Source organism: Bacillus sp. HMA207, from assembly GCF_003402455.1.
In the GTDB taxonomy this organism is placed as follows: Bacteria; Bacillota; Bacilli; order Bacillales; family Bacillaceae_G; genus Bacillus_A; species Bacillus_A cereus.
Map to the genome: position 1 here is coordinate 2,323,068 of NZ_BEZT01000001.1, position 57,671 is coordinate 2,380,738.

Here is a 57,671-nt window from a genome sequence, read left to right on the forward strand (position 1 = left end):
GCTAGTTGAATGTAACAGAATACATTCCCCATAAACGGATGAACGCAGAAGAAAGATCTTTTCTCTGATTCTTGTAGTGGAACTAGCGCTGCTACTGATTTCGTCATATCATGCTTATCACGAATAAGGCATGCGATTCCTTCCACTGTTGGATTCTTAATCAATGTAGACACCTTAATCTCTTTTCCAAACTTCTCCTTAATTTTTGAAACTAATTTAATTACAAGGAGAGAGTGTCCTCCTCTATTAAAGAAATCATCATTTACATAGACATCTTCTATCTGTAACACATCCTGCCAGATTTTAATCAACTGATATTCAATTTCATCCCTTGGAATGATTGGTGTAGAAACGTTATTTTCTCTCAGAATAGTTAAATTGTTCAATGCCTTTCGATCAACTTTTCCATTCGTTGTAAGAGGAATCTCGTCTACCTTAATAAAGTGTGCGGGAACCATATAATTTGGTACTTGTGTCTTGAGATACTCACGCCACTCATGCATACTACCATCTCCAACTACATAAGCAACCAATCTCTGCTCTCCTAATTTATCCTCTGTTACCAAAACTACTGCTTCTTTTACCAGTGGATGCCTCTCTATACTCGCTTCAATCTCTTCAAGTTCAATACGAAAGCCCCTAATTTTCACTTGATTATCAATTCTTCTCAAGTAATCTAAATTACCATCAGGTAAATAACGAACCAAATCTCCCGTACGATATAAACGCTCTTCTTCATTAAATGGATGACGGATGAATCTCTCTGCTGTTAATTCTGGACGATTCAAGTATCCTCTCGCTATACCTGCACCACCAATATATAGCTCACCTGTTACACCAACTGGGACAGGTAACAAATTTTTATCCAATACATAAGTTTGAACGTTTGGCAATGGGCGCCCAATTGTTATTCTCTTACTATCTGTTTGGATATGATAACACGTTGCATCAACCGTACATTCTGTAGGACCGTATACGTTATAAAAATCAATTTTTTCAGTCTCTACTAGCTGTTCCCATAATGACGGCATAATTGCTTCACCACCGACTAATATCTTACTTGGTACATGAACATCAGCACTTATTTCTAGCAATCCTCCATCTATTAGTAATTGAAGTAATGAAGGTGTCATATCAAACATTTCCAATTTATTCTCCCTAATATAGGACACAAATTGTTCCGGATTAGTGCGAACTTCACTTGGGATAATATATAAACTTGAACCATAAAGCAACATTTGTAATTGCTGAATAGATACATCAAAGGCAATTGACGCATTCAAACCGACGCGCATATTATTAGGTATCTCATGTGAGAAAACTTCTTTTTGTAAACCATAGGATAGGTTTATTACACAATTGTGCTGTACTAAAGCCCCCTTTGGATTCCCTGTCGAACCAGAAGTATAGATAACATACGCTAAGTTTTCCCCTGTTACCTCACATATTGGTGAAAGTTTGCTTTCTTGAGAAAGCATTGCTTGGTCCCTATCTAGGCAAACTGTCTTGATGTCTTTAGGTATCCAGCCTAGTAATACTTCATTTGTAACTAACACTTTAATTCCTGTGTCTTCTAAAATATATTGTAGGCGGCTTTCCGGATTCGATGGATCTAATGGAACATAGGCTGCTCCAGCCTTCCAAATTCCCATGAGACCAACAACCATCTCAACTGAACGCTCAAAGCAAAGGCCAACTAATGACTCTGTCCCAATTCCACATTTCTGTAAATGATGGGCTAATTGATTAGCTCTTTCATTCAGCTCTCGATATGTTAGTTGCTGTTTTTCATCTACCACTGCCAACGCGTCAGGCGTACGATTTACTTGCTCTTCGAATAGTTGATGGATTGCATTCTCACGTGGATAGGATATAGTATTATTATTCCATTCTTCCAATAGCTTTCTTTGTTCAGCTTCCGTAATATATACTAGCTCCGATAGATTTTGATCAATGTTTTTGAGCATTTGCATTAACACTTGGTGTAAATGACCCAGCATTCGTTCAATGGTTACTCTATTAAACTTACTACGGTCATACATTAACTTTAACGATAACTGGATTCCTGGAACTACAGCTAACCCTAATGGGTAGTGGGTTTGTTCTACCCCTTCCAATTCACCAATTTCCAGATTTTCTGAAGACTCCTCTTTCACTGGATAATTTTCAAACACATATAAACTATTGAATAGCGGTATTCCTCTAGGAACTTCACTCCACCCCTGAATCTCTGTCAAAGAAGCATACTCATATTGTCTTCTTTCTATCTCTTCCTCTTGTATCTTCTGCAACCAATCTATTAATTTTATATCATCCATCAATTGAATTCGCGTCGGTGACGTTGTAATGAAAGGACCTACGATGTTTTCAACATCAATAATCTCCGTAGAACGCCCTGAGCTTGTTACACCAAAAACAATGTCATTTTCTCCACTATATCGGCTCATGAGATATGCCCATGCACCTTGAATTACTGTACTCAAAGTAAGTTTATTGCGTTTCGCCCATCCTTGTAACGCTTGAGTCTGCTCTTCTGATAAATACGTAACCTTCTCTGTGTAACCTTTTTCTTCCTCTTTACTTTCTAAGCCCAGCAAAGTTGGCGCAGTAAAACCTTTTAGCTTCTCTCTCCAGAATTGTTCCGCCTGCTCCTTATCCTGCTCTCTTAACCATTGGATATATTTCTTATATGGTGAGGACTTAGGTAATTTCACAGCTTCTCCATTCATTCTCTTCTGATAGACTGTAAGTAATTCATTAAATACTAATGGTAAACTCCATCCATCCAGTAAAATATGGTGATGGGTCCAAACAATCCGATATTCTTCCTCACCTTCTTGAATGACTGTTACCCGCATCAATGGTGCTTCATCAAATTGGAAGGCTTGTTTTCGATCTAATGCCAAAAAGACTTTTCTTTTTTCCTCTATCTCTTCACTTGTCATTGTACGCCAGTCTTCTTTGTTCACTTTAAATGGGATATTTTCATACACCACTTGTACAGGTTCTTCAATTTCGTCCCATACAAATGCTGTACGAAAAATTTCATGCCGCTGAATTACAGATTTCCACGCCTGCTCAAATGTAGGAATATTCATTTTTCCTCGAATCATAAAACTCAATTGCACTATATACGGTGCAACATGTTCATCCCCTTGGTCATGCAATGTGTGGAAAATCATACCTTCTTGCAAAGGTGATAGTGGATATAAATCAGTAATCTGATTGTTCTTTCCGCGATGCATTTTGTTTAGTACATTTGTCAAACCTTCTTGGCTAAGATTAGTCATTGCAAAATCCGAAATGGTCAGTGCAGATTCTCTATCTGAAAATTGAATCAATGTACTCAGTTGATATAGCATATTCTGTGCAATACTTTGAATCGTTGATTTGGCAAATTGTCCAACATTGTATACCCAAGTGAACTGAAGTTTTCCATCCGTTACAACCCCAATTACATCAATTACATGCGATCGCTTGGAACCGGCAGCATGATCTAAACGCTTAAATTCATTCTCCGGAATAAACATTGCATCGCTAGAAAACATTTGGTCAAATTGTCCAAGATAGTTAAAACTAATAGACGGTGTATATTGGGAGCTTAATTGCTCACACATTGTTGCGTTCATGTAACGCAACACCCCATAATCAACACCCTTATTAGGAATTTTGCGAACTTGTTCTTTAACTGCTTTTAATGCTGCAATTGGCGTATGAGCACTAGTAATATTTAAATGAACTGGGTAAATACTTGTAAACCATCCCACAGTTCTCGATAAATCAACATCTTCAATAATCTCTTCTCGACCATGTCCCTCTAAATCTACGCTCAATATCGGCTGCCCCGTACATGCTGCCATAGCTTGTACTAATGCTGCTAATAATACTTCATTGATTTGGACATGGTGAGTGCTTAAAGTCTCTTGCAATAACATACGGGTCTCATTCTCATTTAACACCACAGTAATTTCCTCAGTTACTGCGCTTACTGGATTACTTATAGTACCATCTACCGGCAATTTAACTACGTCTTGTTCAGCCTGCTCCTCCCAGTAATGTAGCACTTCTTTTGATAGTCCAGTTTCAGCGTAATGATGTAATTTCTCCGACCATTCTTTAAAAGATGTACTCTTCATAGGTAATTGAATTTTCTGCCCTTGGACTACTTGCGTATATGCTGTTTGCAAATCTTCCAATAAAATTCGCCAAGAAACACCATCCACGGCTAAATGATGAATTGTCCAAAATAATCGGCCAGCGTGCTCACCTTCATCAAAATACACCATTCTCATTAGCGGACCATCATGTAAATTCAAACTTTCTTGTGCAACATTAATCTCTTTTTGAATAACCTGATGCCAATCCGCTTCCGGCACTTCGTCTAATGAAATGACAGTAAGCATCAATTGTTCTTCTATTCCTTCATTCCACTGTTTCCAAACCCCATTAGGTAAACGTTCATATCTTAAACGCAGAGCATCATGATGAAGTAGAAGGTTACCTGCCGCCTTTTCCAGTGATCCTATGTCCAATTTCTCTTTCGTTCTAAAGAACATGGATTGATTCCAATGATGTGGGTTAGGATGATTTTGTGCAAAAAACCTTTGCTGAATAGGTGTAAGTATCGTCTCTCCAGTTATAATTCCCTGTTCAGCTTGTACACCTTGTTCTTCTTTGACTACTTGCGCCAACTCAGCAATCGTTTGGTGTTCAAATATTTGTTTTGGTGTCAATTGTAAACCAACTTGCTTCGCGCGCGAGACAATCTGAATGCTAAGAATTGAATCTCCACCAATTTCAAAGAAGTTATCATTCATACCAATACGTTTTGAACCTAGCACACGTTCCCAAATGATAGAAAGCTTATGTTCACGTTCATTTCTTGAGGCCACGTATCCTTCTTGTGTTCCTTGATAATCTGGTATAGGTAACGATTTCCGATCAATCTTTCCATTTATGGTTAGCGGTAATTCTTTCATTTCGACAAAGTAGGAAGGTATCATATGGATTGGCAGTTTTGTTTTAAGATACTCTCGCCATTCTTCTAAACTGCCTTCGCCCACTACATAAGCTACCAGCCTCTTATCTCCCGACTGATTTTCCCTAACCATTACAACTGCCTCTTTTACCAAGTCATGCTCTTGTAAAGTCGACTCAATCTCTCCAAGTTCAATTCGAAATCCTCTAATCTTCACTTGATTATCCATTCTTCCTAAGTAGTCTATATTACCATCAGGAAGATATCTCACAAGATCACCTGTTCTATATAACCTCTCGCCTTCTTTGAATGGATGAGAAATAAATCGTTCGGATGTTAACTCTGGACGATTCAAGTACCCCCTTGCTAGACCTGCTCCTCCGATATAAAGTTCCCCCATCACACCAACTGGAACTGGCAACCTATTTCTATCTAATACATAAGTTTGGATGTTAGGCAATGGACGCCCAATTGTTACTCTCCTACTATCTTTTTTGATATGATAGCATGTTGCATCAACCGTACATTCTGTAGGACCATATACATTATAAAACTGGATTTTATCAGTCTCTACTAGCTGTTCCCATAATGACGGCATAATTGCTTCACCACCAACCAGTACCTTACTTGGAACATGAACGCCATCGCACGTTTCTAACAATCCGACATCTATAAGTAATTGAAGCAATGAAGGTGTTATATCAAAGATTTCTAACTTGTTCTCCCTAATATAAGCTACAAACTGCTCCGGATCACTTCGTACTTCGCTTGGAATAATATACAAACTTGAACCATAAATCAACATTTGTAATTGCTGAATAGATGCATCAAAGGCAATTGAAGCATTTAAACCGACATGCATGTTAGATGGTATCTCATGTTCGAAAACCTCTTTTTGTAAACCATGCGACAAGTTTATTACAGAATGATGCTGTATCAAGACACCCTTTGGGTTCCCCGTCGATCCCGAAGTATAGATAACATACGCTAGGTTTTCTCCTGTTACTTCACATTTTGGTGAAAGAATGCTTTCTTTTGAAATCATTGCCTGATCCCTATCTAGACAAACTGCCTTGACTTCTTTGGGTATCCAACCTTCTAATGACTCATTCGTAACTAATACTTGAATTTCAGTGTCCTCCAAAATATATCGTATGCGACTTTCTGGATATGATGGGTCCAATGGAACGTATGCTGCTCCAGCCTTCCAGATCCCCATAATACTAACAATCATCTCAACTGAACGCTCAAAGCAAATTCCAACTAATGATTCATTCCTAATCCCACATTGCTGAAGATAGTGGGCCAATTGATTAGCTTTTTCATTAAGCTCTCGATATGTTAACTGCTGTTTTTCATCTACCACTGCTACCGCATCAGGTGTACGATTTACTTGCTCTTCAAACAGCTGATGAATCGTACTTTCCCGTAGATATGCTACAGCATTATTATTCCAATCTTTCAACTGTTTTTGCTGTAATCCTGATAATATAGGCAACTTAGCCAATGATTTATCAGGATTCTCCACGATTACATTCAACCAGTTTCCAAAATGTTCAGCCATGGATTCAATAGTTAAGCTGTCAAATAAATCAGTTCTATAAACAAAAGTAAGTAATAAACCCTCTTCCACTTCTGCAGCTGTTAAACTTAAATCAAACTTAGCGATTGGAGCATTACTTTCCATTACTTCTATATTTCTTCCATGTAGTTCTGGTAGCTTCTGTCCCGCATTTTGCAAAGTAAACATGGTTTGGAAAATCGGAGAATGGCTTGTATTTCGTTCAGGTTGGATAACCTCTACAATTTTCTCAAACGGAACATCTTGATACTCATACGCCTTCAATGCTTTTATCCGCACTTGAGACAACAACTCTTGAAATGCCGGTGCATTACTTAAATCAGCTCGATAAACCAAGGTGTTGACAAAGAAACCAATCAGCCCCTCAATTTCTCGATAATTTCGATTTGCAATTGGGCTACCAACAATAATATCCGTTTGTCCCGTATAACGAGCAAGGAAACTTTGATACGATGCCAATAAGGTCATGAAAAGTGTGGCCCCTTCTTGACGACTTAGTTCGTTTAATTTATCCAGTAATGGGCGCGATAACAAAACATTATGAGTTAATCCATGGTGGGTTTGCACTGGCGGACGCGGACGATCCATTGGTAACATTAAGACTGGTAACTCACCAGATAATTCTTCCTTCCAATATGCAAGTTGTTGATATAGTACTTCATCTTTCAACCATTCTCTTTGCCACTGAGCAAAATCGGCATATTGAACTGGTAGTGGTTCCAGTTCTGCTTGTTTTTCACCAATCGTATTCTCATAAAATGCCATCCATTCTTGAAGTAAGATTTCCATCGACCATCCATCTGAGATAATATGATGCATATTACACAGAAGAACCCATTCTTCTTCTGAAATTCTTATAATTTGTCTACGGAACAATGGCCCTTGTTCTAAATCAAATGGAGATTCGACTTCAGTTTGAATCCATTGCTCCAACTTTCTTTCTCTCTCCTCTAATGAAAGCTTAGTTAAGTCCATTTGTGGCAGAGAACGGAAAATATACGGTTGAATCTGCTGCACAGGATGGCCATCCTCTTCATAAAATACCGTCCGCAAAGATTCATGACGCTCTATCAACTGATTCCATCCCAACTCCAATGCTTCAGGTAACCAATTCCCTGTAAGGCGGCATACCATTGGCATATTATAAAGGGCACTATTAGGTGCAAATTGATCAATAAACCATAAGCGCTGTTGGGCATAAGATAGTGGAATATTATTTCCGCGTTCCATCGGCACCAATGGTGGAATTTCTCGTTTTTCATTCCCCTTACGTAACTGATCCATTCGTTTCGCTAATGCCTCGATCGTTGAATATTCGAACAGTTCACGTACTGGCAATTTGATTTGAAAGACTTCCTGTAAGCGTGAGACCACTTGTGTAGCAAGTAGAGAGTGACCACCAAGCTCAAAGAAAGAATCCTGAACACCAATGTCTCCTATTCCTAGCACTTGACTCCACACTGAAGCGATAAGTTCTTCCAGCGGAGTTCGTGGGTATACAGTATTTTCAGCGGATTGTTCACTAAGTATAGGTAATGCCTTCAAATCAAGTTTTCCATTCGGTGTAAGTGGTAAAAATTCCATCTCAATAAAGTTTGTTGGAACCATGTAATTTGGTAAATGTGTTTGTAGATGTTCTCGCCATTCATGGACACTTCCTTCACCAACTACATAAGCTACTAATCTCTTATCACCTTGATTATCCTCTCGTACCAATACAACTGCTTCTTTTACAGAGGAATGTGACTGCAAAACAGCTTCTATTTCTCCCAATTCAATCCGGAAACCACGAATTTTCACTTGGTCATCTATACGACCATGGAACTGGAGATTACCATCAGAAAGATAACTTGCTTTGTCTCCTGTGTAATAGAGACGTTCTCCTGACTTGAAAGGATGTGGAATAAATTTTTCCTTTGTAAGATCCGGACGATTAGCATATCCACGTGCAAGACTCTTCCCTCCAATATAGAGATCTCCAATTACCCCAATTGGTACTAGCTGAAGATGAGAATCTAATACATAAACTTCTGTATTCGCAATCGGTCGACCAATCGATGGCGTACCTGTTGTCACTCCTATAGGTACATAACTATCTGTGGTAACGACTGTATTTTCCGATGGACCATACTGATTAATTACCGCAAAAGGAATATCGTTAGATGGATACTGTGTTAATTGATCCCCACCAGTAATGATAAAACGAAGATCCGTTTTATCTGGCCAAGATAATTTCAAGAGTCTTTCCAGAATAGGCGTAGGTGCAAAGCTAGCTGTTATTCGTGAATTAATGAGCCAGTCCCTTAGTGCTTCTGGATTAATTCTCAGTTCCTCTGTTGACAAGTAGAGTGCTGCACCAGCAGTTAGATACGGCCAAATCTCCTGGACAGCCGAATCAAAAGCAACCCCTGCAATCTGAGTCGCACGATCCTCTGCTGAAATATGATAAACTTCCTGATGCCAAGAAACCATATTCATTAATGAGCGATATTCAACCATGACACCCTTCGGTTTTCCTGTAGAACCAGAGGTATAGACAATATAGGCTAAGTTCTCTGGATTTATTTGACGTGTAGGTGCGATTACGCTTTCCACCGTTAATTCTTCTAACCTCACCATTTCGACGTGTGCGAAATGTCCTTCTTGTGCTTCCGCCGTCACTACAAATTGAATTCCTGCATCTTCAATCATGTATTCTAACCTTGATTTTGGATACAACGGATCTAAAACGACATAAGCTCCACCAGCTTTTAAAATGCCTAGTAAACTTGCCATCAGCTCAGCTGACCTCGGAAGATAAACTCCTACCACTGACTCTGGGGCTACTCCCTTTCGCTGTAAAACATTTGCCAACTGATTTGCTTGTGCATCCAGTTCACCATAAGTCCACTGTTTTGTTTGATCAACTACCGCAATCGCATCCGGACGCCTTGCTACTTGCTCCTCAAATCTGTCGCAAATAAGACCCTGATGAGACATTTCCATTACAGTGTCATTCCATGTTTCTAATAACAAAGTACGCTCGGGTTCTGATAGCATGCTCAGGTCATGCAACGGATTTTGTGGGCGATGAGAAACTTCATGTAGCCATTTCTCAAAGTGTCCTGCCATCCGTTCAATAGTAGTAGCATTGAATAAATCCTTATTGTACTCAAAAGTAAAAAGTAATCCCTCTTCCGTCTCAGCTGCCATTACACTTAAATCAAACTTTGCAATTGGACTATGGCTTTCTATCATTTCAATACTTCTACTAGATAACATTGGAAACTCTTGTTTCATATTTTGCAAGATGAACATAGTCTGGAAGATTGGCGAATGACTTGTACTTCGTTCCGGTTGCACAACTTCTACAATTTTTTCAAATGGAATATCTTGATATTCATACGCCTTCAATGCCTTTTGACGAACCTGATATAGTACATCTTGAAATGTCGGCCTACCACTCAAATTAGCTCGATAAACCAGCGTGTTAACGAAGAAACCAATTAGTCCTTCAATTTCTCTATAATTCCGATTCGCAATTGGGCTTCCGACCAGAATATCTTCTTGTCCCGTATAACGAGATAGAAAACTTTGATATGCAGCTAAAAGCGTCATGAAGAGTGTAGCCCCTTCTTTTCGACTAAGTTCATTCAATTTATCATGTAGCCTGCTTGGCAGAACCAGAGTGTATGTCGACCCGTGATGAGTTTGTATTGCGGGACGCGGGCGATCCATAGGAAGTTGGAGTACAGGAAGCTCCCCAGACAATTCTTCCCTCCAATATTGGAGTTGTTGATTAAGCACCTCCTCCTTTAGCCATCCTTTTTGCCACTGAGCAAAGTCTGCATATTGAACCGGTAATGGTTCAAGTTCCGCTACCTTTCCATCCGTTGCTTTCTCATAAAATGCCATCCATTCTTCAAGTAGGATTCCCATTGACCATCCATCTGAAATGATATGATGTAGAGTACAAAGGAGTATCCATTCTTCCTCTCCCACATGCAAAATACTTGTCCTGATTAATGGACCCTCTGTTAAATCAAATGGCACTTCTGTTTCTTGTTGAATTAAACGTTTAACTTCTTCTCCTTGATCTTCAGAAGAAAGCATAGTTAAATCCGTTTTCGGAATTGATTGAAAAGCATACGGTTCAATTTGCTGTACGGGTTGACCGTTCACTTCGTGAAAGACCGTCCGCAGTGATTCATGACGTTCTATTAGTTGATTCCATCCCGTTTCCAATGCTTCAAGTAGCCAATTCCCTGTAAGGCGACATACCATTGGCATATTGTAAAGGGCACTATTAGGTGTAAATTGATCAATGAACCATAAGCGTTGTTGGGCATAAGATAGTGGGATAGCTTCTCCTCGTTTCATTGGTATTAGCGGCGGAATCTCTCGTTTTTTATCTCCTTTACGTAACTGATCTAATCGCTTTGCCAGTGACTCCACCGTTGTATATTCAAATAGTTCACGTACTGGTAATTCAATTTGAAAAATTTCCTGTAAACGTGACACTACTTGAGTAGCTAGTAGTGAATGACCACCGATTTCAAAAAAGGAATCCTGAACACTAATATTTTTTATTCCTAACACTTGACTCCAAACGGAAACGATAAGCTCCTCCACTGGTGTTCGTGATGAAGTAATATCTTCACTTATGAACTGTTCTTCTAATTCCAGTAAGGCTTTCCGATTCACCTTACCATTTGGAGTGAGTGGCATACCTTCAATTTTGAAAAAGTATGCCGGAACCATATAATGTGGCAGTTGCTTCTTGAGATATTCACGCCACTCTCCAGTATCCCCTTCACCCACTACATAAGCTACTAACTGCTTATCTCCTGGTCGATCTTCCTTCACCAACACGACTGCCTCTTTTACAGATGAGTGATCATGTAAAGCTGCTTCAATTTCTCCCAATTCAATTCGGAATCCTCTAATTTTAACTTGGTTATCTATTCTTCCAATATATTCTAAGTTACGATCATTCATATATCTCACCAAGTCACCCGTTCGATATAATCGTTCCCCGTCCTTAAAAGGATTCGGAATAAAACGTTCAGTAGTTAAATCCGGTCGATTGAAGTAGCCACGTGCCAATCCTACTCCTCCAAGGTAAAGTTCCCCTGCCACACCAATCGGGACCACTTGTTGATATTGATCTAGCACATACAACTCTGTATTATCAATCGGACGACCAATCGGAATAAGCATTGCTTCTTTTTCTAAATCACAATCATAATAAGTCACATCCACAGTTGCTTCAGTAGGACCATACAAGTTAATTAACTTTGTTTGCTGAACATTGTAAAAGATCCCCTTAAACCGGCGAACCTGCTCAGTGTTTAACGCTTCTCCACTAGTAAAAACTTGAATTAAAGACGATACATCCCTTTTCGAATTATATAGTTCCATATAATCTAAAAAAGTAGATAACATCGACGGAACAAAGTGCATGGTGGACACACGATATCGTTCAATATACTCCTCAATCACCGCAGGATCTTTCTCTCCTCCTGGTGGAAGTAAACAAACACGTGCTCCTACAAATGACCACCAAAATAATTCCCAGACAGAAACATCAAATGAGAACGGTGTCTTTTGTAGGATTGTATCCTCCTCGGACAATGGGTATTTTTTCTGCATCCACTGTAGACGGTTGATAACGGAATGATGTTCAATCATTACCCCCTTTGGATTTCCCGTCGAACCCGAAGTGTATATGATATAGGCTAAGTTATTTGCTGTTACTCCACTTACCGGAGCTAAATTACTCTCTTTAGAAATCATCACTTGATCCCGGTCTAAACAAATTGCTTGAATATCTTTAGGTAACCAGTCCTGTAGTGTTTCTTTTGTTAACAGCACTTGAATTTGTGAATTCTCCAAAATATATCTCAGGCGGTTTTCGGGATAACTTGGGTCCAGTGGGACATAAGCCCCACCTGCCTTCAAAATCCCAAAGAGACCGATAATCATATCAGGAGAACGTTCAATACATATACCAACCAATGATTCAGGTCCGATACCTCGTTTTTGTAGAAAATGTGCCAATTGATTCGATTTTTCATTAAGTTCTTGATACGTTAGCTTTCCCCCCTCATAAACTACCGCCACTGCATCAGGTGTCCGTGCAACTTGCTGCTCAAATAGCTCATGAATCATACAATCGTGACCATAAACTACGTCCGTATCATTCCATTCTTCTAGGAGTTGTTTTTGCTCATTATCCGATAACATTGACAGCTTTGCATATGATTCATCTGGATGATACGTGATTTCATTTAGCCAGTTCTCAAAATGTCCTGCCATACGTGCAATGGTACTACTATCAAATAAATCCGTGTTGTATTCAAATGAGACGAATAGACCTTCTTCCACTTCATAGGCAGTTAAGCTCAAATCAAATTTAGCAATAGACATATTACTTTCTACCATTTCAATACTTCTATCAGGCAAATCTAGTCGTTCTTGTTTTATATTCTGTAGCGTAAACATGGTCTGAAATATAGGGGAATGACTCATGCTTCGTTCAGGTTGCACAGCTTCTACTATTTTTTCAAATGGTATATCTTGATATTCGTAAGCTTTTAACGCCTTTTTCTTTGTTTGGTTCAAAATCTCTCGAAAAGTAGGGGTGCCACTCAAATCTGATCGGTAAACCAACGTATTAACAAAGAAACCAATTAATCCTTCTACTCCCTTATGGTTTCGATTTGCAATCGGACTACCAACTAGAATATCTTTTTGTCCCGTATAACGAGCAAGAAAGCTCTGGTATGCGGCCATTAAAGTCATAAATAAAGTAGATCCTTCTTGTCGACTTATATCCTTCAATTGACTGAGCAATTTATAAGGAAAAATTACATGATGCGTAGCCCCAGAGTAAGTCTGTTTAACCGGTCGAGGTCGATCCACTGGCAGTTGTAAGATAGGAAGTTCACCAGACAATTCTTCCTGCCAATACGTAAGCTGACGATTTAGCACATCACCTTGCAACCACTCCTTTTGCCACTTCGCAAAGTCTACATATTGAATGGATAGTGAACTTAATTTAGCAGGATTTCCGCCCGTTTCTTCTTCATAGAAAGCAAGTAATTCATTCATGAATATACCAATGGACCAAGCATCAGAAATAATATGATGCATCGTACACAGTAATAACCATTCATCCTTCTCTAATTGAACAAGCTGATTACGAATTAAAGGACCATTCATTAAATCAAATGGTTCTTGCGCTTCTCTCGCAATTAAACTATCTACCTCTTTTTCTTTTACTTCTAGAGGAAGTTGAGAGTAATATCTTACAGGTAATGCTCTAGGAAGGAATTCGACAATTTGTTGCACAGGTTGTTCTCCTACTTCTTTAAAAACAGTTCGTAATGATTCATGGCGTTCAATGAGTCGATTGAATCCCTTTTCTAATGCTTCAGGTATCCAATTTCCTTTTAGATGCCATACCGTTGGAATATTATATAAAGAACTGTTTGGATTAAATCTGTCCATAAACCACAAGCGTTGTTGTGCATAAGACAACGGGAGTGCTTCTTTATTCTCCTTTTTTTGCATTTGCTTCTGAAGCCATGCTCTCTTCTCAGGAGAAAGTGAACTCAGCTTTGCAAGTAAATCACTTCTCATTTTTTTACCCCTTCCTCAATCAAATTACTCTCGAATATCCCTTGTGCTTCTTCCTCTGATAGCTCCTCTAATTGCTTAAGTAGTTCCAATAATTCTTCATCATTACTCACTTCTGCTTCTTTTTGAACATAGTCTTGAAGACTTACATTCTCCTTACTATCATTCTGCATTTCTTGATTTTTGTTATCGAGCAATTGATCAATCTGTTCTGCCAATTGCTGCACCGTATGAAACATAAATAAATCATGCAATGGTATCTCGATTCCAAAAGCCTCTTTAAGATTGGAAACAGCTTGCGTAGCGAGTAGTGAATGGCCACCAATTTCAAAAAATGAATCTTGAATTCCGATGTTTTCCATACCTAAAACTTCATGCCATATCGAAACGATTGTTTTTTCCGTAGACGTACGAGGAGCAATATAACCACTTGCTATCTCCTGTCTCTCTGGTGCTGGTAAGGCCTTCCTATCAATTTTCCCATTAGGAGTGAGTGGAAATGCATTTAATCCAACAAAATAGGCTGGAATCATATAATTTGGTAGTTGATCCTTGAGATAATCACGCCACTTTTGAGCATCCCCGTCTCCTACAACATAGGCGATCAAACGCGGATCGCCAGGATAATCTTCCTGCACCATCACAATAACTTCGTTAACCAGTGTATGCCTTTGTAATGTCGCTTCAATTTCTCCTAGTTCAATCCGGAACCCACGAATTTTCACTTGATGATCGATTCGTCCAACATACTCCAAATTTCCATCTGGTAAATACCTTACTAGATCTCCAGTCCGGTATACTCGCTCTCCTTCTTTAAACGGATGCGGTATAAAACGATCTTGCGTTAAGTCAGGGCGGTTTAAATATCCACGCGCTAACCCTGATCCACCAATGTATAGCTCACCAACTACACCAATTGGAACCATTTTTTGTTCGGCACTCAGTACATATACTTCTGTATTGAATATTGGTTTACCAATTGGTGGTACCCTATGCATGTCACACTTTTCTAATTCCATATACGTGGAATACGTAGTATCTTCGGACGGTCCATATAGGTTGTACACCTTTTCAATCGTACTTCTCTCGTATAAATCTTGAACAAGCGAATATGGCAATGGTTCTCCAGCCAAATTCATCACCTTTACCGAAGAAGGGATTGTTTTTGCTCGAACCAGTTCCTTCGCTGCCGATGGTACAGTATTAACCAAAGTTACACCTTTGGTAGACAACTTCTCTAGATGTAGAGCATTTTCAGTGACAATCACCTTACCACCCATCGTTAAGGGAACAAATACTTCAAAAACGGATAAATCAAAAGATAGCGAAGTTGAAGCTAACACTCCCGCTAATTCCTTTCGGGAATACGTATGATGCGCCCAATGAATCATTGTTACTGTATTCCTGTGCTCAATCATTACTCCCTTTGGATTTCCAGTGGAACCTGAAGTATAGATAATATAGGCTAAGTTATCGCCCGTCACTTCACTCGTACATACCGTAGTTACTTCTTGTTCTATTTCTGCTCGATTACTATCAATACAAATCACGTTGACGAGTTTAGGTATAACCATTTTTTGTTGTAACTTTTCCTGTGTCACCAGTACCTTTATTTGAGCATCTTCTAAAATGTACTGTAGTCGACTTTCCGGATACGCTGGATCAATTGGGACATATGCTCCTCCCGCCTTCATAATTCCTAAGAGACCGACAATCATCTCAGATGAACGTGTGACGCAAATCCCAACTAATGATTCGCATGTTACACCATTTTTTTGTAAATAATGTGCCAACTGATTCGAGCGTTCGTCCAACTCTCGATATGTTAGTTCTTCATCTTCGCACACTACTGCAATTGCTTCTGGTGTTTTTTTCACCTGTTCTTCAAACATTGTATGAATCGTACTTTCTTCCATATCTATAACACGCGATTTATTCCATTCCTCTAGTAGTTGCTTATATTCTACTTTCGATAACATATTCAGTTCTGATAATACACCTTTTGGATGAGAGACAATTTGATTTAACCAATGCTCAAAATGACTTGCCATACGTTCAATGGTTGTATCATCAAACAAATCAGTATTGTATTCAAAGGTTAGTGATAATCCTTCTTCCGTCTCAGTAACAAATAAACTCAAATCAAATTTCGCTACAGAAGCATGGCTTTCCATGAGTTCCATTTGTCTTTCAGATAGCTGAGGAAATTCTTGCTTCGCATTCTGTAAAGTAAACATAGTTTGGAATATTGGTGAATGACTTGTATTCCGTTCCGGCTTTACGGATTCTACCACTTTCTCAAATGGGATGTCCTGATACTCGTATGCTTTTAGTGCTTTTTTTCTTACCTGCGACAAAAGTTCTTGGAACGACGGATTTTCACTGAAATCAGCTCGATAAACCAACGTATTTGCAAAGAAACCTATTAATCCCTCAATCTCTTTCACATTTCGATTAGCGATTGGGCTTCCAACCAAGATGTCATCCTGTCCTGTATAACGAGAAAGGAAGCTTTGATACGCTGCCATCAATGTCATAAATAAAGTGCATCCTTCTTGCAGACTTAAATCTTTGAGCTTTTCCTGTAGGGAATTCGCCACTATTAAGGACTGACTTGCACCACGATGGGTTTGAACTGCAGGTCGAGGACGATCCATCGGTAATTGTAAAACCGGTAGTTCCCCAGATAATTCTTCCTTCCAATATTGAAGGTGCTGATTCAAATTTTCTTCTTTTTGCCATTCCTTCTGCCACATGACAAAATCTGCATATTGGATAGATAATTCCTTCAATTCCGCCGGTTTGCCGCTTAATGCTCCTTCATAAAAAGCCATCCATTCTTCAAGTAAGATTCCCATTGACCATCCATCTGAAATAATATGATGCATCGTACAAATGAGAATCCATTCTTCCCTGTCCACTTTCAATATTCGTGTTCGAATCAGAGGATCTTGTCCAAAATGAAATGGTTCCTCAGCTTCGTTTTGAATGAGCCGTTTCATTTCTCTTTCCCTATCTTCCAAAGAAAGATCTGTTAGATTCGTTTGAGGAATATGCCTGAACACATGAGATTGAACCTGTTGAAAAGGTTCACCCTCTTGTTCTAGAATTGTCGTCCTTAATGATTCATGACGCTCCAACAATTGATTCCATCCGACCTCCAATGCTTCAATTGACCATTTACCTGTTAAGCGACACGCTGCATGAATATTGTACATAGCACTATTTGGCATTAATTGATCAATAAACCATAGACGTTTCTGCGCATAGGAAAGTGGGATAACTTCTTCTCGTTTCATAGGTACAAGAGGAGCAACCTCTCGTTTTTTATCTTCTTTTCGTAACTGATCCACTCGTTTCGCCAATGCTTCCACTGTATCGTGCTTGAAAAGTTCACGTAATGGAATTTTAATTTGGAACATTTCTTGCAATCGAGAGACAATTTGAGTAGCAAGTAGTGAGTGCCCACCACGTTCAAAGAAGGAATCTTGAATACCAATATTTTCTGTTCCTAACACTTGGCTCCAAACCGAGGCAATAAGCTCTTCCGATGGCGTCCGAGGTAGCACATTTAAATCTTCAATAGCTTGCTCATCAGGTGCTGGCAAGGCCTTTCGGTCAATTTTCCCATTTGGAGTAAGCGGGAAGTGTTCTAACTCTATAAAGTGCGCTGGAATCATATGAGTCGGTAATTGTTTTTGTAAATACTCTCTCCACTCCTCGGTATTTCCATCGCTTATTACATATGCAACCAATCGTTGATCACCTGGACGATCTTCTCTAACTAATACGACAGCCTCTTTAATAAACGAACATTTTTCTAAAGTCGCTTCAATTTCTCCTAATTCAATCCTAAAACCACGCATTTTGACTTGGTGGTCCATTCTACCTATAAATTCTAAATTTCCATCAGTTAAATATCTTACTGAATCTCCTGTTCGATATAGTCGTTCCCCAAATCGATATGGATGCGAAACGAATTTTTCAGCAGTAAGATTCGGACGATTTAAGTATCCACGTGCTAAACCAGCACCACCAATATATAACTCACCCTCAATTCCTATTGATTGCAAGCGTTGATTTTGGTCTAATACATATAATTGCGTGTTCTGTATTGGCTGTCCAATAGAAACAAATTCTTGATTAGGCTGAATATCAAATGCATTCACATAAATAGTGGCTTCAGTTGGTCCATAAAAGTTGGTTAATTTCACTTGTCCACTATAATTCCATTTCTGTTGAAATCGTCTAACCAACCCTGAACTTAGTTCTTCTCCACCAGAAAATACATGGCGTACGGATGAACAATTCATGTTCAATTCAATATGATTGAAGTGGTCTAAAAAAACAGATAACATCGAAGGTACAAATTGAACTATAGTAACCTGATGTTGTTTAATCACTTCAGCTATAATAGAAGGATCTTTTTCTCCACCTGGAGGTAGGAAAGATACACTTGCACCAACGTGAATGCCCCAAAACAATTCCCAAACAGAGACATCAAATGAGAATGGCGTTTTCTGCAAGACCACATCCTTTTCAGAAAGCGGATATTTATGTTGCATCCATTCTAGATAATTAATTACTGAATGATGCTCAATCATTACTCCCTTTGGATTCCCTGTAGATCCTGAAGTATACATAACATACGCTAAATTTTCTCCTGTTACACCACTTATACATGGGGTTGATTCTTCTTTTTCAATTGCAGTATAATCTTTATTCATACAAATCGTTTCTATTTTTTCAGATACAAACAAATTTTTAGAATTTTCTTCCGTCACTAGTACTTCGATTCCAGCATCCTCTAATATATATCGAAGTCGACTCTCTGGATAAGTAGGGTCAAGTGGAACATACGCTGCTCCTGATTTTAGAATACCTAATAACGCTATCATCATTTGTAATGAACGTTCCATATATACCCCAACTAGAGACTCTGGTCCTACACCATGCTTTTGTAGATAATGAGCTAGCTGATTTGCACGCTTCTCCAACTCTTTATAGGTAATTTGTTCATTTTCGTAACTAGCCGCGATTGCTTCCGGTGTTTTTTTAACTTGCTCCTCAAACATCGTATGAATCATGCCTTTAGCCGAATAATTAAATTGAGTATGATTCCATTCCTCTAGTAACTGTATCTGTTCTTCTTCTGTTAAATGAGTAATTTCAAATAGTTTTGAATCTAGGCTCTTCGTCATCTGAATTAATATTTGCAATAAGTGATTCTGAATCAGATTTATTGTTTCTTCATTAAAATAGCTTCGATCATACATCAACTTTAAAGTAATTTTCTTACCGGGCATTACAATGAGTGTTAAAGGATAATTTGTTTGTTCCGTGCTTGTAACATCTAGTAATCTTAAATCATCATTTCTCTCACCTTGAATTGGATAATTTTCAAACACATACAAGGTATGAAATAAGGAGCTATTTCGCGGAACCTCACTCCAGCCTTGAATATCTATCAACGAATTATACTCATACTGTCTTCGTTCCATTTCTTTCATTTGTATTTTACGAAGCCAATCTACTACTGATGTATTATCCGTTAATCGGATTCTGGTAGGTAATGTGTTAATAAATAGCCCCACCATATTCTCTGCTCCCATTAAATCAGTAGGACGTCCAGCGCTAGTTACGCCAAATACGACGTCACTGTCACCGCTATACCTACTCATCAAATAAGCCCATGCACCTTGTACTAACGTATTCAACGTTAATCGACTATTTCGTACCCACTCTTGTAAATTCTCAGTAAGTTCCTCAGATACTTGATAAGCACACTCCCCATAACCCTTCTCTTGTCCTTGATCCTTTCTTTCCATCGCTAATGGAGTAGGTGCATAGAACCCTTTTAATTCTTCTTTCCAAAATTCCTCTGCTAGACTTTGATCTTGTTTATTTATCCACTGGATATATTTTTTATAAGGAAGAGATTTAGGAGGATTCAATAATTCTCCCTTTATCATCTTGAGATAAACTTCCATCACTTCACTAAAGACCAGTGACACACTCCATCCGTCTAGCAAAATATGATGATGTGTCCAAATAATTCTCGTTTCCTCTTTTGCTTCTTTAATCGCAGCGACTCTCATCAATGGTGCTTCATCCAATAAAAATCCTTTCCTACGATCTGCAGTCAAAAACTGTTGTAATTTCTCCTCCCTTTCCTCATGCGAATGGGCACTCCAATCCTCTTGATGAATAGTAAAAGGAAGACGTTCGTAAACTGCTTGTAGTGGCTTTTCTACTTCCTCCCATACAAATACTGAACGTAAAACCTCATGTCGATTAATAACATATTCCCAAGCCTTTTCAAAAGTATCACCATCCAATTGCCCCCCGAGCAAGAAACCTACTTGTACAATATAGGAAAAAGAATGTTCATCATCTTGATCGTATAAAGTATGAAACAGTATTCCTTTTTGCAAAGGTGATAAACCATATATATCAATAACGTCTCCCATTTTTACACCCTCTTCTTTGTTAATTTAAGTAATACTTTGCTTAAGCTTTCTTCCGTAAGATCCTCTGCATCAGCAAAATCTGATACCGTAAAAGCAGACTCTGTTGTTGGTTTATTTATAAGTTGACGGAGATGCCTTAACATACCATCTGCTATCACTTGAATTTTTAATTTAGAAAACTGTTCCCTACTATACATCCAAATAAAATGTAACTTTTCATCTTTCACCATTCCGATAACTTCAATTAGATGAGATGGTTTGGAATCTGGAGCATGATCTAAAAATGTAAATCCTGTCTCTTGCATAAACAAAGAGTCCCTTGAAAACACCTGATCAAATTGGCCCAAATAGTTAAAGCTTATTGAAGGCTTTTGCTGATAAAACGGAAGTAATCCTTTATTCAAGTAACGTAAAATACCATAGTCAACTCCGCGATTTGGAATTCGACGTAATTGTTCTTTGACAGCCTTTAACCCTTCAATAGGTGTTTGAGTTCCTTGAAAATTGAGATGAACGGGATAAATACTCGTGAACCAGCCCACTGTCCTTGATGAATCAATACCTTCAATCATCTCTTCTCTTCCGTGTCCTTCTAGATGAATAGAAACGGTTTGCTGATTTGTACAATCGACGATAGCTTGTCCTAATGCCGTTAATAGTACCTCATCAATCCTTGTCTTATGAGTGACTAGAACTTCGTGTAACAATGTTTGTGTTTCTTCTATTCCTAAAGTCCTCGTCACTTGATCAATCGATTCTTCTGTCGTTTCTTGTATTGGATAGTCCATTGGAATTTTCATCGTTTCTTTTTCTACTTGTTCATTCCAATAATTTTGTACTTCTTTTGAAATACCCGAATCACTGTATGTCTGGAGTCGTTCAGACCACTCTTTAAAAGATGTACTTTTCGCAGGTAAGCGAACTTCTTGACCTTGTTTCATCTGGTTATATACCACCTGTAAATCTTCCAATAGAATCCTCCATGACACTCCATCTACTACTAAATGATGAATCACCCAGAATATTCGATCATTTCTAGTCAAGTTATCTTCAAAGTACACTACTCTCATTAACGGACCATTAACTAAATTGAAACTAGCTTGATTAATGTTCATCTCTTCTTGTATTATTTTATTCCACTCTTTTTCATTAACTTGATTACGTTTTACAACATGGAGTACTGACAGCTCATCAGTCCCTTCATTTCTCTGCCTCCACGTTCCGTTTGGTAACTGTTCGTACCGGAAACGTAAAGCATCATGATGTTTCAGTAAATTTAATATCGCTCCCTCTAGTAATTTCACATTCAATCTTTCTTTTACTCTTAAAAGCATTGATTGATTCCAATGCTCTGTATGTGGATGTTCTTGCTCGAAGAACCAGCACTGAATTGGAGTAAGAGGCACATCACCTATCACAATTCCCTGCTCCGCTTGTACTCCCTGCGTTTCTATAGCCACTTGTGCCAGCTCAGCGATAGTTGGGCATTCAAACATTTGCTTTGGAGTAAGTTTTAACCCCACTTGACTTGCTTGAGATATGATTTGAATACTGAGAATCGAGTCGCCACCAATTTCAAAGAAATTATCATAGATTCCCACCTTTTTAACACCTAATACTCTCTTCCAAATGGTAGTTAGTATCTGTTCGTTACTATTCCGAGGGCCAACACATTCACTATTAATCTGCGTTTCCTCCGGCATAGGTAAGGCCTCACGATCAACTTTACCGTTAGCTGTAAGTGGAATAGCTTCCATCGCCACAAATCCCGAAGGAACCATATAACTTGGTAGTTTCGCTTTAAGATACTCTCTCCACGCATCTACATTTCCATCTCCATCTCCTACAACATATGCTACTAATCGTTTATCGCCTGGCTGATCTTCTCTTACAATTACAACTGCCTCTTTTACATATGCATATGTATGTAAAGTAGACTCAATTTCCCCAATCTCAATTCGGAAACCACGTATTTTAACCTGATGATCAATTCTTCCACGATAATCTAGATTCCCATCTGGCAAATACCTCGCTAAGTCTCCTGTCCGGTATAATCTTGCTTTCAGATCACTACTAAATGGATGAGATATAAAACGCTCTGCTGTTAATTCAGGTCTATTTAAATACCCACGTGCAAGCCCTGCCCCGCCAATATAAAGTTCACCATCGACACCTATAGGAACAGGTTGTTGATAAGCGTCTAATATATACACTTCTAAATCGGGAATCCGCTTTCCAATATTACTTCTTGAAGCATGCTGCACATCATCTAAAGTAATTGGATAATATGTAACATGAACTGTAGTTTCTGTAATTCCATACATATTAATTAACTGTGGTTTTTTCTCCCCATACCTTTGAAACCACGGTAACAAGCTAGTAGGTTCTAACGCTTCTCCGCCAAATATGACATAACGCAGCTGCAAATTTTTATTCTTATCTTCTTGTTCACACACTTGTATTAATTGTCGAAATGCGGAAGGTGTCTGATTTAGAACTGTGACTTCTTCCTCCACCAATAATTGATAAAAATCCTTAGGTGATCGACTAATCCAGTACGGAACAACAACTAATTTTCCACCATATAATAACGCTCCCCAAATTTCCCATACTGAGAAATCAAATGCATACGAATGAAAAAGCGTCCAAGTATCTTTTTCATTAAACTGATACCAACAATCCGTCGATTTAAATAACCGAATGACATTGTGATGTTCTATCATAACGCCCTTTGGATTTCCCGTTGATCCCGAAGTATAGATTACATATGCCAGATTTTTGGGACCGACACTAGAAACCGGCAAAGTCTTACTTTCTTTCCCAATCTCATCTTGATCACGATCCAGGCAAATCGACTCAACATTTTCTGGTAACCAGTTCAATTCTTTTAAACTTTCTTGCGTTACGAATAACTGAATGCTAGCATCTTCTAAAATATATTGAAGTCGTTGCTCTGGATATGTTGGATCAAGTGGGACATAAGCCCCACCAGCCTTCAAAATCCCTAAAATACCTACAATCATCTCGTGGGAACGTTCAACGCACAGTCCAACTAAAGTATCAGGTCCTACTCCTTTTTTCTGCAGATAATGAGCTAACTGGTTTGCACGTCCATTAAGCTCCTTATAAGTAATTTTTTCTTTTTCATACGTAACTGCAATAGCATTTGGATAAATCATCGCTTGCCGTTCGAACATTTCATGAATAGTTACTTGAGGCGGGACATCCAGTTTAGGATTGTTGAACTCAACTAAACTTTTTCTTTTATCTTCCTCAGAAATGATTTCTATTTCAGCCACCTTCTGCTTTGGGTTTTCAAAAGTGTTTTCCATTATCGCTAACATCACGTTAAAAAACCGTTTTATCTCTTCCTTAGAAAATAGCTCCTCACGATAATCAATATGTACATGTAAAGAGTCTATATCAATTAGATTTTCAATATGCACTGCAAAATCTTGTACTTCTTCACGGTTTGGAATCCATAGTGAGTCACCACTTTCATCACGATCCCTATAATCAATCGTAGTTCCGAAAAGTCTCACATTACTGTTATTCTCTTTATTAATCTGCTTTAATAACAAATCAAATGGATATTTCTGGTGCCTTAATGATTTACTTTGTTTTCTGGACACCCTACTAATAAATGAAAGTACTTCTTCTTCTGGATCAATATCCATTCTTAAAGGAACTGTACTCACCATCATTCCAATCAATTTTCGTTCCATTTTAGTCATACGGTTTCCGTAAGCCATTCCTAAACCAATATCAAGCGATGAGGTCCACCGATACATGGACAACGAGAAAGCAGCAACAAAAAGGGTGTATAAACTAAAATTGTAATCTTCAGAAAATTCTTCTATCTTTCTCTTCAAATGCTCCGTTAATATAAACGTCTCACGTGATGCTTTGGTACTAACTTGGTACGTATTATAAGGCTTCAATCCAGTCACAGATGGCAGTGTTTTAAATTCCTCTAACCAAAATTTTTGATCTTTTTGAAAGCGACTACTATTCAAGTATGTTTGTTCATTGGTCAGAAATTGAACATATGAATTTTTAATTTCGCCTTCCTCATTCTCGTTATGCATGTCATAATAATATTTTGCAATCTGCTCAGTAAATATTTGAATTGATAAACCATCCATAATAATATGATGAACATTTCCAAAGACTGCACATTCATTATCGTTTAATTTTATTAAAGCGAAATAGTATAAATTTGAATTAAATAATGTAAACGTTTCTTTTGTTTTCTGCTCAATCCATTCCTCAAGCAAATTTGTATTCTCCACATTACTGAAATCAAAAAACTCAAATTCTTGTTCTTCATGTTTAGTAAAATATTGTTTCGGTTCCTGATGCCCATTTTCTTTTAACCTAATGCACAGACCGTCATTTTCACTGATAACGCGATTCACAACTTGGTTTAAATTTGAATAGTTCATTTTTCGATGAAGTTTAAATAAAAATCTTAAATTACATATTCCTTTATCAGAATGAACAACTTCTGTATACCATATTCTTCGCTGCGGGTGGCTTAATGGATAACATTCCTCATTGGTCATAAAAATCTTCCCTTCAAAAATTATTTGCTCTTATTGGCTCGTGTTTATGTTTAGCCCATAAATATTTCTGCAGTGAAACTCCAATTACTCCAATAATAACAAGCCCAATCCCTCCATAAACATAGAGTTGAGTTACTCCAAATAAATGCACTAATGGGCCACTCATAGCAGGGGAAATAATTAAAACTGCGTTTGTTAAACTGCTTTGTATACCAAATACTCTTCCTACTTGATCTTGATCGGATTCTATTTGTAATATGACTTGATTAGATACAAGCATCAGCCCACTTCCAATACCAGCGATAAAACTAATTAAATAGGCTAAAACGAAGACCGTACCGGGCGTTATCAAACCAATCCCCCCAAAACCAATTCCCATTAAAACCATACCTCCACATACTACCCAGCCATATTGAAATTGTTTTAATTTCTGAGTTAGTAATGCACCAAGTATTCCGCCAAGACCAATAATAGAAATGATATATCCCATTTTACTTTTATCATGTGGGAATAAGCTCTTAAATAAAGTTGGGAATTGTGAGTCTACTAATTGTAATACTGCCATGGCTATTGTAACGAAAATCATGGTTGATAATATTATCCGATTAGATAACACATAACCCCACCCTTGTACCCAAGCGGTCCAAGTACTTTGTTTTTGCTTTTCAACAAATTCTTTCGATATAGTTTCTTTAAATTTTATTGTGGGTATGAGAACTAAGGTAGCTAATAAACAACTTATAGCTCTTATAATGAGGCAGAACTCTGGTTGAAACCAACTCAGCAACATGCCCCCTATAAGTGGGCCTACTATCTTTGTACCCTGCTCTACTATTCCGTTGATACTTACTGCTTTAGTAAGCAAGTCCGGGGATACAATCTGTCTTGTTAGTGTTTGCTGTGCAGGATAATAGAAAACAATAAAAATGGAACGAATCATTAATGCCACTAAGAGCCAGTGGATATCTTGTACAAATAAAAGAGCAATTGTTATTAGACCAACCATTAGATTACAGAACATCATAATTGGAATTTTTCTAAAACGATCTGCAATAACACCTGCCCATGAGCCAAAAATAATTCCAGGAAGTGCATATGCAACAGGAATCAATCCAATCATAGTAGGATCTACTTCCCATTCAAACCCAACTATAGTCATAATCGCTAACATATCAATAAAAACACCAAGCATAAGCAATGAATAGGCAGAGAAAACTTGTAAATAAACCCTATTTCCTAATAGGCCTTTTGAATCAGTAGTTTTCATAAAAGCAAGCTCCTTAGGTTACTAATATAAACGCTTTTGCGTATAAGGTACCTCTTTATTAAACTTAATTAATCATTATTGACATCTCACCTAGAATTTAACTTCGTCAAAACTCAAACCACTCTTGTTTTTCATATATTTAAAATAGTCAGACAAACGAAAGCGTACCTATTTCTTCATTTTTATATCAACTGTTACAAAATATATCTTTACCTTACACTAATAACAGCTAAACGTTTCCTTAATATAACCCTTTACAGTCGTTTGCACATTCAATTCACATCCTTTTTAAAGTTGGCTTTTTTCTATCTCAAATACTATCACACAAATATTTCACCTACTATATTCATAAAGTTGAAATATTTGAATCAGAAAATTCGGATAAAAAACTAAATCCACAAATCATACCAAACAATTATTTAGTTATATTGTCATTTTATAGATAGCTTTAGCCATAAGGATATCAAGAATTAAGTTTTTTAATTTTATTAACATAATAGTTTATAGAGACTATAAATCCTACTAAACAAAAAAATAAATATACAATAAAGTATATTTATTTTTTCTTATCCTACATATTTTCTATGCAAATTAATTCCAATAACTAAAGTTGATAATAAAAATATAATATTACCAATCACTAATGTACTCATAACAAGAATTGAATAATATAGTATTAATACTTCTGCACCTACTACCTATTTTATTTATTGGATATTTATACTTCAAAAAAATTACACATCATTCACCATTAGGATACATACCCAAAATATCATTTGAACATGTTATTATATTTTAAGATAATATAAAATCAGTTTTTCTATAAGAGAACTTAATTTTTATGTAGTACGAAACTGTTAGTAATACAGTATATACTAATTTAGTTATAAAAACATTTAAAGACCACCTACTTCCATAAGTGATCTTTCTTTGTGATTCTGTATTTGTGCACTACTGTAGAAATATATCGTAGAAACGCTTTGTTTGCTAAATGTTTAGTTCTTTCCATTTACTAAAAAACATAGCTTCATACACTTAATATCATATTCGTTACATTGCAAACTATTATTTTGTCTTCTGTACAGGCAAACTACTAAAAATTAATTCAGCAACTTTTACATATCCTTTTGAGTTTGGATGAATTAAATCCTTAGACCAAAGCGTATTGTCATTAACTAAATGATGATTCCAAAAATCAACATGATGAAGCTTATACTCTCTGCTCAGTGAATGTATAACTTCATTTGCCTCTAATAATTGTTCTTTTATTACTTGTTTTTTTTCAGAAGCAAAAGGAAGCCTAACTGTAAAATCTGGAAGGTTTGCTATAATAATATCAGCCCCTGCTTTACTTAATGTATCTATCATAAATTCCATATCGTTCTTATATGCATCATGATTCCAACGTCCTTTTAAAACATCGTTTGCCCCTGCAATGAGACTAACCAAATCTGGATTAAAAGTTAGCGCCTTTTCCAATTGCTGCAATCGAATTTCTTTAGTTACTAACCCACGCTTTGCAAAATTGGCATATTCTATATCATTTTCACACAGTTGAACAAAATGATCTACCCAGCTTTTTAATGCAATTCCCTCAACTTCATCCCCTATCCCCTCTGTAAAACTATCGCCAATTGCTACAAATCGCTTCCACATATGTATTCCCCCTTTATTGTTAACCATATCTATACTATACAATAGCTCACACCGTAATTGTTATTTCTAAGTGGTTTTCGATTTCAATTATATTCCACTTTACTATATTTACATTTAGAATCTAAAATTGACCGATTCCTAAGTATACTTAGGAATCGGTCATATTCATATATTTACTAAAGAAATAAAATCTATCTAGAAATTATACTTTTTTCAAAAAAATTGTTGTTCTTTGTTTTGCCCAGTTGATTTCTTTTCGATTAAATGATACGAAACTATAGAAAAAAGTATTGTCATTGCAATGCACAAAGTGAGAAGAAAAAATTACACCCTGACATTCCAAGCTATCCACATAAGAATCTATAGTGCTTTGAAACCTTTTGTTTCAAACTAATATTTAGTTGTATCCTATAAAATTAGCTTTTTACTATATCAATCGCACTATCCCACATACCACTAAAAAAAGATCCTGTTTTACGTATAAAACGTGTAAGCCAATTTGCTTGTTCCACATCAGATTTTGTTACAAGGTCTATTTGTAATGATTTACCTGATAAGAAACCAGAATCTGTATTATCTTTAGGAGAGATAATCATTTTACTAATAGTTACTCCCTCTTTAATAGGCGCTTCTTGTTCCGTATTCGATACTTTAAATTCTTTTTTATAAATGTCTTTATTGCCCTTCGGCATTGGAAGTGAAACAGCTTGCTTCGTTTGAACTACTACATCTTTGTCTTTTGCATTTGCCACTCGAACTGTTTCATGTCCTTTTATTACTGAATCTTTTCCGTAGACATTCTTCACTTCAAAATTCGCAAATCCATAATCGTATAATTTCTTTGTTTCATCAAAACGTGCCGTATGAGATTTTGCTTTTATCAATACAGAAATTAGGCGCATACCATTTCTTTCTACTGTACCAGTGAAACAATCTCCCGCTTCTGGAGTCGTTCCTGTTTTCAAACCATCTACACCTTCATATTGCTTAATTAAACCTTTTAACATCCAATTAAAGTTCGCCATATCAATTGGATATTTACCACCCTCTTGGAATGTTTTTTTAGGAATTTTTGCTGTATTTAATATTTTGGGGAAATCTTGAATAAGACGTTGTGCTAAAATTGCACAATCCCTTGCAGACATTTTATTTTTCTCGTCTAGAGTTGTCCCTTCTAGATGATATCCTTTTAAATCTTGATTTGTTAAGCCGGTAGAGTTTACAAACTTATAATCTTTCATACCAAACTCTTTTGACTTATCGTTCATCATTTTTACAAAATTGACCTCTTTACCAGCAATCTGTTCAACTAAAGCAATTGTTGCACCATTTGCAGAGTAAATTGCCATTGCCTCATATAACTCTTTTACCGTATAAGAGCCACCATTTTCTAATGGAACATTTGATAGTGAACGATCTTGCGAAATCTTATGTGCATATTCAGAGATTTTAACTTTTTGATCCCATTTAAGTTTTCCTTTATCCACCGCTTCATGAACTAAGTATTCGCTCATCATTTTTGTCATACTAGCAATTGCCAATGATTCATCTGCATTTTTTTCATATAAAATTTTTCCGGAATTTGCTTCTATTAAAATTGCTGATCCTGCTTCAACGTCTATAGCAGGAACTGTTTCCGCTGCTGCTCTTCCAATTGTAACGACCATGCTACAAAATATTGTAAGCACTGTTACTATTGCAATAACTCTCTTGCAAAACATACCTTTCACTTCTGTTACCTCCAATTTCTTTGTACTCAAAAAAAGCGTTATTTTAACATAATCCCGCAAAAAATAGACAGTGTTCTCAAATTATATATACATATAAAACGTTAGAATCGCTTTCATATAGACCATCTCATCCGACACTTTTATGTGCGCTAATACTTTGTATTCCCACACATATCCTTATTTTTAATCCCCTTATATTTTTCAAAATGATTCACACTTTCATATTTTTTAGGATTACAGTTAATAGACAATCTAAATAATACATTTGTTCCACATTTACAAAAAATAAAAAACTACACCCTATACTGGATGTAGTTTTTCTAACTGATTTATTTATTTTTCACTTCATTTTTATAAAAAGTAAATAATGGTTCGATGGATGGACTAGATAACAGCGGAATTGCCTTCTCAATCAATTTCCTATCCCAATCAAACCAACGCATTTCCATTAACATGTTTATTTCTGTATCAGTGAATCGTTTCTTTATTTCCTTAGCAGGATTTCCACCAACTATTGTATACGGCGGAACATCTTTACTTACGACAGATCCTGCAGCAACAATTGCACCTTCACCAATAGTAACGCCAGGCATTATTATAGCATTCATTCCAATCCAAGCATCACTTTTAATGACTGTATCTCCCCTAGGTTCATATGATTGTTTAATTTGCTCAGCGAATGGATATACTGTAATCCATTCTGAGTGATGATTATGATTACCCCCCATTAAAATGACTACCCCACTTGCAATGCAAACATAATTCCCAATAATGAGTTTATCAAGATGCCATCCCATCTGTTCAATTGGATTGAAAAGTGCTTGAGACTTAGCATCCCCCCACAAATACCTTACACAGCCATCTTCAAAATTTTGATGACTATAATAGCCTGAATAATAGGAGTACTCTCCCACTTCAATGAGTGGATTTGTTACTATATCTTTTATATACTGTGTTTCTGACCAATGATTAAATAATGGATACTTCATAACTTTATTCCTCGCTTCTAAGTATTATATATTTTGCTATTTACTTAGAAGCTTACTACGACAGCTACATTTTTTAGCTTTCTCAAACGACGAATCATTATCTTCAAGCCTTTCTTTTATACTAAAAAAAGCATAACGCATTACATTACACTAGTCAAATTGTGTAATTTTGAACACATCTTAAACAGCGTAATACTGCAATAAGAACATGAAAACACTCTAACTTTGATCCAAATAATATTTTGATTACATTTAGTTCATATTTTGTAAAAAAATTTTAATTGCCATGACAAAGCAAACAATAACCACTATTGGTCGTATTAATGACGTCCCTTTTGTAAGCACCATCTTCGCTCCAATATATGATCCTATAATTTGACCAAGCATCATAATCAACCCAATTGTCCAATCGATTTGGCCAAAAATAATAAAATATAACAAAGCGGCGAAATTACTTGTAAAATTCAAGATTTTAGCATTTGCAGTTGCTCTTGTAGCACTATATCCACATAAAAGAATGAATGCTAAAGCAATTAAACTACCTGTTCCTGGGCCGAAGAAGCCATCATAAAATCCAAGGAATGGAGCCACTGTTAACGCAAACAACAACATACTTATTTTTCTCGGTCGATCTTCGTTTGCTATATTTGGAGATAATAGAAAATAAAGACCAATAATAATAAGTAAAAAAGGTAATATCATGATTAGATATTCTGCCCGTATCTGTAAAACAAGCCATCCACCGAAAACGGATCCCAAAAAGGTCATTAAGATGGACAAACGCATATCTTTGAGATTAATTTCTTTCTTCTTAATAAAAATCATTGTTGCCATGAGGGTTCCGCTACTCCCTTGTAGTTTATTAGTTGCTATCGCTACAGAAGGAGACATACCTACTAATAACATTATCGGGATAGTTATCATACCACCGCCCCCAGCAATTGTATCTATCCATCCTGCTAATACAGCTACTAAAAATAGTAGTATGAGTAATTCAATAGTAAAATCCATACAAAGAATAGGGGCAGGCTTGAGCTATTATAACCCAAACCTCCCCATCGCCCCTCCTCTCTTTAAACTAGTTAATGATATCTGTAAAGTAACTTTCTTTCTGATCACGTAATCGGCTGGAAACGTACTGCCTGCAAACAATTCTTCTTCCGTACTTATTATCTCCAATCGGGATTTTATATTCTTCCTCAGATAACCTTTCCCTACCATGAGTTACATTTGTTTGTTTACCATAGTATGAATTTGGGATAATTAATAAATCTTCAGATGTAAGTGGAACCTTATAAGTAGGCGTTGTTCGTAAGAGTTCTAAAAACATGTCAAATTTCAATTTTTCTTCTTCACTTTCTCCCACATAAATCAATCTATTTTCTGCTCCATTCAAACAAGTTGCAATAATATCACCATTGTCATCCAAAAATATAATTTGGTTTATTTCCCCTACAAATCCAGATATTTCACCATCCGCCATTCCTGCGATATGAGCAATAGGCATTTTACTTATCGCCAATATATCATCTTTACTGAAGTGATTTTCTTCAAGATGCTTTTGAAGTAATTTTGGCGTTCCAATATGAGTTTGAGTTTTTAAATTTAACACTCCTTTTAATAAAAGAGCATCAACTCTAGTAAATTTTCCACAAGTAATTTCAGACACTATTCGTTCCACGGATTTATTAAGTCTATTTGATACAATTTCTAAATTTGTATTGAATGTATTCAATCTCGCTTCAATATCTGACTGGTCTTTCATATCTGTATACACTGTGGCATCGTTATGTTGATAAAAGTTCCCGCCACCGGTGCTTGCACCGACATTTCGCAAAACTTCATCGTTATTTAAAGGCGAAATAAGATGAAATCTATTTTTCCCTGCATGTTCGGATGGGTGAATTAAAGCATCATAATTAAAAAGTGTGGCAAAAAGCCATGTGACCCATTCTGCATAAAAATATTTTTTCATTCTATCGTGTTCGTCTTCACCATAATTAAAACCTCTGCGATTTTCCCCAGGTAATAGTGTTTCTATAGGATCACATGGAGTATTTTTAATAAGGATAGGCGGTACGTTCCCACCACAATTCGCTATTTTTATCATATGTAGTAGGTTTTTCATATCTGAATTCGGATTTTTCTTTGAATAGTCAATCAAACAATTAAGCCACTCTTTTGAAAAATATGCTGCTATTTCTTGATCACAAGTATAAGGATTATGAGTTTTTAATTCATTTTCTATCAGATTCTTCATTTTATCCTTCAATAGATTCGGAATAGTAATTTCTTCAATTTCTGTAATCTGCAGTATTCCTTTATTCATTATAAAACCTCCGTTGTTTTATTTTTTACACCCTATCTTCATTAAACAAACTATCCACTTCTTTTTTACTCCTTTACTTTTCGTCAGAGCTATTAGAATTACCGATTTACAAATAAAAAACATGGAGTATAAGAGATTTCTTCTTAGCTACATTTCCCCCACGAACCTCTATTGAATTGACAAATTTAATTTGAAAATCTGATTCATTTTCATACTTTACTTTCAAACTATGTTTATATGATTTTCAATTCAAGTAAGAGTATTTCATTTTCTAAAGTTTTCCTGAGTTTAAAATCAGAATTTTCAAGATAAATATATTGACACTAAAAATATAACACGAAACCAAAAAATGTAAATAAATAGTTTTTTTATAAAAAATAGTCAGACTATTTATAAGGTAATTCGTATTTCATTGAACCAACTACGGCCTCTCAATTTTATTGATAACAATAAAAAGGTCCCCTAAATGGTGATAGAGGACCTTTTTCCAAGTATATTCTATTTTAAATTTCTTACTTACCTTTTATTTTAAAAGATATTGCTGTAACTTCTTTATTAACAGTTCCATCCCGCTTGGACTTACAATAATCTTCCCATTCGCTAACGAAATATTGCTGTCTGAAATATCCCCTGTAAGTGCACAAGCTCTTGGAGATTGATATTTTCGTAAAATAATCTGATCCTCTTCTATAAACATTTCAAGAGAATCTTTTTCTACAATTCCTAAACTCCGTCTTATTTCCATTGGAATAACAATACGCCCCATGCTATCTGCTTTACGAGTAATCCCTCTTGTTTTCATAAAATGCCACCCTTTATTTTTATCTAATATTACGGTACTTATTTTAGCAATAAACAACAATTAGGAATAGTTCGTATTACAGCACTTTTTTTAGGAATAAATACCAATTAGGAATAACTTATGTTAGAATTATTTCTTGTTTATTCTTGATTTTTAATATATTTATCCTTGATAATTTTTATATATTGTTTTCTTTCTGTTAATTCAAATATAAATAATGCCTTTTTTATGTATGTTAAACCAACTTCATTAGAGTGCTGAACTTTTAATAAAATTGCACCTTTTTCAAAGAATAATTCACCTAATAAGTATAAAGTATTCATATTTATGGCTAATTTTATGCCTATTTCACTATACTTTATTGCTTCTTCATATTGATTTGCAAGGTGTAAACATTTTGTTAACGTATGAATGAGTCTTAATTTGATTTCTTTTTCTCTAGGAAATTCTATCTTATTAAAATTAATTAAACTTTGTTTTAATATATTTATACTTTTCTCATACTCTTTATTTTCTGCATGTATTATAGCAATTGAATTCATTATGCTTATTTCTTTTTCTGATAAAAAGTTACTACTACTTAAGGTTTGTTTTAGTGCTCTATTTAAAATGTCAAAAGCATTAATTGTTGCTCCATTTACATAATATATAGCAATCGCTTCATGCCATAATAGAAATTGTTTATCTTCTTTTGATTGGAAATTATTTTCGTTTTTCTCTTTTTTCACTATTTCGTAAAGCTCATTATATTGTTTTTGTTTCACACAATCTCTCATTACATATTTTACATTTTCAATATATTTTATTTTTTTGTTTTTGGTTAGTGCAAATATATAATTTGGATCAATACCAAGTCTTTCAGATAATTGATACAACAATATGCTAGATGGATAAATAATACCTTTTTCTATCTTACTAATTTGACTTTGTGAACATATTCCATGGCATAATTCAGATTGTGACATGTTTTTTTTCTTTCTAAGTTCTTTAATAATAATACCAAGATTGTAGAATTCCATCTTTCCTCCCTCAAATGTAACACTTTATGAGTATAAGAATATTTTCCAACTTTTAATGTAATGTAAAATTAATATAGTTACAATTACTAATTATATGGATTTATAGTTTCTTTTACAAACTTGTATCACAATACGAGAAATTATTAAAATATGGTTCACTAATAATCAATGGGAGTTTTATTCATGCCCACTGATTATTAGTCCACTCCAGGCAGGCATTTACAGAGAGTCCGACTTCTTTGCCACAGCTAAATTTTGAGGTGGGTATCTTACTGTCCGCAAATAGCGAAATTAAAAGAACTAAATATGATTTTCCACCTTTATTTCTTTTAATAGTTTCTTTTGATTTTTATATAAATCATTTCGAAGGAGCGTATTTTATGAAAAGAATGTTGACCGAAAGAGAGTTAGAAGTGGCTATTTATGTAGCAAAAGGATTTACAGATGTAGAAATTTCAAAAAAAATATATGTTACCCCTCGAAGAATTTCAACGATAATTAATCATATTAAAGAAAAATGGCATATTAATTCTAGAGTAGAATTAGGTATTTTAGTTTATCATTATGGTTTTATAGATGCACCCTTATTTTCAAATAAAGAAAATCATTTATTCGAAAAGGTTGCACAATAATTGACCAAGTATAATGTGGTTCATTTACAAATAAAAACAGAAAAGTCGCTGAACTTTTATTATTTAAGGTAATTCTGTATTCTGAAGGTAATGGGCATGTATGGCTTGCTAAAAGAAAAAATATAGATTGTATTTAGATATTTTAGTAAGACTAATTGTACCAGGAACTTTTAAAAGGTAAAAACATACCTTTAGACAATGTTTCTTCCGTAACAGCAAGTATAGCTTTTAATGTAGAAAATCCATCCATTTTGATTAAGCTTTTTCAAAAAGGGTGGGTTTCTTCAGTTTATAAGTTAAGTATACCTTTCCTATAAACTGAAACTTTAATCATTCGAGCTGCCCGTTAATGCAGGGTAAAAAATAAAATAGGTAAAAATGCCATCGCATCTTTACCTATCCTATAGATAAACAGGTTCTCATAAGAAATAGAAAACTTCCCTAAACACTATAAATATATTATTTTAAATTAATTGGTTGTTGTTGAGTAATACAATGGATCATACCACCATTTTTATAAAGCTCTCTTACATCAACCCCCACCACTTTACGATCAGGATAAAGTTTTTGAATCGTCTCATTTGCTATTTTATCATTAGGGTCATTATAGTTAGGTACTAAGATAACTTGATTCGCTATATAATAATTAATATATGAACCTTTATAATCAAGTTGCTTTCCGTTTTCTAATGTAACATTATTCTTGCTTAGCGGCAGATATACATACTTGTACTTATTACCCTCAGCATCTTTTGCCTGCAACAACTTGTTAATATCTTTATCAGACGTTCCCCATTCAGCTAAATCTTTTTTGTTTAATGTTATAATAGTAGATTTATCGTGGAATTTTGCAAATCCATCAATATGAAAATCAGTAATATCTAAGTTAGGTACTCCATCTAACCAAATAAAATTTGTTACCTCAAGGTCACTAATATATTTTTCAATATATTTTTCTGACAATTTTGCATTTCTATTTTTATTCGTTACAGCACTTCTAGTTAGTAAAGCAGTTCCATTACCATCTAATTCAAATGCGCCACCTTCAAGAACAAATTTATTCCAATCAATTCTTTCAATTCCTAACTGTTTACTAAGATTCTCACGAAGACGAGCATCTTTCTTATATGGTGTTTTCTTTCCCCATCCGTTAAATCCTGGGTCTAATATCTTTAGATTTTTGTCATTATCATAAACAAAAATTGGTCCAGTATCTCTCGCCCATACATCGTCAGTAGGTGCGATAAAGAAATCAATTTTTCCCATATTTACCCCGTGATCTATTAAAACCTCAGTAATTCTTTCTTTTTCTTCTTGATCATATGCAACAATATGAACTTTTTCGCCTTTGCTTAAAGCATTTGTCATTTGAATCCAAATTGGCTCTACTTCTTGCTGATATTTTTGCCCATATGTAAATTCATGAGGCCATTGTAGCCATGTTCCTTCATGTTTGCTTTTTTCATCTGGCATTGTATACTTTCCTACTTGTTTTCGTACCTCTACTTTCTTCATATCTTTTCTTTGCGTTTTTTCAATTTCCTTCGCCTGAACTTTCTCAATCCCTTTCCCTAGAGCATAACCACTGAAAATAGATGTGGTTAGTATAGCACTCATACACAAATTCGTTATTTTTTTCATTTCTTAACCTCCTTTTCTGTCTTACTGTAAACCTTTACATAGTGTGAAGGTCAAGCTTTTCCGTTTGAATTATTTAAATATTTTAAATGTGAAGTGCAATTTGAATCGAACTCTATACAAAATAAGTAAGAATCAACTATTCCTACTATAATCATCATTTTTTCATAATATCTTACACTCTTTTTTTGTTATCCTTTTTATACCATGTACTGTATTATTTTCGAAAATAATACAGTACATGAAATTTCATATTAAATACATATATATATTTATTCAGTTTATATTTAACTATTCAAAAGCAGTTACAATTCTCTCTTTCATTTTCTGTATTACTTCACTGCTCAATACTTTTTGACCAGCAGGAAGTTTTAATATGGCAGCGGCACCTTTACTAAGGTATATTTCTTGATCATTATTTTGATTTACTACCAATATTCCTTGCCCTTCAAATTCGAAATAAATAATATCTTTTGTTTCATTTGTATTATTTTTTATTGATTTATATAATCCATATAAATCTTTACTTCTATTTTCTCCGCCCGTTCGAATCGGCTCAGTATCATTCGCAACAATCAATCCTTCTGGCTGCTCATCCTTCATAATAAACCATAGCTTTTCATTTGTTGGTAATAGTAAATACTTAAATTCAGAGCTATTTAAAATTTGCTGTGCTGGAATTGTTTCATAGATTGGTAACGAAAATGGAGATGTTGTTATTTTTTCAAAACTTAAATTTTCTGAAGAACCTCCCTTACTATATTGATAATCTTTTAATGCAATCGATTGTACTGGTTCACTTTTATTTTTTGATGCATAACTAATTTTACTAGCAAAAATAATAACAGTCATTAAGCACATGCACGGTATCACAAGCTTAAGTAGTTTTCCCATTTATGAACCCCCGCTTTTAATATTATTAGTTTGCATGGATATTATAAACAGTTTCACTCCACCAAAAATTATTATTGTTATGGAACGTACTGAAATTATGATTATAATGATCACCATACCAAGGGTCCATGTATGTTATATAATCTGTTCCATTTGTCCCTTTATAAAACCCATCAAGTACTAGAAAGTGTCCGATGTTAGCTCCATTTTGCCACATAATGAGTGCAATCATCGGCTGATTACTATTAATTTGACTTTTGAACCAATCATAAGATTTTGCTCCAGAACTTATAGCTGAGCTAACACCATATCCCGATAATCCATATTGTATTTCACGTGAAGTTGCAGGATTATTATATGATCCACCCTTAACATACCTAACGTACTGATCTTGTGATGGAGTTTTCCCAAAATAATTTAAAACTGAAACCGAAGTGCCTGCCCAACACCAATTTGACCTTTCTTGTAATATGTTAGGTACAGATAATTTACGATCTATTGATGTATTTGGAGGATTTCCATTAATATACGCTGACGTTACATATACTTTTTTTCCATCTTTAAAATAATAAAACCAACGATTATCTAAATTTCCTGTCCAGTAATCTTTAACCGCTTCACCATACTCCCATCCTTTAAAAGATACTTTTGTATTTCCGGGAATCACATCTACAATATTTGCATTTAAACTTTTTGCCTCTCTAACATTTACATTCAATGGAGCTGTTGTTCCTGAAAATTCAACTTCTTCTGCTATTATTTTCTGAACACCAATAAAACTAAATGTGAAGAACAATAAAAACATACAAACAATAAAATGCTTTCTTTCCTTCATTTCTCCACCCCTTCATCAGTACTAAAAAACATCAACAATTCATCCTTATTAATTGTTCAAGCTTAATATTACATACTAACGAAAAATGACTTCTCATAAAGTAAAACTTTAATCAGTAGTGGTTTTATTCATCCCCCACTGATTATTAGTTGAACCCATCGGGCTTCCCGGCAAATAGCGGGATAAATTCCAATACAAAAAAGGAGCCTATAAATTTTTATAGACTCCTTTTTATTTCGTCGTTATTACTTAGCTAATTCTTTCGTACCCTTCATTACATCAATGAAGAATCCCCAGTTATTCACTACAGAAGAGATACTGATATGTTCATCTGGAGTGTGGACGTTAAAGATGTCTGGTCCGAATGAAATTGCATCTAATTCAGGCATCTTTTGAACGAATGCGCTACACTCAATCCCCGCATGTACAGCGAAGATTTCAATTTCTTTATTGTATTTTTCTTGATGTACTTTTTCAAATAAATTACGAATTTGTGAGTTTGGATTGTATGGCCATTCTGGATACTCTGACTCTATTTCAAATGTAGCACCAACTAATTCAGCAATATATTTGATTTCTTCTGCAACATGTTGTTTTAAACTACTTACAGAACTTCGCACTTCGTTACGTAATTTAATTTCATCTCGCAACGTTTCAATAACACCTAAATTCGTTGAGCTTTCTACAAGGCCTTTAATATCCATGCTCATACTTTGAATGCCATTTGGAATTAAGAATAATGATGAAATAAGCTGCTTTTGTGTCTCTTTAGCAAATACTTTTTCAACTGTTTCATCCAATTTTGTCAGTGTAACATGAACATCTGGATCAACAGCACGCATTTCTTCTTGTAATACACGTGTCCATGATTCTAGTTTTTCTTCTACTTGTCCTACATCTTCTGTACGAATTAAAATTGTAGCTACACTTTCACGCGGAATTGCATTCGTTTTTAATCCGCCGTGAACTTCACTTATGTAAAACTCCGTATGTGCTGATAAATCACGTAATACTCGTCCTAATACTTTGTTCGCATTACCGCGTTGTTTATCAATTTCCATACCAGAATGGCCGCCTTTTAGACCACCAACATATAGACGGTATGCATCCATATTCGCTGGCGTTTCATCCCAAATTACGGGAATTGTTTCAACAGCTTTCGCACCACCTGCACTACTTACAAGTAATTTATGATCTTCTTCAGAATCAATATTTATAAATATCTTTCCTTCAAAATGATTTGGATCAATAGCAAAAGCCCCGCCCATTGTCGTTTCTTCTTCAGTAGTGATAACGACTTCAAGTGCTGGATGCGGAATTTCTTTTGAATCTAATAAAGCTAATGCATACGCAACTGCAATACCATTATCAGCACCTAAAGTTGTTTGATTTGCATATAACATGTCCCCAATGATTCGTAATTCAATTGGATCTTTTTCAAAATCATGTACTGTTGCTTGATTTTTTTCGCAAACCATATCCATATGACCTTGAATAATAATAGCTGGTACATTTTCATAACCTGCTGTTGCTTCTTTTTTAATAATGACATTTAATGCTTCATCTTGAATGACTTCTAAGTTACGCTCTTTTGCAAAGCCCACTAAATAATCACTAATTTCCTTTTCATTACCTGATCCTCTAGGAATCTTTGAAATTTCTGCAAAATGATAAAATACAGGGTGCTTTGTTAATTGTTCTAAAGTAGAATACATTTTTCAAGCTCCTCTCAAAATGAAAAAATAATATGTAAGTCTCATATCATTATACCACGATTCATTATTTTACCTTTCTTTTAACTTTTATTGTTCATTTTATGTACAACACTCTTACAACATTGTAAGGGCGTTGTAAGCTATATCGATTTTTCACATTTAATAATAGTCGTATACTTTTTAAAGAAACACATTAAAGGAGATAAAGAAAATGAAAAAGTTTTTAGCAATTATTACACTATGTTTATTATTTTTTAGTTTTACTATTGGCTGTGAGAGAGCGTCACTAAATAGAATTGGTAAAGATGTATATTACATGCAGATAAAAGGCGAAGGAACTATCGAAAAAGTAGATCATAGAAACTTACGAAACTATACGCTGTCCGCATTTGATGAAGATGGCGTCAAAAAACAAATTACATTTAGAAGTACAAAAAAAGAAAACAATCATAAATTAAATGAAGACGCGTTTTTACGCCTTTATGTAGATCAAGATGATAATAGCAACAATGAAATATCATCAATTGAAGTAAAGTCCTATGAAGAGATTCAGAAAACAGATTTACCTAAAAAAGTAAAAGATAAGTTTACTATTAAATAAAAAACAAAAGAAAATGCTCTATGCATTTTCTTTTGTTCTTTTCACCTGTATATATTTTGAACTACTATTATTCATCAGTTTCTCTAACCGATTTATATTCTCCGTTAATGCACCTTTCACAAGAGAGAAATCTGTATTGGATTCTTCTTTTTTTTCTTTAAAAAACGAAGACTTTTGTACATTGACTTCAGCCATCTCTTCTCCCCCTTTTCAAAAAGATACAACCTTTTATTTATATTATATAGCAAATGTAGAAAGAGTGTACACTTATGATTTTCTTTTTAATTCTTCTTCTAATTCTTCTACTTGCTGCAACGTATCCCCTTTTATTAAAGAGAAATCTGTTGTATCTTCGTTATCCTCTTTAAAAAAATCATTGTCATAATCTTTTACCACTACAATCACCTCTACATGCTAGTGTAGGAATGATTGTCCAATTTTATTCAACTTTGTCGGATTTTGTTTTTAATTTATGTATAGAAGAAAAGGACAGAAAAAGATTCTGTCCTTATTTACTAAAATAACTATGATGTATTGTTAAATTATATACATTTTCAAAATCCCGATCTTGCAGGTTATTTTTCTTTCCATCAATAACAATGAAAACGTCACTTACTATTTTTGCTGGTATAATCCCGACATTTTCCACTTGCACCGCTTTCTGCTCATTCAATTGCTCGATATGTTCTAACGGGACGATAATACTAAATTGTGAGCGAATACCACGAAAGTTTGTATTTAATTCCTTCGCAGCTTCAAAAACAACAATTTTCGCGCCAATCTTTTCCCCATATGAATCTAAAAATGCATTTAAGCTCTTTGTATATTCCTCTTCCGTATGCCATTCCATCGTACCGAATACTGCTGGATTAACATTTTGAATAATTGTCGTGTATATTTCTCCTCTTGCTTTAGATGCAATTAATGATCGTTTTATGGATTGAACTGTCTTGCCAATATCGCTAAATTTTGCACCCCATATTTCTGAAATATTAGGCGTTAAAATGAACGCAATATCAACAAAAATAACCATTGCAGTAAACATTAAAAGATTTTTCCAGAGGGTTAAATCGATTCCTTTTATCATGAAATACACGGTGACAGATATGATAAACAAACCATACCAAGTCTTTCTAATACGTTGCTTTTTCTCCTCGTACAACTCCTCATTTTTCCAATAAAAGAAAACAAGGACTACAAAGACAATCGCTAAAACAAATAAGCCAATTCGAATGTTAGAGATCATTAATCACATCACCCTCCATTCAAAAACTACTCACGATATCATTACATGCGCAAGCTGCTCTCTTTATGACAAAAGACGTGGACAAGCTTCTAAAATTAGCTACATCGCATATATATTAGAAAGTACCACGTCTTTTATCCTGTTATTTGTGGGAAATAAGACCCCCACTGATTAAAATTTCACTTTACCATGAGTCTATATTGTATATGTAGACAAGCATTCATTTCAAATTTTCGTATTAAAAAGAAATATGTTTCGGAATTTCCCCTTCAGGTACTTCTCCATCCATACTTAAATAATAATGACGAATCGGACGTAAGTTTTCGTCTAATTCATAAACAAGCGGAATGCTAGTTGGAATATTTAATGAAACTACACCATCACTTGAAAGGTTGTCTAAATATTTTACTAGCGAGCGAATTGTGTTACCGTGTGATGAAATAATTACTTTATTACCACTTTTTAATGTCGGCGCAATTTCTGAATGCCAATAAGCAAGTACTCTCTTCTCCGTATCCTCTAAACATTCAGTTAATGGAAATTCACCTTTTTTGAGTGTTTTATATCTTGGATCGGTCGCTTCATATCGAGGATCGTCTTCAGTAAGAGCCGGTGGTCTTACATCAACACTTCTTCTCCAAATATGAACTTGCTCCTCACCATATTTTTGAGCAGTTTCATCTTTATTCAGCCCTTGCAATGCACCATAATGTCTTTCATTTAGCTTCCAAGATTTATGTATTGGAACCCAAGTAAGATCCATCTCATGAAGTACAATCCATAACGTCCGAATTGCGCGTTTTAATACAGATGTATAAGCCATATCAAAAGTATATCCGTTTTTCTTTAATATTGCTCCTGCTTCTCTCGCTTCACTTAATCCATTCTCTGATAGATCAACATCTGTCCATCCAGTAAAGCGATTTTCAAGATTCCATAAGCTTTGTCCGTGACGAATAAGTACAAGTTTTATCATTATAATTCCCCTTTCGGAAATGTGAATTTTATTGTTCCATTGCGTACACGTATAAAGTATCTAGTAATGTATCTTTTTATCCATTCACTCTATGACCAAATCATAGTTGCCAAATGTATGGATAAAATTTGTTCTTTTTCAAACGATAAAAACAGAAGTTTTTTCATTATTTTTGATCGACTGGTATTTCACGTTTCGATATCCAAGCATCAAAACCTGATCGGCTATTTGCCATTTCATTCATAACTTGGTGCCAATTGTCCTCACATGATTCACCAAATTTTGAAAAAATAGCACCCATTTGTTGTCTTTGTACATCACTCAGTTTTTTCTCTAAATCTGCACCTTTTTCTGTTAAAGACAACTGTTTTACACGTCGATCATGCATAGCTTCATTACTCTCAATTAAGCCCTTTTCCACAAGTTGACGTAGCGGCCCGTGAAGAGCTTGTTTACTTATTTCTAATAGTGATAGTAACTCATTTACACTTATCCCTGGAAAACGTGCAATAAAAAATAAAATTCGATGATGTACTCGTTGAATGCCATATTCTTTTATAATTTCATCTGGCTTTTCAGTAAATGTTTTATATGCAAAATAAAATAATGCTAATGCCTCATTCATCTGTTCTTCTTTATGTTGTGTCATCTACTTTCCCCCTGTATGTAAATTATACCACAATCTAGTAATGAATATTTTAATCAACGCATTAGAACTTATTTAGTCTATTGAAACATTCATTGCATAATTAGGAGATGATTCATTTGAAAAAACAATATACTATAAGTGCATATTTATTGGATAGACTACACGAATTAGGAATTGAACATATATTTGGCGTTCCTGGTGATTATAATCTTGCCTTTTTAGATGATGTAGTAGCACATGAAAATTTAAAGTGGATTGGAAATTGTAATGAATTAAATGCTGCATATGCAGCAGATGGGTACGCTCGCATAAAAGGAATCGCTGCTCTTATTACTACTTTCGGTGTTGGAGAATTAAGTGCTATTAACGGTATTGCTGGCTCATATGCGGAAAACGTGCCAGTTATAAAAATTACGGGTACGCCACCAACAAAAGTAATGGAAAATGGAGCAATCGTCCATCATACGTTAGGAGATGGAAAGTTCGATCACTTTTCCAATATGTATCGAGAAATCACTATAGCACAAACAAATGTAACACCTGAGCATGCTGCTGAGGAAATTGACCGTGTTTTACGTGCATGTTGGAATGAAAAACGCCCGGTTCATATTAATTTGCCAATTGATGTGTATAATAAACCAATTAATAAACCGACAGAACCTATTATAAATAAACCTATTTTAAGTAATAAAGAAGCATTAAATAAAATGCTTCTACATGCCATTTCAAAAATAAATAGTGCCAAAAAACCTGTTATTTTAGCTGATTTTGAAGTAGATCGATTTCACGCTAAAGAAAATTTACATCAATTCGTAGAAAAAACTGGGTTTCCCATCGCGACGTTAAGTATGGGAAAAGGAATATTCCCAGAAAAACAGCCTCAATTTATAGGGGTTTATACTGGTGATGTAAGTTCTCCGTACTTGCGAAAAAGAATTGATGAATCTGATTGTATTATTAGTATTGGTGTGAAGTTAACTGATACTATTACAGGTGGCTTCACACAAGGTTTTACAAAAGAACAAGTTATAGAAATCCATCCCTACACTGTGAAAATTATAGATAAAAAATACGGTCCAGTTGTAATGCAGGATGTTTTACAACATTTAAGTGATTCAATTGAGCATCGTAATAAAGATACCCTTGACGTTAAGCCATTTATTTTAGAATCATCACCTTTTACTGAAGAGTTCATTCCAAAAGCACAAATGGTCACACAAAAACGTTTTTGGCAGCAAATGTACCATTTCTTACAAGAAAACGACGTCTTAATTGTAGAGCAAGGAACACCTTTCTTTGGTAGTGCTGCTATCCCTCTACCTAATAACACTGCATATGTAGGACAACCGTTATGGGGATCTATCGGCTACACACTGCCTGCTCTACTTGGTACACAGCTCGCCAATTTATCACGGCGCAACATTTTAATTATTGGTGACGGTTCTTTCCAAGTAACTGCCCAAGAGTTATCAACTGTACTACGTCATAATTTAAAACCGATTATATTTTTAATCAATAACAACGGATACACTGTTGAACGTGCCATTCACGGCCAAAACCAACCTTATAATGATATACAAATTTGGGATTACAATAAACTATCAATGGTATTTGGGGCAGAAGAAAAAAGTCTAACATTTAAAGTAGAAAATGAATCAGAATTAGCAGAAGTCTTAACAAATATAACTTTTAATAAGAATCAACTTATCTTTATTGAAGTTATAATGAGCCAAAGCGATCAACCTGAATTGTTAGCTAAACTCGGGAAAAGATTTGGTCAGCAAAATTCTTAATATAAAAGCATAACCTAATTATACAATTGGTAGTGTAAAACTTGTTTTGAGAATAGTTTCGACACTCAAAATACATAAGGAAAAGGATGGAAAGCACCATCCTTTTCTATTTTAAGAGCGTTCTTCGACTAACGCCCCGTGCGACAAGCAAAAATTCTTAATCCATCTTTAACTTTATAGCTTTTGTCGCAATAAATGTTTTAATATGCTTATCTAATATCCTTGTTCCACCAAAATCATCCTCATAAAAACCTGTTATAGCAAAACCAGCTTCAATTTGGCCTTGGATTTGGTCTTCTAAAGTATGCGCATATTCTATTGTTTGATTTGAATCGATGTAATCTTGAACTTCATCCTCTGGTAAATAATCCAATGTTGATGAAGGAATTGAATGTTTAACATCAAGAATACCTTTTTGTTCTTGGTTATCATCAAAAATCCATAGTAACGGATTTGTAAATCCAGCAATAAGAATACCTTTATTCTTTAAAACCCTAGAAACTTCATTCCATACAAGATGAACATCTTTTACAAACAAGTTAGAGACAGGATTTACAACAATATCAAAATATTCATCCTCAAAGTCACCAAGGTCTGACATATCTCCTTGTACGGTTTTTAAAGTCAAACCATCCCGTTTTGCTACCTTTTCATCTTGTTCCAATTGCTTCTTAGATATATCAGTAACTGTTACATCTGCTCCAGCAGCAGCTAGAACAGGTGCTTGTTGTCCGCCACCTGATGCTAAGCAAAGTATCTTTAATCCATCTAATGACTTTGGAAACCACTTTCTAGGAACTGATTTTTCCGTAGTGACTGTAATTTCCCATTCACCTGATTTGCTTTTCTCAATAACCTCGCTACTTACAGGCTGCGTGTATCTAGAACCTTCTTCAACCTTCTTATCCCATGCATTACTGTTTTGTTGTGTAGTATCCATTGCGATTAGTCCTCCTAACGATCTAGTTGCATTCAATGTGTAAGCTTAATGCTTTCCTTTTTCTATTAACCTGCCTAATAGTTCATACATAGTTGTCTATATTTACATTAACAGATAAATGCAAAAATCACTAAAAAAATTCTAAAAAGACAAAAAATTACACATCTATTCCATTCATTTAAACTAATTATAGAATTGTTAACTTTTAAACAACTCACTTCCACATAAAAAAAGCATTCCAAACCTGTTGACAGTTGGAACGCTTTTTTATGTTATTTCATTTTTCAAGCTTTTAACTAAATCGATTAAACAAATAAGTTACGCTTTTTCTTTTTTATTCAGCAAGAGTTAACTGCCAAGATACACCATACTTATCATTTAACCAGCCAAACTTTTTACTAAACGGATAAGAACCTAAAGGCATAAGAATTGCTCCATCCTGCGCTAGTTTATGAAAGACCGTATCAATTTCTTCTTCTGTCTCACAAGTTACATAAAGAGACATAGCTGGAGTGAATGTAAAATTATGATTTACATAACTATCAATACACATAAACTCTTGGCCATTTAACGTAAAAGTTGCATGAATTACAGTTCCCTCTTTACCAGGTCCATTTTCATCGTAGCGAGAAATACTTACAATTTCCGATTGATCAAATAGCGACGTATAAAAATTCATTGCTTCCTCAGCTTTGCCTTCAAACATTAAAAACGTAGTAATTTTTTGATTTGTGTTACTCATATGGAGACAGCCCCTTGTTATATATTTATGTAAAACATAAGTCGGCCAAAAACCGAACGTATATTCCTATAAGTGTATTGTCTATAAAAACGATGAGTTTGTCAATTATCTACTTTATTATTTCTTCTTAAATAATGCTGTCCAAAGAAATGATTCTCCAAACATTTCTTTCGGTTGTTTCATTTGTTTCATCCTTCTAATCTCAATTACCTCAAATTCTTTAAATATCTCTCTTAACTTTTCTTCCGAGTATGCAAGACCACCTTGTAGACTCCATCCTCTATATACATCCCAATCTGTTATTTCCGATCCATTTCGCTCATCTAAATCGCCTGCCGCAAAACATGTTAATCCGAAATAACCACCCGATTTTAATGAGTTTTTAATTAAATCCACATAATTTATTCTTCTATGCGGTGGAATGTGATGCAAACAGCCCGAATCGTATACAAAACCAAATTCGTTTTGAACCTCTAAATTAAAAATTGAATCACAAATAAAATGAATTGCTACCCCTTTTGCCAATGTCCTTTCTTTAGCCCAATTAATGCCTTCTACAGATAAATCCACTGCTGTTACATCAAATCCTTGAGTTGCTAAATAAATGGCATTTCTACCTGGACCACATCCAAGTTCTAATACCTTCCCTTTTGAAACTCTCTCTTTTTGTATATACGAAACTAGATTCTCATCTGGAACATTTTCAAAAAACGGAACATCCTTTTCTCTATTCTCATAAAACTCATTCCAAAATGGTTCTGCAGGTCTTAATAATGAATCAAGCATTTTTAAAATGTCTTCTTGTGTGTGTAACGTTTCAGTTTTCATTAATACCCCTCCATAAATTAATAGTCAGAAAATTATTATATATCTTTTCGAACTTTCAAACAAAGAAAAAACTCCTATATTCAATAGGAGTTTTTGTCTTTAAAATCCGAGTACAGCTAACCATTTTAACAATTTCTCTTCTCGCGCTTTTAAATCATCATTCCTAAACTTGCCTAGTTGTATTTCACTAACAACTTCTCCGTCCTCCATAAAAAGAACTCTTTCTGTTTTCTCTACTACCTATACAACATGAGTCACTTAAGAAGGTTACTTTGCTGAAAAATAAAGCCGATTTCGTTAAGGGATATTTTTGCTAACGCCTCTTCTTTCATACATGTTATTTCATACAATCATACTTTTCTAATAAAATAACGCTTTTGTTCACTTTTTTGATACATTTACGAAACATTCATGTGTTACCTTCATTAAGTTCTTTTCTTTTTATAATGTCGTGTGAGATATACCAACAGAGGAAGCCCTAGATCCCCTAATCCTAGGGCTTTTTTATAAGAATTTTATACATTTTATTATTTCCACTAACTCTTTAAATTGTATATACATAATATAAAATTTTCATGTTGTTATATTTTTTGATGGCCTCTTATCTTTCCTTAAAAGGCTTTTTTTCAAATAACGCTTTTATTTAATTTATATTTAAAAAGTTCCTTTTCATAAAGACTTCCCTTATATGCTATACTCATTCTTAAATAATTGTATAAGGAATGTTAAAAATGGATGATAGATCGTCAAGACAATGGAAATTGCGACAAAAGTTAAGAGCACTGAAAACCAAAAACAACAATGACACAAACCCTTTGTTTAGTGAATGCCTTGAATCCCTAGGAAACGAAACTCTCATTTTCTCCCAAGAAAAAAGCCAGCAGATTGCTATTATTTTAATGAATTCATTTCCTATAACTGTCTCGGGAAGAATAGATTGGGAACAGATAGATAACCAATTCATAGCTTCGAACAAAGAACAACTAATTTCCCTTATTAGAGCAAACCAACTAGATTTTGACGAACAGATTTTTATAATATGGGATAACTATGAAATCCCTGTAGTAAGTACAAATCTTGATAAAGTATTCCAATCATTAGTTGACGTTGATGCAGTCAGTTTTTATTACTGGATATTAGACAAAGAATATAGATTCGTAATTGAAATAAATGATAAAGAATTGATTAGGATTGGGTTTCGCTAATACTCTAAGCATATGAAGCTAGTTCCCTTCATTTCTTAATATTTTCTTCGTCACCACCGCTATTATTATCATTATGAAACTTATAGCTAATATAGGTAAATAAATTTTCGTACTGAATCCTTCAAACATAAAACCATATACGACTTGCCCAATTGGTGCCATACATTGAGATACCGCTGTTATAATTGCCATTACTTTTCCTAGATTTTCATTTGGTGTTTTCTTTTGGACTACAGTAATCACATAGATGGATACAATTGTCATAATCATTGCGATTAGAAGAGAAGAAAGTATAAAGAGGATAAATGGTGGATAGTATCCTAAATTAAGAGTAAACGGTGTAACTGATAGTGCCACTGGTATAACTAATAAAGCTATGATAAGCATCCAATTATATAATGTTTTCATCTGTAACTTTTTAGCAAAGAAACCGATTGACAATGCCCCTAATATGGTTGCAAAATCAATTAATCCCATTCCAATTCCATACATCATATCGCTACTCTGCATAGTTACTCGTAATATAATAGGTCCTCCGACAACAAATAACGGTGTCAAAATTAAATTTAGTAAAGCTGCAAGTAACATAGCCTTCAAAATAAAAGGTTGCTTTAAAACACAAAGAAAACCTTCTTTCATATCTTTTACAATTGTCGGTACGATATGGCCTTCCTGTATTCTTTTTATAAATGGTATTGTAATAAACATTTGTAAAATCGCAGATAAAAAGAAAGCAAAACAACTTGTTATTACGAGCATTTTCAAACCGATTATGCCGTATAATAGTCCTCCTAGTACAGGTGCAACTATATTAGATAATGCTTGCACACCATTTACGATACCGTTCGCTTGTTCTAACTTTTTCTCTGGGACTAATTGCGGAATACTTGCCATAACAACTGGTGCGTACATTGCACTAACGACTGCTAGTAAAAACATAATTGTTCCAATCAATAAAATAGATATCGATTCAGTTAATAACAAAACTATAAAACTTAATACAATAGCAGCGTTTATAAAATCCAAAATGACCATTACATTACGGCGGTTGAAACGATCTGCTATCGCTCCGCCAAGAGGAGCTAACAAAAACGGGATACTCGTTACGGCATATAACCCTGCAAATATATCGGCACGTCCTGTTATATCTAGCACATATAAAGACAGTGCAAAACGTAATAGTGTTGAACCTAAAATAGTAATAATTTGACCACTTACCATTAAGTGAAAATCTTTCAAGGAAGATTGAATACTTGCTGGCATCCTCATCACATCCTTCATTTAGTTAGACCGACTGCCGGTCGATAATACTCAAACAGAAAATCACTATTTCTGTTTAATTAAAACTTCCATCATATAATCAAAAGATCCCTCTTTCGCTCCGACAGATGCTTCCATCATTTTGATATAAGCTTTAGCTCTGTTTATCATTTCTTCCGGTTTCCACTGGAATAAACCATCATCAAATATGACTTGTGCTGAAGAGAGTAATAATTCAATTGTTTCTTGTGGGTATGGAGTAGAAAATATGCCTTCTTCTATTCCTTGCTCTAAAACTTCCGTTAATATAGGAGATAAATGTATAATGGATTGCACTAAACTTTTCTGATGCATTTCTGCATTATTCGGTTGATGGAATTGTTCAATCATTTTTTCTTTTACATCTCCTGATTTTGGTGATTGTTCCATTAAAATTTTAAATAACTTATCTAAAACGGGGATATCGGGATTGGAGACAATCCTTTTCGCCTTAGTGACATCCTCTTTAATAATCCTCATAATGATTTCATCCATTACTTCCTCTTTCGACTTAAAATAATGATAAAACGTCCCCTTTGCTATACCTATTTCTTTTAAAATGTCATTTACGGTTGTTTTCGTATAACCTTTCTTAAGAAACAAACGCTCAGCTGTTTCTAAAATTTCCTTTCTACGCTCCTCATACTCCTTTACAATTCGCATTCAAGTTCTCCTTCCCACCTGACCGACTGTCGGTCTATTAAAATTATATGTTTAGTTTGCAAAAAGTTTCCTATTATTGTATATACAACATCCTACTTTCTATTTCCTTTATAAATTTTTATTTTTTAACGTACGCTCAATTTGTTTAAAACGTATCTCATGTTTTTTATCGTCACCTTTCATTTTAGGAAAAGAACGATGCCCTCCGCTTGATCCTATTTTTCTCGATTCTTCATCCAGACGCACAATACTTTGTAGTTTTTCAGCTCCTTCACCACAAGTCAGCGCATCTCCTTTACATCGATGACTTCAAAAAATGACATTTGATTCATACGATACGGTTCCCCCTCCGTTCAATCTATGTATTTATCAATGGAGTATTTTGTTGAGTTCCAATATGTAATATTGCATATTTCGCACTTTTAATTTTCGCACATGCGATAATTTATTTATAAAAATATAAATTATTAATAAGGGTGATTTATATGAGCAAGTTCCGAAAGAAGATGATTAAATATTTGCAAACATTTTGGGGATGCTTAGCATTTGGTGTATTAATGTTTGCTATCTTCTTAATTACGGATTTAACAGATGCATCTTTAAATACATTAGGCTGGAGAGACTGGCTAGGTTCTGTAGCAGGCGCAACCATTTTATCTGTTGGGATGTTTACTTTAAATAAATTGAATTTAAAATAAATATTCGGTCAATACTGTATGTAGGCTGTATGCCAACATTCATTTAAAGTAGTCTTCTCTGTATCTCCTTGTATTGAGCAGTTAGCTTTTGCTAGCCGCTCTTTTATTTTGTTCCGGTTCTTGCCCTATCTACTTTCCCCCAATAAGTACACATATCTATTCCCCATTGCTACAAAATGAAATCTTTATTTTGTTTTACGGATCGCTTCTTCAATTAGCCAAGATACAATATTAAAATCATTAGCTTCACCCTTTAAAGATGTTCCCTTCCAAAAGTATTCTTTCATCACTTCAAATAATTCTTCAACAGCTTCAATTCATCTCATATTCATTTTCCCTTTCTCCCAAATAACTATTTTGTTTTACTAATTAGCTGATTAATTTCACAAACACCTTTTAAACATTCCATGTTTCTTCACCTCTTGAATATTTTTCAAACAAAAATACATACTATTTTCAAGCCGCCGTTTCCACGGCTAATACCTCTTTCTTTTGTTACAGCAAAAGCAGGTAGGTTCTTCACTTATCTGTTTTCTCTGTATATTTTTTAAGAAATCGAAAATAATACCAACAAGCTGTTTGAACTAGCAGCTTCACTCTTCTCGCAATGGGGATGCAAATTATCACAATTAGCTAACTCATTGAACTCACTGGCAGACAACCAAAATCGTTGTCTGCTTTTTGTATGAGATTTTTCGTTTTACATATACTACTTTTGAACCTGCAGACCAATACGAGCCATTTTGGTGCTTGGGATTTCCCTTCCGGGGATAAGTATTTTTTACTTATCCCTTTTTTGTATAGACACGTATATTTAGGGTAAAACTAATTACAAGCAGATTTTCTGTTTATGCGTAGTTCTAAACAAGATTACTTTTTCTCCTATTAAAGGACGGCAGGTACGACTGCTAGTCCTTTTTTCTTATTTCGCATGCTGTCCCTTCTGGTAACTTCATTCTTCATTACCTTCATCATCATAGTAAGCAATTTACTAATAAGGATGGCAGTTGTGCCCCTTGAGTTCCCCATCGAACAAAAAGAACAAATTATTTTTCCAGTTTCCAACGATCGTACCCCAATACGAGTTAAATTCTTCATAAACTTCTCTTGTCCCCTTTCGATAATTGCGGAACGTGTAATGAAAATACTCGCTCACTTTAATACCTTTTCTTTCAACCAAAGTGTTCTGCCGAAATAATAGACATAATAAGTTCCGTTCTCTTTTGCTACTGCATAACATTCCCGTACCGTTTGAATATATTACAAATTGCTTTCTCTCGATTTTTCCGCTTAAATATTTTTTATGCATAAGTTGCACTTGTTCTTGAATTGCGACATGGTAGTAATACCCTTGCTCTACTGGTTTTGGACTATAAAATTTCCTTTATAAATTTCAAATTCGGTGAATGAAATTTTTGTTTTTTCTTGCCATCATCCTTGTTGTATACAAACAAAAAAAGAGCCACAATATTTTGCGACTCTTTTACAATTATAACTATTTAACGGCCACGTCTTTGCTGACCTTGCTTTGTACTACCTTTTTTATTACTTGGCTTATTAAATGATCGGTTATTTTCATTTCTAGAACTATTTCTCGAACTATTTCTTGAATCACTTCTTGAGCTATTTCTCGAATCACGTCTTGATTCACTTCTTGAACCTTCGCGGCTATCTCTTTGACGATTTTGACCTGATTTCTTCGGAGCCGGCTTTGGTACCGGTTTTCCATTTTCATCTACACGTTTTATCTTCGGTTGTTCGATTATTTCTCTTTGTATTGGTGCACCAAGCGTTTTTTCAATTTCTTCTAAATGTTTTTCATCTTTCGCTGCAACGAACGTAATTGCAAGACCTGATCCACCTGCACGTCCTGTTCGGCCAATGCGATGAATGTAACTTTCTACATCTTCAGGGATATCATAGTTAAATACGTGCGTTACACCATCTACATCAAGTCCACGAGCTGCTACATCCGTTGCGATTAAGTACTGAATTTTAGCTTCGCGGAAACTCTTCATAACTCTTTCACGTTTCGCTTGAGGTATATCACCATGAAGTTCAGCACAATTATAACCTAGTCCTTTTAAATTATCATAAAGCTTACTTGCTCTAACCTTTGTACGACAGAAAATAACAGCTAAAAATGGCTGATCACGATCCATAACAAAACGAAGTGCATCTGGCTTTGCACGATCTGTCGTCTCAATGACACGCTGCTCAATTGTATCTACCGTTACTTCTTCACTTTGTACTTGAATCATTTGCGGCTCATCCATATAACGCTTCGCCAATTTTTTAATATCTTTTGGCATCGTTGCTGAGAATAACATCGTTTGTTTACTACCTGGTGTCTCATCTAAAATATCTTCAATATCATATAAGAAACCAAAATAAAGCATTTGATCCGCTTCATCTAGTACAATCGTTGAAAGATTACTTAAATCAATTGTTTCACGTCGTATATGATCTAATAATCGTCCTGGTGTTGCAACAACAATATGTGTATTACCTTTTAATTTTCTCAATTGTTGTGCTACATCTTGCCCACCATAAATCGCTAGTACATTAATATCTTCTCTTTGAACAAGCATTTTTTTAATTTCAGTTGTAATTTGCAGAGCTAGTTCCCTTGTTGGTGCAACAATTAAGGCCTGAACATCACTAGACTCTGGATCGATTTTTTCTAAAATCGGTAACACGAATGCTAACGTTTTACCCGTTCCTGTTTTCGCCTGCCCAATAATATCTTTACCTGACAGAATAACTGGAATTGCCTTCTCTTGAATTGGTGTTGCTTCTGTAATTCCATTTTCACGTAATGTATGATTAAAAGTTTCACTAATTCCTAATTCTAAAAAGTTTTTCAAATAGACCACTTCTTTTCCTTATTTTTCACATTAGCTTTCATTGTACCATTTGTTTCGCTAAATATGAAAAATAAAAAAATTCTTATCTTCTTTTTTTATATTCATCCTGTACTAGATGGACAAATTCTTTTTGTTTTTTCTCAGATTTTATTAATGCTTGCATATTAGTAGAAGATAGAATGAACTTTTTAATTTTTCTATTACTCCAAATTAATCTTGTATACTTTGTATCTTCGTGTAGCCTTCGAAACCACTCAAATTCACTTAATTTTGCGATATGGTGTTTCAATTTCATGTCATTTCGAGGATAAAATAAAATAACATTTGCTATTACATCAAATCACGAACCCATCTTTTCCCCCTATACCCTTGCTCAAATTATATATATTCTTCTTTGCATATATATTTCAATTTTACCGAAATATAATGTTACTGATTTGGTTGAAATCGCAAAATATATGAACTAAAAACCCGATCTTTTCGATTTAGGAAAGACCGGTTTTCATTAGTTTATACAGTAAGCTTTCCTCCATGATAGCAATAATACTGCGCTGCTTTAAGACTTTTAATCTTATTTAATGACTCTTTTGCTTTTTCTATATCCAAACAAAAATTCGGATTAGCTATAACTAACTCTCGATTCTCTTGAACCGCTGCGTCTCCTGTAATTACACAGTCTAAATTCGGAAAATATAATGAAATATGCCCCGAAGTATGTCCTGGCGTCGCTACTATTTGACATTCATTATTCAAAATCATTTGACCATCATGTACTTTTTCATCGACGGAAATATGTTTTATATTTTTTAACTGTTGTATAAACCATTTACCAAATTCTTTTTCTTCATTTGGCATACGTTCTAGCATTTTTTCAGCTTGAGCCAACCTCTCTGATTTTATATCACCACTAATATAGTTAGATTCAATTTCACTAGCAATAATATTAATTTGAGGATATTTCAATTTGAAATCATATAAAGCCCCTAGATGATCATCATCATAATGGGTAATAATTATATTCTTTAAGTTTTTCATCTCATATCCATGTTTTAACATTGCATTTTCAATTAAAGGTAAAAAGCTTGGATATCCTGTATCGACTAACGTTAATTCATTATGTACTATAATTAAACTTGGATAAATACATTGTTTTTGCCCATTAAATTCGAATTCAATTGGTAGTTCTATTATTTTCATTTTCCTTCCCCCATACCGCTTATAAAATGCATAATAATAACTAAATCACCCACATACATCTTACAATATATATACTATGTAACGGAACACTGTGAATCGTTGCATAATCCACATTATATTATTTTGAACAGGTATTCCCCTATTTTTATGGAAATATATAATTAAGAAAAACAATAAAATTGATTAATCTCTCACTTCTTTGTCCATCCTTTTAAAAAATCTATGTTTTTGTAAAAGGAGTGTTTATATGGAGAAACAGACACTTTGGAAAAAGTTCAAAAAAAGCTCTGTAAACCTCGGTAAATCCAGCGTATATGAAAGTATTATTTTATTCTACACAATGAAAAAGAAAGAATTACCTACTAAAGCGAAATTCATAATATTAGCCGCTTTATCTTATTACGTATTAGCAATTGATTTCATTCCAGATATAGCTGCTATTATTGGGATTGGCTTATTAGATGATGTTTTAGCAATCGCTGTAGCGCATAAATACGTTATGAGACACGCAGATGCTGAAATTCGAGAGAAGAGCAAATTGAAAATGGAGTCATTATTTACTTCAGCACAAGCATAATTAAACTATCTAGTCATTTACCATGAGAGCATTGCAGAATAAATTCCTAAACAGTAAAAGAATTTCTCTTAGTCCTCAAACTGTAAACAAATAGGGTGTCAGCACTTATTCCTAAGTTCTGTCACCCTATTATTTGTTCTTATATCTATCTGTTATACAGTTGCACGTGTCCCCCTATACAAAACTGCTATTGCCGCGACTATAAGGATCACACCCATAAAAGCAGGTGCAGCATGACCAAGCGATACATAGATTTGCCCTCCAATAATAGGACCAATCATTCTTGCTAAAGCTTGAATAGATTGGCTTCCACCTTGAATCCTTCCTTGTTCACTAGAACTAACAGACTTTGAAAGCATCCCGTTGAATGAAGGCCCGAAAATTGAATCACCAAAGCCGAACATTAACATTCCGACGATAAGTAGTGGATACACCGAAAACAAAGCTGATGCTGCAATAAAACTGTAGCCTATAATCTCCGAAACCATCCCAAGAATTGCTATTTGTTTATCACTAAGCTTGATTAAAAGCTTTGGCATGATAAAACTTTGTGAAACAATGTCTTGAAAGCCCAAAATTGAAAACATAAGTCCGATTAATGCAGGTTTCCAACTGAAAGTATCCATTGTAAATTGTGTAAAAATTGCTTGTAAAGATCCGTTAGGTATC

At 34.9% G+C, this 57,671-nt stretch carries 36 protein-coding genes and 3 pseudogenes (2 of these 39 cut by a window edge); 6 read left to right on the forward strand and 33 right to left on the reverse strand.

The genetic code is table 11. From position 1 onward, the window contains the following. The 12 genes and pseudogenes from HMAS_RS12180 to HMAS_RS12235 form a co-directional block, all read right to left on the reverse strand. Positions 1 to 14,183 carry the 5' portion of a non-ribosomal peptide synthase/polyketide synthase gene (locus HMAS_RS12180; RefSeq protein ID WP_116344853.1) on the reverse strand. The gene continues 700 nt to the left of window position 1, outside the view, so only the first 14,183 of its 14,883 coding nucleotides appear in the window; the start codon lies at positions 14,181 to 14,183; its stop codon lies beyond the left edge, outside the window. Next, complete coding sequence (locus HMAS_RS12185) at positions 14,180 to 20,650, reverse strand: non-ribosomal peptide synthetase (protein ID WP_116344854.1); 6,471 nt, start codon at positions 20,648 to 20,650, stop codon at positions 14,180 to 14,182. The genes HMAS_RS12180 and HMAS_RS12185 overlap by 4 nt, the downstream gene beginning before the upstream one ends. A 2-nt stretch (positions 20,651 to 20,652) precedes the next feature. Then, positions 20,653 to 25,215, reverse strand: coding sequence for a non-ribosomal peptide synthetase (locus HMAS_RS12190; protein WP_116344855.1), 4,563 nt, complete (start codon positions 25,213 to 25,215; stop codon positions 20,653 to 20,655). Between the two features lie 13 nt (positions 25,216 to 25,228). Then, the gene (locus HMAS_RS12195) at positions 25,229 to 26,482 is read right to left on the reverse strand and encodes an MFS transporter (RefSeq protein ID WP_000858613.1); all 1,254 of its coding nucleotides are present in this window, start codon (positions 26,480 to 26,482) and stop codon (positions 25,229 to 25,231) included. 1,065 nt (positions 26,483 to 27,547) lie between these two features. After that, positions 27,548 to 28,138, reverse strand: coding sequence for an SGNH/GDSL hydrolase family protein (locus HMAS_RS12200; RefSeq protein WP_025709612.1), 591 nt, complete (start codon positions 28,136 to 28,138; stop codon positions 27,548 to 27,550). Between the two features lie 202 nt (positions 28,139 to 28,340). Beyond that, a pseudogene (locus HMAS_RS12205) lies at positions 28,341 to 28,462 on the reverse strand (acyltransferase); the annotation flags it as partial. A gap of 92 nt (positions 28,463 to 28,554) precedes the next feature. After that, positions 28,555 to 29,868, reverse strand: coding sequence for a D-alanyl-D-alanine carboxypeptidase family protein (locus HMAS_RS12210; RefSeq protein WP_025709613.1), 1,314 nt, complete (start codon positions 29,866 to 29,868; stop codon positions 28,555 to 28,557). A 329-nt stretch (positions 29,869 to 30,197) separates the two neighbouring features. Further along, positions 30,198 to 30,857, reverse strand: a complete 660-nt coding sequence (locus HMAS_RS12215; protein WP_025709614.1) for a CatB-related O-acetyltransferase — start codon at positions 30,855 to 30,857, stop codon at positions 30,198 to 30,200. Positions 30,858 to 31,109: 252 nt separating this feature from the next. Continuing rightward, positions 31,110 to 31,868 carry a TSUP family transporter gene (locus HMAS_RS12220; RefSeq protein ID WP_000347984.1) on the reverse strand — a complete coding sequence of 253 codons (759 nt, stop codon included), beginning with the start codon at positions 31,866 to 31,868 and terminating at the stop codon, positions 31,110 to 31,112. Between the two features lie 67 nt (positions 31,869 to 31,935). Next, a complete protein-coding gene (locus HMAS_RS12225; protein ID WP_001032364.1) occupies positions 31,936 to 33,186 on the reverse strand; it encodes a hypothetical protein in 1,251 nt (416 codons plus the stop codon). Positions 33,187 to 33,709: 523 nt separating this feature from the next. Beyond that, positions 33,710 to 33,988, reverse strand: a complete 279-nt coding sequence (locus HMAS_RS12230; protein ID WP_000857360.1) for an AbrB/MazE/SpoVT family DNA-binding domain-containing protein — start codon at positions 33,986 to 33,988, stop codon at positions 33,710 to 33,712. Positions 33,989 to 34,128: 140 nt separating this feature from the next. Next, complete coding sequence (locus tag HMAS_RS12235) at positions 34,129 to 35,007, reverse strand: helix-turn-helix domain-containing protein (protein ID WP_065223714.1); 879 nt, start codon at positions 35,005 to 35,007, stop codon at positions 34,129 to 34,131. A gap of 380 nt (positions 35,008 to 35,387) precedes the next feature. On the opposite strand from HMAS_RS12235, the gene HMAS_RS12240 reads away from it, so the two are divergent. Then, on the forward strand, positions 35,388 to 35,639 hold the full coding sequence (locus tag HMAS_RS12240; protein ID WP_000827555.1) for a response regulator transcription factor: 252 nt from the start codon (positions 35,388 to 35,390) through the stop codon (positions 35,637 to 35,639). A 459-nt stretch (positions 35,640 to 36,098) separates the two neighbouring features. Here the strand turns inward: HMAS_RS12240 and HMAS_RS12245 are convergent, their stop codons facing one another. The 4 genes from HMAS_RS12245 to pepD all read right to left on the reverse strand — a co-directional run bounded on the left by HMAS_RS12245 (position 36,099) and on the right by pepD (position 40,721). Continuing rightward, complete coding sequence (locus HMAS_RS12245; protein ID WP_025709615.1) at positions 36,099 to 37,280, reverse strand: agmatine deiminase family protein; 1,182 nt, start codon at positions 37,278 to 37,280, stop codon at positions 36,099 to 36,101. 288 nt (positions 37,281 to 37,568) lie between these two features. Beyond that, the gene (locus tag HMAS_RS12250; RefSeq protein WP_000517265.1) at positions 37,569 to 38,171 is read right to left on the reverse strand and encodes a hypothetical protein; all 603 of its coding nucleotides are present in this window, start codon (positions 38,169 to 38,171) and stop codon (positions 37,569 to 37,571) included. Between the two features lie 25 nt (positions 38,172 to 38,196). After that, positions 38,197 to 39,006 (reverse strand): papain-like cysteine protease family protein, encoded by an 810-nt coding sequence (locus HMAS_RS12255; protein ID WP_000664543.1) that lies wholly within the window; start codon positions 39,004 to 39,006, stop codon positions 38,197 to 38,199. Between the two features lie 245 nt (positions 39,007 to 39,251). Beyond that, entirely contained in the window at positions 39,252 to 40,721 is a 1,470-nt protein-coding gene (gene pepD / locus HMAS_RS12260; protein WP_000287543.1) for a beta-Ala-His dipeptidase, read from the reverse strand. 211 nt (positions 40,722 to 40,932) lie between these two features. Between pepD and HMAS_RS12265 the strand changes: the two genes are divergently transcribed. Then, on the forward strand, positions 40,933 to 41,322 hold the full coding sequence (locus HMAS_RS12265; protein ID WP_000713865.1) for a YxeA family protein: 390 nt from the start codon (positions 40,933 to 40,935) through the stop codon (positions 41,320 to 41,322). A gap of 18 nt (positions 41,323 to 41,340) precedes the next feature. Here HMAS_RS12265 and spoIISB read toward each other — a convergent pair whose 3' ends face one another. From spoIISB to HMAS_RS12290, 5 genes are all read right to left on the reverse strand, one after another. Beyond that, positions 41,341 to 41,517, reverse strand: a complete 177-nt coding sequence (gene spoIISB, locus HMAS_RS12270) for a stage II sporulation protein SB (RefSeq protein WP_000852629.1) — start codon at positions 41,515 to 41,517, stop codon at positions 41,341 to 41,343. A gap of 72 nt (positions 41,518 to 41,589) precedes the next feature. Beyond that, a complete protein-coding gene (locus tag HMAS_RS12275) occupies positions 41,590 to 41,718 on the reverse strand; it encodes a hypothetical protein (RefSeq protein ID WP_000237818.1) in 129 nt (42 codons plus the stop codon). Positions 41,719 to 41,830: 112 nt separating this feature from the next. Continuing rightward, positions 41,831 to 42,568 (reverse strand): type II toxin-antitoxin system SpoIISA family toxin, encoded by a 738-nt coding sequence (locus HMAS_RS12280; RefSeq protein WP_000624977.1) that lies wholly within the window; start codon positions 42,566 to 42,568, stop codon positions 41,831 to 41,833. Between the two features lie 238 nt (positions 42,569 to 42,806). Further along, entirely contained in the window at positions 42,807 to 43,544 is a 738-nt protein-coding gene (gpmA, locus tag HMAS_RS12285; protein ID WP_000594136.1) for a 2,3-diphosphoglycerate-dependent phosphoglycerate mutase, read from the reverse strand. Between the two features lie 166 nt (positions 43,545 to 43,710). Further along, positions 43,711 to 44,193, reverse strand: a complete 483-nt coding sequence (locus HMAS_RS12290) for a MarR family winged helix-turn-helix transcriptional regulator (protein WP_000191886.1) — start codon at positions 44,191 to 44,193, stop codon at positions 43,711 to 43,713. Positions 44,194 to 44,300: 107 nt separating this feature from the next. On the opposite strand from HMAS_RS12290, the gene HMAS_RS12295 reads away from it, so the two are divergent. Further along, entirely contained in the window at positions 44,301 to 45,986 is a 1,686-nt protein-coding gene (locus tag HMAS_RS12295) for an alpha-keto acid decarboxylase family protein (RefSeq protein WP_033695152.1), read from the forward strand. A 157-nt stretch (positions 45,987 to 46,143) separates the two neighbouring features. Here HMAS_RS12295 and HMAS_RS12300 read toward each other — a convergent pair whose 3' ends face one another. The 4 genes and pseudogenes from HMAS_RS12300 to HMAS_RS28405 all read right to left on the reverse strand — a co-directional run. Next, positions 46,144 to 46,926, reverse strand: coding sequence for a class I SAM-dependent methyltransferase (locus HMAS_RS12300; RefSeq protein WP_098906235.1), 783 nt, complete (start codon positions 46,924 to 46,926; stop codon positions 46,144 to 46,146). A gap of 334 nt (positions 46,927 to 47,260) precedes the next feature. Then, a complete protein-coding gene (locus HMAS_RS12305) occupies positions 47,261 to 47,668 on the reverse strand; it encodes a VOC family protein (RefSeq protein WP_000072493.1) in 408 nt (135 codons plus the stop codon). Between the two features lie 117 nt (positions 47,669 to 47,785). Beyond that, complete coding sequence (locus HMAS_RS12310; protein WP_116344856.1) at positions 47,786 to 48,496, reverse strand: class I SAM-dependent methyltransferase; 711 nt, start codon at positions 48,494 to 48,496, stop codon at positions 47,786 to 47,788. Between the two features lie 99 nt (positions 48,497 to 48,595). Next, positions 48,596 to 48,736, reverse strand: a pseudogene (locus HMAS_RS28405) (ABC transporter ATP-binding protein); the annotation flags it as partial. A 491-nt stretch (positions 48,737 to 49,227) separates the two neighbouring features. Between HMAS_RS28405 and HMAS_RS12320 the strand changes: the two are divergent. Further along, positions 49,228 to 49,701 (forward strand): hypothetical protein, encoded by a 474-nt coding sequence (locus HMAS_RS12320; RefSeq protein WP_000342724.1) that lies wholly within the window; start codon positions 49,228 to 49,230, stop codon positions 49,699 to 49,701. An 18-nt stretch (positions 49,702 to 49,719) separates the two neighbouring features. On the opposite strand, the gene HMAS_RS12325 is transcribed toward HMAS_RS12320, so the two are convergent. From HMAS_RS12325 to HMAS_RS27935, 3 genes are all read right to left on the reverse strand, one after another. Next, complete coding sequence (locus HMAS_RS12325) at positions 49,720 to 50,964, reverse strand: MFS transporter (protein WP_001111728.1); 1,245 nt, start codon at positions 50,962 to 50,964, stop codon at positions 49,720 to 49,722. Between the two features lie 63 nt (positions 50,965 to 51,027). Beyond that, complete coding sequence (locus HMAS_RS12330; RefSeq protein ID WP_001223576.1) at positions 51,028 to 51,663, reverse strand: TetR/AcrR family transcriptional regulator; 636 nt, start codon at positions 51,661 to 51,663, stop codon at positions 51,028 to 51,030. 108 nt (positions 51,664 to 51,771) lie between these two features. Then, complete coding sequence (locus HMAS_RS27935; RefSeq protein ID WP_003270555.1) at positions 51,772 to 51,909, reverse strand: hypothetical protein; 138 nt, start codon at positions 51,907 to 51,909, stop codon at positions 51,772 to 51,774. 239 nt (positions 51,910 to 52,148) lie between these two features. Between HMAS_RS27935 and HMAS_RS12335 the strand changes: the two genes are divergently transcribed. Further along, a complete protein-coding gene (locus HMAS_RS12335) occupies positions 52,149 to 52,361 on the forward strand; it encodes a hypothetical protein (protein WP_000033159.1) in 213 nt (70 codons plus the stop codon). A gap of 885 nt (positions 52,362 to 53,246) precedes the next feature. Here the strand turns inward: HMAS_RS12335 and HMAS_RS27940 are convergent. The 4 genes from HMAS_RS27940 to HMAS_RS12350 form a co-directional block, all read right to left on the reverse strand. Further along, positions 53,247 to 53,390 (reverse strand): hypothetical protein, encoded by a 144-nt coding sequence (locus tag HMAS_RS27940; protein ID WP_003270556.1) that lies wholly within the window; start codon positions 53,388 to 53,390, stop codon positions 53,247 to 53,249. A 470-nt stretch (positions 53,391 to 53,860) separates the two neighbouring features. Next, positions 53,861 to 55,237, reverse strand: a complete 1,377-nt coding sequence (locus HMAS_RS12340) for a DEAD/DEAH box helicase (protein ID WP_002025792.1) — start codon at positions 55,235 to 55,237, stop codon at positions 53,861 to 53,863. 73 nt (positions 55,238 to 55,310) lie between these two features. Further along, positions 55,311 to 55,523, reverse strand: a complete 213-nt coding sequence (locus HMAS_RS12345; RefSeq protein ID WP_003270560.1) for a hypothetical protein — start codon at positions 55,521 to 55,523, stop codon at positions 55,311 to 55,313. 215 nt (positions 55,524 to 55,738) lie between these two features. Beyond that, positions 55,739 to 56,425 carry an MBL fold metallo-hydrolase gene (locus tag HMAS_RS12350; RefSeq protein ID WP_000691166.1) on the reverse strand — a complete coding sequence of 229 codons (687 nt, stop codon included), beginning with the start codon at positions 56,423 to 56,425 and terminating at the stop codon, positions 55,739 to 55,741. Positions 56,426 to 56,672: 247 nt separating this feature from the next. On the opposite strand from HMAS_RS12350, the gene HMAS_RS12355 reads away from it, so the two are divergent. Further along, positions 56,673 to 57,002, forward strand: a complete 330-nt coding sequence (locus HMAS_RS12355) for a YkvA family protein (RefSeq protein WP_000415083.1) — start codon at positions 56,673 to 56,675, stop codon at positions 57,000 to 57,002. A 152-nt stretch (positions 57,003 to 57,154) separates the two neighbouring features. On the opposite strand, the pseudogene HMAS_RS12360 reads toward HMAS_RS12355, so the two are convergent. Continuing rightward, a pseudogene (locus tag HMAS_RS12360) lies at positions 57,155 to 57,671 on the reverse strand (MFS transporter) (it continues 720 nt past the right edge of the window).

Bases quoted from the DNA above. Each gene is read 5' to 3' on its own strand.
- HMAS_RS12185 (WP_116344854.1), bottom strand. From the start codon at position 20,650: ATGGGAGACGTTATTGATATATATGGTTTATCACCTTTGCAAAAAGGA.
- HMAS_RS12190 (WP_116344855.1), bottom strand. From the start codon at position 25,215: ATGACCAATGAGGAATGTTATCCATTAAGCCACCCGCAGCGAAGAATA.
- HMAS_RS12195 (WP_000858613.1), bottom strand. From the start codon at position 26,482: ATGAAAACTACTGATTCAAAAGGCCTATTAGGAAATAGGGTTTATTTA.
- HMAS_RS12200 (WP_025709612.1), bottom strand. From the start codon at position 28,138: ATGTGGAAGCGATTTGTAGCAATTGGCGATAGTTTTACAGAGGGGATA.
- HMAS_RS12215 (WP_025709614.1), bottom strand. From the start codon at position 30,857: ATGAAGTATCCATTATTTAATCATTGGTCAGAAACACAGTATATAAAA.
- HMAS_RS12220 (WP_000347984.1), bottom strand. From the start codon at position 31,868: ATGGATTTTACTATTGAATTACTCATACTACTATTTTTAGTAGCTGTA.
- HMAS_RS12225 (WP_001032364.1), bottom strand. From the start codon at position 33,186: ATGAATAAAGGAATACTGCAGATTACAGAAATTGAAGAAATTACTATT.
- HMAS_RS12230 (WP_000857360.1), bottom strand. From the start codon at position 33,988: ATGAAAACAAGAGGGATTACTCGTAAAGCAGATAGCATGGGGCGTATT.
- HMAS_RS12235 (WP_065223714.1), bottom strand. From the start codon at position 35,007: ATGGAATTCTACAATCTTGGTATTATTATTAAAGAACTTAGAAAGAAA.
- HMAS_RS12240 (WP_000827555.1), top strand. From the start codon at position 35,388: ATGAAAAGAATGTTGACCGAAAGAGAGTTAGAAGTGGCTATTTATGTA.
- HMAS_RS12245 (WP_025709615.1), bottom strand. From the start codon at position 37,280: ATGAAAAAAATAACGAATTTGTGTATGAGTGCTATACTAACCACATCT.
- HMAS_RS12250 (WP_000517265.1), bottom strand. From the start codon at position 38,171: ATGGGAAAACTACTTAAGCTTGTGATACCGTGCATGTGCTTAATGACT.
- HMAS_RS12255 (WP_000664543.1), bottom strand. From the start codon at position 39,006: ATGAAGGAAAGAAAGCATTTTATTGTTTGTATGTTTTTATTGTTCTTC.
- pepD (WP_000287543.1), bottom strand. From the start codon at position 40,721: ATGTATTCTACTTTAGAACAATTAACAAAGCACCCTGTATTTTATCAT.
- HMAS_RS12265 (WP_000713865.1), top strand. From the start codon at position 40,933: ATGAAAAAGTTTTTAGCAATTATTACACTATGTTTATTATTTTTTAGT.
- spoIISB (WP_000852629.1), bottom strand. From the start codon at position 41,517: ATGGCTGAAGTCAATGTACAAAAGTCTTCGTTTTTTAAAGAAAAAAAA.
- HMAS_RS12280 (WP_000624977.1), bottom strand. From the start codon at position 42,568: ATGATCTCTAACATTCGAATTGGCTTATTTGTTTTAGCGATTGTCTTT.
- gpmA (WP_000594136.1), bottom strand. From the start codon at position 43,544: ATGATAAAACTTGTACTTATTCGTCACGGACAAAGCTTATGGAATCTT.
- HMAS_RS12290 (WP_000191886.1), bottom strand. From the start codon at position 44,193: ATGACACAACATAAAGAAGAACAGATGAATGAGGCATTAGCATTATTT.
- HMAS_RS12295 (WP_033695152.1), top strand. From the start codon at position 44,301: ATGATTCATTTGAAAAAACAATATACTATAAGTGCATATTTATTGGAT.
- HMAS_RS12300 (WP_098906235.1), bottom strand. From the start codon at position 46,926: ATGGATACTACACAACAAAACAGTAATGCATGGGATAAGAAGGTTGAA.
- HMAS_RS12305 (WP_000072493.1), bottom strand. From the start codon at position 47,668: ATGAGTAACACAAATCAAAAAATTACTACGTTTTTAATGTTTGAAGGC.
- HMAS_RS12310 (WP_116344856.1), bottom strand. From the start codon at position 48,496: ATGAAAACTGAAACGTTACACACACAAGAAGACATTTTAAAAATGCTT.
- HMAS_RS12320 (WP_000342724.1), top strand. From the start codon at position 49,228: ATGGATGATAGATCGTCAAGACAATGGAAATTGCGACAAAAGTTAAGA.
- HMAS_RS12325 (WP_001111728.1), bottom strand. From the start codon at position 50,964: ATGCCAGCAAGTATTCAATCTTCCTTGAAAGATTTTCACTTAATGGTA.
- HMAS_RS12330 (WP_001223576.1), bottom strand. From the start codon at position 51,663: ATGCGAATTGTAAAGGAGTATGAGGAGCGTAGAAAGGAAATTTTAGAA.
- HMAS_RS12335 (WP_000033159.1), top strand. From the start codon at position 52,149: ATGAGCAAGTTCCGAAAGAAGATGATTAAATATTTGCAAACATTTTGG.
- HMAS_RS27940 (WP_003270556.1), bottom strand. From the start codon at position 53,390: ATGGGGAACTCAAGGGGCACAACTGCCATCCTTATTAGTAAATTGCTT.
- HMAS_RS12345 (WP_003270560.1), bottom strand. From the start codon at position 55,523: ATGAAATTGAAACACCATATCGCAAAATTAAGTGAATTTGAGTGGTTT.
- HMAS_RS12350 (WP_000691166.1), bottom strand. From the start codon at position 56,425: ATGAAAATAATAGAACTACCAATTGAATTCGAATTTAATGGGCAAAAA.
- HMAS_RS12355 (WP_000415083.1), top strand. From the start codon at position 56,673: ATGGAGAAACAGACACTTTGGAAAAAGTTCAAAAAAAGCTCTGTAAAC.